Source organism: Streptomyces mabaensis, assembly GCF_053763515.1.
In genome coordinates, this window is record NZ_JBSOPZ010000009.1 from 113384 (window position 1) to 168802 (window position 55419).

The 55419-nt window shown below is 72.1% G+C and carries 55 protein-coding genes, 1 pseudogene and 1 riboswitch (2 of these 57 only partly in view); of the genes and pseudogenes, 28 read left to right on the top strand and 28 right to left on the bottom strand.

The features are described from left to right. The 4 genes from haaT to haaN all read left to right on the top strand — a co-directional run. Positions 1-1498 carry the 3' portion of a cyclophane-containing RiPP biosynthesis TPR protein HaaT gene (gene haaT / locus ACWV17_RS10325; protein ID WP_455359386.1) on the top strand. 1274 nt of this gene lie to the left of the window's left edge, so 1498 of the gene's 2772 nt are visible here — the last part of the coding sequence; its start codon lies beyond the left edge, outside the window; the stop codon is at positions 1496-1498. A gap of 209 nt (positions 1499-1707) precedes the next feature. Beyond that, the gene (haaA, locus tag ACWV17_RS10330) at positions 1708-1902 is read left to right on the top strand and encodes a HaaA family cyclophane-containing RiPP peptide (RefSeq protein WP_455359387.1); all 195 of its coding nucleotides are present in this window, start codon (positions 1708-1710) and stop codon (positions 1900-1902) included. 13 nt (positions 1903-1915) lie between these two features. Continuing rightward, on the top strand, positions 1916-3067 hold the full coding sequence (locus tag ACWV17_RS10335; protein WP_455359388.1) for an FxsB family cyclophane-forming radical SAM/SPASM peptide maturase: 1152 nt from the start codon (positions 1916-1918) through the stop codon (positions 3065-3067). Between the two features lie 34 nt (positions 3068-3101). Beyond that, entirely contained in the window at positions 3102-3575 is a 474-nt protein-coding gene (haaN, locus tag ACWV17_RS10340; RefSeq protein ID WP_455359389.1) for a cyclophane-containing RiPP N-acetyltransferase HaaN, read from the top strand. A 51-nt stretch (positions 3576-3626) separates the two neighbouring features. On the opposite strand, the gene ACWV17_RS10345 is transcribed toward haaN, so the two are convergent. Continuing rightward, entirely contained in the window at positions 3627-5216 is a 1590-nt protein-coding gene (locus ACWV17_RS10345) for an adenosine deaminase family protein (RefSeq protein ID WP_455359455.1), read from the bottom strand. Positions 5217-5761: 545 nt separating this feature from the next. Between ACWV17_RS10345 and ACWV17_RS10350 the strand changes: the two genes are divergently transcribed. Next, positions 5762-6175, top strand: coding sequence for a DUF5994 family protein (locus ACWV17_RS10350; RefSeq protein ID WP_455359390.1), 414 nt, complete (start codon positions 5762-5764; stop codon positions 6173-6175). Here the strand turns inward: ACWV17_RS10350 and ACWV17_RS10355 are convergent. Then, positions 6135-6863: a hypothetical protein gene (locus ACWV17_RS10355; protein ID WP_455359391.1), complete on the bottom strand. Its 729-nt coding sequence runs from the start codon at positions 6861-6863 to the stop codon at positions 6135-6137. The genes ACWV17_RS10350 and ACWV17_RS10355 overlap by 41 nt on opposite strands. Before the next feature lie 111 nt (positions 6864-6974). On the opposite strand from ACWV17_RS10355, the gene ACWV17_RS10360 reads away from it, so the two are divergent. Then, positions 6975-7214, top strand: coding sequence for a DUF2277 domain-containing protein (locus tag ACWV17_RS10360; RefSeq protein WP_455359392.1), 240 nt, complete (start codon positions 6975-6977; stop codon positions 7212-7214). A 28-nt stretch (positions 7215-7242) separates the two neighbouring features. Here ACWV17_RS10360 and ACWV17_RS10365 read toward each other — a convergent pair whose 3' ends face one another. After that, positions 7243-7659: a hypothetical protein gene (locus tag ACWV17_RS10365; RefSeq protein ID WP_455359393.1), complete on the bottom strand. Its 417-nt coding sequence runs from the start codon at positions 7657-7659 to the stop codon at positions 7243-7245. Positions 7660-7690: 31 nt separating this feature from the next. Between ACWV17_RS10365 and ACWV17_RS10370 the strand changes: the two genes are divergently transcribed. Next, positions 7691-7948, top strand: coding sequence for a hypothetical protein (locus ACWV17_RS10370; RefSeq protein ID WP_455359394.1), 258 nt, complete (start codon positions 7691-7693; stop codon positions 7946-7948). A 282-nt stretch (positions 7949-8230) separates the two neighbouring features. On the opposite strand, the gene ACWV17_RS10375 is transcribed toward ACWV17_RS10370, so the two are convergent. From ACWV17_RS10375 to ACWV17_RS10385, 3 genes are all read right to left on the bottom strand, one after another. Continuing rightward, on the bottom strand, positions 8231-8872 hold the full coding sequence (locus ACWV17_RS10375; RefSeq protein ID WP_455359395.1) for a DedA family protein: 642 nt from the start codon (positions 8870-8872) through the stop codon (positions 8231-8233). Between the two features lie 213 nt (positions 8873-9085). Next, positions 9086-10747: an alkaline phosphatase D family protein gene (locus tag ACWV17_RS10380; protein ID WP_455359396.1), complete on the bottom strand. Its 1662-nt coding sequence runs from the start codon at positions 10745-10747 to the stop codon at positions 9086-9088. A 155-nt stretch (positions 10748-10902) separates the two neighbouring features. Next, positions 10903-11577, bottom strand: coding sequence for an HNH endonuclease family protein (locus ACWV17_RS10385; RefSeq protein WP_455359397.1), 675 nt, complete (start codon positions 11575-11577; stop codon positions 10903-10905). 266 nt (positions 11578-11843) lie between these two features. On the opposite strand from ACWV17_RS10385, the gene ACWV17_RS10390 reads away from it, so the two are divergent. After that, the gene (locus ACWV17_RS10390; RefSeq protein WP_455359398.1) at positions 11844-12638 is read left to right on the top strand and encodes an ABC transporter permease; all 795 of its coding nucleotides are present in this window, start codon (positions 11844-11846) and stop codon (positions 12636-12638) included. A gap of 275 nt (positions 12639-12913) precedes the next feature. Further along, positions 12914-13495: a TMEM165/GDT1 family protein gene (locus tag ACWV17_RS10395; protein ID WP_455356126.1), complete on the top strand. Its 582-nt coding sequence runs from the start codon at positions 12914-12916 to the stop codon at positions 13493-13495. A gap of 1028 nt (positions 13496-14523) precedes the next feature. Here the strand turns inward: ACWV17_RS10395 and ACWV17_RS10400 are convergent. Further along, positions 14524-15189 carry an HAD-IA family hydrolase gene (locus ACWV17_RS10400; protein WP_455359399.1) on the bottom strand — a complete coding sequence of 222 codons (666 nt, stop codon included), beginning with the start codon at positions 15187-15189 and terminating at the stop codon, positions 14524-14526. A gap of 129 nt (positions 15190-15318) precedes the next feature. Then, positions 15319-15537 (bottom strand): peptidoglycan-binding domain-containing protein, encoded by a 219-nt coding sequence (locus ACWV17_RS10405; RefSeq protein WP_455359400.1) that lies wholly within the window; start codon positions 15535-15537, stop codon positions 15319-15321. Between the two features lie 55 nt (positions 15538-15592). On the opposite strand from ACWV17_RS10405, the gene ACWV17_RS10410 reads away from it, so the two are divergent. Both ACWV17_RS10410 and ACWV17_RS10415 read left to right on the top strand, forming a co-directional pair. After that, positions 15593-16225 carry a hypothetical protein gene (locus ACWV17_RS10410; protein WP_455359401.1) on the top strand — a complete coding sequence of 211 codons (633 nt, stop codon included), beginning with the start codon at positions 15593-15595 and terminating at the stop codon, positions 16223-16225. A gap of 182 nt (positions 16226-16407) precedes the next feature. Then, the gene (locus ACWV17_RS10415; protein ID WP_455359402.1) at positions 16408-18447 is read left to right on the top strand and encodes a DHA2 family efflux MFS transporter permease subunit; all 2040 of its coding nucleotides are present in this window, start codon (positions 16408-16410) and stop codon (positions 18445-18447) included. A 39-nt stretch (positions 18448-18486) separates the two neighbouring features. Here the strand turns inward: ACWV17_RS10415 and ACWV17_RS10420 are convergent, their stop codons facing one another. Then, on the bottom strand, positions 18487-18981 hold the full coding sequence (locus ACWV17_RS10420; protein ID WP_455359403.1) for a GNAT family N-acetyltransferase: 495 nt from the start codon (positions 18979-18981) through the stop codon (positions 18487-18489). Positions 18982-19093: 112 nt separating this feature from the next. On the opposite strand from ACWV17_RS10420, the gene ACWV17_RS10425 reads away from it, so the two are divergent. Further along, positions 19094-19489: a nuclear transport factor 2 family protein gene (locus ACWV17_RS10425; protein WP_455359404.1), complete on the top strand. Its 396-nt coding sequence runs from the start codon at positions 19094-19096 to the stop codon at positions 19487-19489. 62 nt (positions 19490-19551) lie between these two features. Here the strand turns inward: ACWV17_RS10425 and ACWV17_RS10430 are convergent, their stop codons facing one another. Further along, on the bottom strand, positions 19552-19887 hold the full coding sequence (locus tag ACWV17_RS10430; protein WP_455359405.1) for an antibiotic biosynthesis monooxygenase family protein: 336 nt from the start codon (positions 19885-19887) through the stop codon (positions 19552-19554). A gap of 260 nt (positions 19888-20147) precedes the next feature. Here ACWV17_RS10430 and ACWV17_RS10435 point away from each other — a divergent pair, with 260 nt between their 5' ends. After that, positions 20148-22199 (top strand): bifunctional glycosyltransferase 87/phosphatase PAP2 family protein, encoded by a 2052-nt coding sequence (locus ACWV17_RS10435; protein ID WP_455359456.1) that lies wholly within the window; start codon positions 20148-20150, stop codon positions 22197-22199. A gap of 53 nt (positions 22200-22252) precedes the next feature. Here ACWV17_RS10435 and ACWV17_RS10440 read toward each other — a convergent pair whose 3' ends face one another. Next, positions 22253-23497: a cytochrome P450 gene (locus ACWV17_RS10440; RefSeq protein WP_455359406.1), complete on the bottom strand. Its 1245-nt coding sequence runs from the start codon at positions 23495-23497 to the stop codon at positions 22253-22255. A gap of 239 nt (positions 23498-23736) precedes the next feature. Between ACWV17_RS10440 and ACWV17_RS10445 the strand changes: the two genes are divergently transcribed. After that, entirely contained in the window at positions 23737-24906 is a 1170-nt protein-coding gene (locus tag ACWV17_RS10445; protein WP_455356117.1) for a steroid 3-ketoacyl-CoA thiolase, read from the top strand. Positions 24907-25020: 114 nt separating this feature from the next. Here ACWV17_RS10445 and ACWV17_RS10450 read toward each other — a convergent pair whose 3' ends face one another. The 8 genes from ACWV17_RS10450 to ACWV17_RS10485 form a co-directional block, all read right to left on the bottom strand. Continuing rightward, positions 25021-25482: an aggregation-promoting factor C-terminal-like domain-containing protein gene (locus ACWV17_RS10450; RefSeq protein WP_455359407.1), complete on the bottom strand. Its 462-nt coding sequence runs from the start codon at positions 25480-25482 to the stop codon at positions 25021-25023. Positions 25483-25837: 355 nt separating this feature from the next. After that, entirely contained in the window at positions 25838-26674 is an 837-nt protein-coding gene (locus ACWV17_RS10455) for an ECF transporter S component (RefSeq protein WP_455359457.1), read from the bottom strand. 17 nt (positions 26675-26691) lie between these two features. Beyond that, on the bottom strand, positions 26692-28329 hold the full coding sequence (locus tag ACWV17_RS10460; protein WP_455359408.1) for an ABC transporter ATP-binding protein: 1638 nt from the start codon (positions 28327-28329) through the stop codon (positions 26692-26694). Beyond that, entirely contained in the window at positions 28326-29531 is a 1206-nt protein-coding gene (locus tag ACWV17_RS10465) for an energy-coupling factor transporter transmembrane component T (RefSeq protein WP_455359409.1), read from the bottom strand. Before ACWV17_RS10465 ends, ACWV17_RS10460 begins: the two co-directional genes overlap by 4 nt. 14 nt (positions 29532-29545) lie before the next feature. Next, the gene (locus tag ACWV17_RS10470; RefSeq protein WP_455359410.1) at positions 29546-30199 is read right to left on the bottom strand and encodes an SCO2322 family protein; all 654 of its coding nucleotides are present in this window, start codon (positions 30197-30199) and stop codon (positions 29546-29548) included. After that, complete coding sequence (locus tag ACWV17_RS10475; protein WP_455359411.1) at positions 30199-31449, bottom strand: prenyltransferase/squalene oxidase repeat-containing protein; 1251 nt, start codon at positions 31447-31449, stop codon at positions 30199-30201. Before ACWV17_RS10475 ends, ACWV17_RS10470 begins: the two co-directional genes overlap by 1 nt. 92 nt (positions 31450-31541) lie before the next feature. After that, positions 31542-31693: riboswitch (cobalamin riboswitch) on the bottom strand. Between the two features lie 344 nt (positions 31694-32037). Next, positions 32038-33087, bottom strand: a complete 1050-nt coding sequence (locus tag ACWV17_RS10480; protein ID WP_455359412.1) for an MBL fold metallo-hydrolase — start codon at positions 33085-33087, stop codon at positions 32038-32040. Positions 33088-33184: 97 nt separating this feature from the next. After that, positions 33185-34363 (bottom strand): serine hydrolase domain-containing protein, encoded by a 1179-nt coding sequence (locus tag ACWV17_RS10485; RefSeq protein ID WP_455359413.1) that lies wholly within the window; start codon positions 34361-34363, stop codon positions 33185-33187. Between the two features lie 303 nt (positions 34364-34666). On the opposite strand from ACWV17_RS10485, the gene ACWV17_RS10490 reads away from it, so the two are divergent. The 3 genes from ACWV17_RS10490 (at position 34667) to ACWV17_RS10500 (ending at position 37597) form a co-directional block, all read left to right on the top strand. Beyond that, entirely contained in the window at positions 34667-35809 is a 1143-nt protein-coding gene (locus tag ACWV17_RS10490) for an AI-2E family transporter (RefSeq protein ID WP_455359458.1), read from the top strand. 97 nt (positions 35810-35906) lie between these two features. Continuing rightward, complete coding sequence (locus ACWV17_RS10495) at positions 35907-37364, top strand: aldehyde dehydrogenase (protein WP_455359459.1); 1458 nt, start codon at positions 35907-35909, stop codon at positions 37362-37364. Beyond that, positions 37364-37597, top strand: a complete 234-nt coding sequence (locus ACWV17_RS10500; protein WP_455359414.1) for a ferredoxin — start codon at positions 37364-37366, stop codon at positions 37595-37597. Before ACWV17_RS10495 ends, ACWV17_RS10500 begins: the two co-directional genes overlap by 1 nt. Before the next feature lie 79 nt (positions 37598-37676). On the opposite strand, the gene ACWV17_RS10505 is transcribed toward ACWV17_RS10500, so the two are convergent. Further along, positions 37677-38306 (bottom strand): TetR family transcriptional regulator, encoded by a 630-nt coding sequence (locus ACWV17_RS10505; protein WP_455356104.1) that lies wholly within the window; start codon positions 38304-38306, stop codon positions 37677-37679. A 229-nt stretch (positions 38307-38535) separates the two neighbouring features. Here ACWV17_RS10505 and ACWV17_RS10510 point away from each other — a divergent pair, with 229 nt between their 5' ends. From ACWV17_RS10510 to ACWV17_RS10520, 3 genes are all read left to right on the top strand, one after another. Continuing rightward, entirely contained in the window at positions 38536-39885 is a 1350-nt protein-coding gene (locus ACWV17_RS10510; protein WP_455359415.1) for a glycosyltransferase family 4 protein, read from the top strand. A gap of 145 nt (positions 39886-40030) precedes the next feature. Continuing rightward, entirely contained in the window at positions 40031-40762 is a 732-nt protein-coding gene (locus ACWV17_RS10515; protein ID WP_455359416.1) for a class I SAM-dependent methyltransferase, read from the top strand. Positions 40763-40764: 2 nt separating this feature from the next. Beyond that, complete coding sequence (locus tag ACWV17_RS10520) at positions 40765-41862, top strand: prenyltransferase (protein WP_455359460.1); 1098 nt, start codon at positions 40765-40767, stop codon at positions 41860-41862. 30 nt (positions 41863-41892) lie between these two features. On the opposite strand, the gene ACWV17_RS10525 is transcribed toward ACWV17_RS10520, so the two are convergent. Beyond that, the gene (locus ACWV17_RS10525) at positions 41893-42186 is read right to left on the bottom strand and encodes a hypothetical protein (protein ID WP_455356101.1); all 294 of its coding nucleotides are present in this window, start codon (positions 42184-42186) and stop codon (positions 41893-41895) included. A 99-nt stretch (positions 42187-42285) separates the two neighbouring features. Here ACWV17_RS10525 and ACWV17_RS10530 point away from each other — a divergent pair, with 99 nt between their 5' ends. Beyond that, positions 42286-43122, top strand: coding sequence for a maleylpyruvate isomerase family mycothiol-dependent enzyme (locus tag ACWV17_RS10530; RefSeq protein ID WP_455359417.1), 837 nt, complete (start codon positions 42286-42288; stop codon positions 43120-43122). An 8-nt stretch (positions 43123-43130) separates the two neighbouring features. Here the strand turns inward: ACWV17_RS10530 and ACWV17_RS10535 are convergent, their stop codons facing one another. From ACWV17_RS10535 to ACWV17_RS10560, 6 genes are all read right to left on the bottom strand, one after another. After that, the gene (locus tag ACWV17_RS10535; RefSeq protein WP_455359418.1) at positions 43131-43451 is read right to left on the bottom strand and encodes a helix-turn-helix domain-containing protein; all 321 of its coding nucleotides are present in this window, start codon (positions 43449-43451) and stop codon (positions 43131-43133) included. Beyond that, positions 43448-43822 carry a type II toxin-antitoxin system RelE/ParE family toxin gene (locus tag ACWV17_RS10540; protein WP_455359419.1) on the bottom strand — a complete coding sequence of 125 codons (375 nt, stop codon included), beginning with the start codon at positions 43820-43822 and terminating at the stop codon, positions 43448-43450. The genes ACWV17_RS10535 and ACWV17_RS10540 overlap by 4 nt, the downstream gene beginning before the upstream one ends. Before the next feature lie 74 nt (positions 43823-43896). Then, positions 43897-44907 carry an LLM class F420-dependent oxidoreductase gene (locus ACWV17_RS10545; protein ID WP_455356098.1) on the bottom strand — a complete coding sequence of 337 codons (1011 nt, stop codon included), beginning with the start codon at positions 44905-44907 and terminating at the stop codon, positions 43897-43899. A 116-nt stretch (positions 44908-45023) separates the two neighbouring features. Then, entirely contained in the window at positions 45024-45872 is an 849-nt protein-coding gene (locus ACWV17_RS10550; RefSeq protein ID WP_455359420.1) for a hypothetical protein, read from the bottom strand. A gap of 141 nt (positions 45873-46013) precedes the next feature. Then, positions 46014-46967: an N-acetylmuramoyl-L-alanine amidase gene (locus tag ACWV17_RS10555; protein ID WP_455359421.1), complete on the bottom strand. Its 954-nt coding sequence runs from the start codon at positions 46965-46967 to the stop codon at positions 46014-46016. Between the two features lie 173 nt (positions 46968-47140). Continuing rightward, a complete protein-coding gene (locus ACWV17_RS10560; RefSeq protein WP_455356095.1) occupies positions 47141-47794 on the bottom strand; it encodes a class I SAM-dependent methyltransferase in 654 nt (217 codons plus the stop codon). 140 nt (positions 47795-47934) lie between these two features. Here ACWV17_RS10560 and ACWV17_RS10565 point away from each other — a divergent pair, with 140 nt between their 5' ends. The 4 genes from ACWV17_RS10565 (at position 47935) to ACWV17_RS10580 (ending at position 53507) form a co-directional block, all read left to right on the top strand. Continuing rightward, a complete protein-coding gene (locus ACWV17_RS10565) occupies positions 47935-48429 on the top strand; it encodes a GNAT family N-acetyltransferase (protein ID WP_455359422.1) in 495 nt (164 codons plus the stop codon). Between the two features lie 74 nt (positions 48430-48503). Next, on the top strand, positions 48504-50738 hold the full coding sequence (locus tag ACWV17_RS10570) for an acyl-CoA dehydrogenase (RefSeq protein WP_455359423.1): 2235 nt from the start codon (positions 48504-48506) through the stop codon (positions 50736-50738). A 22-nt stretch (positions 50739-50760) separates the two neighbouring features. Beyond that, complete coding sequence (locus ACWV17_RS10575; RefSeq protein WP_455359424.1) at positions 50761-51969, top strand: lipid-transfer protein; 1209 nt, start codon at positions 50761-50763, stop codon at positions 51967-51969. Positions 51970-52079: 110 nt separating this feature from the next. After that, entirely contained in the window at positions 52080-53507 is a 1428-nt protein-coding gene (locus ACWV17_RS10580) for an MFS transporter (RefSeq protein WP_455359425.1), read from the top strand. Positions 53508-53565: 58 nt separating this feature from the next. Here the strand turns inward: ACWV17_RS10580 and ACWV17_RS10585 are convergent. Beyond that, a pseudogene (locus ACWV17_RS10585) lies at positions 53566-53991 on the bottom strand (response regulator); the annotation flags it as partial. Between the two features lie 50 nt (positions 53992-54041). Here ACWV17_RS10585 and ACWV17_RS10590 point away from each other — a divergent pair. From ACWV17_RS10590 to ACWV17_RS10600, 3 genes are all read left to right on the top strand, one after another. Continuing rightward, positions 54042-54290, top strand: coding sequence for a hypothetical protein (locus ACWV17_RS10590; protein ID WP_455356090.1), 249 nt, complete (start codon positions 54042-54044; stop codon positions 54288-54290). A 211-nt stretch (positions 54291-54501) separates the two neighbouring features. After that, entirely contained in the window at positions 54502-55356 is an 855-nt protein-coding gene (locus ACWV17_RS10595; RefSeq protein WP_455359426.1) for a MaoC/PaaZ C-terminal domain-containing protein, read from the top strand. 52 nt (positions 55357-55408) lie between these two features. Next, a protein-coding gene (locus tag ACWV17_RS10600) for a Zn-dependent alcohol dehydrogenase (RefSeq protein WP_455359427.1) crosses the window boundary here: on the top strand, positions 55409-55419 show its start. The gene runs 1066 nt beyond the window's last position; the window shows 11 of its 1077 coding nt (coding positions 1-11); its start codon is at positions 55409-55411; its stop codon lies off the right edge, out of view.

The window sequence follows — 55419 nt, forward strand, 5'->3', positions numbered from 1 at the left end:
GGGAGACGGCATGGATCACACTCAGGCAGTCCAGCGCGTGTGCACCTACTACCTGACCGCTCTCACGAACGCGAACAGACACCTCGCCCGCGGCGGTGCGGTCGCGGTCGCACCCCCTCCGCCCGTTTCCGACGGGACGTCACGCCCCGAGACACCGGCCCTGGAGACGCGGAACGTCGCCCTGGGATGGCTGGAGCACGAGCGGGCCACCGTACTGGCCTGTATCGAGCAGGCGAACAGCCTCGCGCTGCATGACACGGTCATTCGGCTCGCCGCGGCCATGGCCCCGTTCCTGCGACAGGCGGGTCCCTGGGACCAGGCTGCAGGCCTTCACCGCGCCGCCGCGGACGCAGCCCGGCGCACCGGCGACCGGCAGGCACTGGCCGATGCGCTGGCCGAGCTCGGGGTCGTACGCCGCTTCATGGCTCACTACGCGGTAGCTGCCGAGATCCTGAACGAGGCGGTGACGCACTACGACGCCGTCGGCGACCTGCGCGGCAAGGCCAATGCCCTCAACCAGGTCGGCATCGTCCAGTACATGACGGCGGACAACGACGCATCCGCGCAGGCGCAGACAGAGGCCCTGGCCATCTACCGCGACCTTGGGGACCGGCTCGGTCAGGCCAACGCACTGGCGGATCTCGGCATGGTGCGTCGGCAGACCAGCAGACTCGATGCCGCCGTGGAGACCCAGACGCAGGCATTGTCGATCTCTCGCCAGTTGAACGACCGGTACGGAGAGGCGAATTCACTACGGGATCTCGGCGTCGTGCACTGCCTCATGGGGGAGTACGCACTGGCTGCCCGGCGGCATCATGAGGCCTTCGACATCTACCGGGAACTGGACGACCGGGTTCACCAGGCATACGCCCTCAACGAGATGGGCGTGGTGCGTCGGCTGACCGGCGACGACGTGGGCGCGCGCGAAGCCCACACCCAGGCACTCGATCACTACACCGAGCTGGGCGACCAGTTCGGGCGGGCCAACAGCATCCGGCATCTGGGCGTACTGGAACGCCTGGCAGGGCGTGCGCCGGAGGCGGTCACCGCGCAGGAGGAGGCGCTCAGCCTCTACCGGGAGCTCGGCAGCCGCGGCGGTGAGGCCGCCGCACTGGGTGAACTGGGTGCGGCACGAGGGGCCGTGGGGGACCGGGCGGGCGCCACAGCAGCGTTCGGGCGGAGCCTGGAGCTTCTTCGCGAGCTGGGCGACCGGTGTGCTGAGGCGGACGTACTGAACCACTCGGGGCGGCTGATGTGCGCCGCGGGGGATCCGGCCGCCGGCCGAGCGTGTTTCAGTCAGGCGTTGCAGCTCGCGAGGGAGAGCAGGTGCCCGCTGGAGGAGGCACGGGCCCTGGAGGGGATCGGCCGGTGCGACCTGACGGTCGAGGGGCTCGATCGCGCCGAGGAGTCACTGCGTGGAGCGCTCGCTGTGTACGAGCGACTGGGCGTGCCGGGGGCGGCTGCAGAGATCGAACGTCTGCTGGTGGCGCAGGCGTGACCCCGGATCTGCTGGTGGCCGGCAGGGAACTCCGCCTTCCGGCGGGCCTCCGAAGCGTGGCATCGGAGCAGGCCACGTGGCCAGTTTTCGGTGTGCCGCCGGCCCGTCGTGGGCTGCTACGTTGCAACGGCAAGTCGCACCAACCACCTTCGAACCCGCCCGGGCCCTGGGTTTCCGAGAACCGGCGCGCACGACACAAGGAGCGTTGAATGCAGACACGCACGACTGTTGCCCCCTCGCCGGTCGCGGCTTCCTCCGCCGCTGCGGCAGCGGCGCCGGAAGGCGCCGTGGTCCTGGACCGTCTCGCTGCCCGTGTGCAGGCCCGCCTGGCGGCCGAGAAGGCCGCGTCGAATCCCGACGGCGGCAGTCACCCGGCGTCCCTCATCTGGCCGTGGCCGCTGTAATCGCAGCCCCTCGATGACATCGCCCCGTACGCCGTTCCGGACGTTCATTCTCAAGGTCGCCAACCGCTGCAACATCGACTGCGACTACTGCTACGTCTTCAACTCCAAGGATCAGGCGTCGCGGCACCTGCCGGCACGTATGAGCGTCGACGTGGCGCGAGCGGCGGCCGCAAGGATCGCCGAGCACGTGACGAAGTACGGCCTGGAGACCGTACATGTCGTGCTGCACGGCGGCGAGCCGCTGCTCGCGGGACCCCGGCACCTCGCGGACCTGCTGCGCACGATCCAGGAGGGCATTCCGCCGGGCACGGCCGTCCGCTTCGAACTCCAGACCAACGGCACACTCATCTCCGAGGCCTGGCTCGACCTGTTCGAACGGTTCGCGGTCACCGTGGGAGTCAGCCTCGACGGACCGCCCGCCGCGAACGACCGGCACCGTCTGACTCACGCCCGCCGGTCGAGCGCCGCTTCGGCGGTACGGGGCATCGAGATGCTGCGCTCACGGCCGAACCTGTTCGCGGGTCTGCTGGCGGTCGTGGACCTGGCCAACGACCCGGTGGAGGTGCACGACTATCTGGCGTCGTTCGAACCCCCGGTGATCGACTTCGGTCTTCCGCACGGGACCCATGACGAGCCACCCCTCCGCATCGATTCCGCTATCCCCGAGTACGGACTCTGGATGAGCCGTGTCTACGACGCCTGGCTTGCCCGGCCCGAGTACCGGCACAGCGTACGGATGCTGGAAGACATCGTGGCCCTCAGCTCCGGGGCGCGCGGCGCGGTGGACACCCTCGGACTGACCCCGTCCGGCTGCGTCGTCATCGAGTCGGACGGCACGATCGAGGGCGTGGACACCCTGCGCTCCGTCGAGGAAGGCGCCTCCAGGCTGGGGCTCGATGTCTTCAACGAGTCCCTCGACGAGGCCCTCCACCACCCGAAGATGGCGCACCGGCAGTACGGCAAGGACGCCCTGGCTGAGCAGTGCCGGAGCTGTCCGCTGGTCGAGGTGTGCGGCGGAGGCTACCTCCCGCACCGCTTCAGTGCGGCAAGGGGATACCGGAACCCCTCCGTCTACTGCACGGACCTGGAGTACCTCATCCGACGCGTCCAGGCTTCTCTGCGGCAGCACGGCTGGAACCTGGTGACACCGGCTGGTACCTGGTGACACCCGAACGTATGACGACAGGAGATACATGCCGATGAGCGTGACGATCCGCCCTGCGGAAAAGGGCGACATCCGCCCCGTGGCCGAACTGATCGAGGAAATCGAGCGGTTCTACGGATCGACCGAGATCCAGCACCTCGATGAGCGCCAGTCCCAGGTGGAGGAAGCGCTCTTCGGCTCCCCGCCGCTGGCCTCGGCCCTTCTGGTCGAGGACGAGACAGGAGAGCTCGTCGGGCTCGCCGCCTACTCGTTCCTCTGGCCGGCGGCAGGGTCGTCCCACTCGCTTTTCCTCAAGGAGCTCTACGTCCGCGACACCCTGCGCCGCCAGGGCGTCGGCGCCCGCCTCATGGACGAACTCCGCGCCATCGCCGCCGCTCGACCCGGGTGCAGCCGGGTCGAGTGGATGACGGACCGCGACAACCCGGACGCGCGCTCCTTCTACCGGTCCCTCGGCTTCGCGGAGTTCGACGGGAAGATCGTGTACCGGGTGGACACCGGGACCGGCTGAGGAGCGGCTGCGTACCGGGGGCGGCGCGGGCCGCGGACCGGGGCTTTGGGGTCAGGTGGTTGTGGTTCGGTGGTGGGTTTCGAAGTGGGTGAATGCTGCCTCCTGGCGCCATTCCACCGTCGCCTTCGGGCTGCCCGCCAGGAAGGCCGCGCACGTCCGGCTCGGGGTGGCGGTTCCGGGGCGGTCGTCGCGGCAGGGCACCGCCCGGATGTGGCCGAGGCGGGCCGGGTTGCCGCGCCACAGGCTGCGGCCCGGCAGGAACGCGTGGTCGAGTGAGGCCCTGGCCAGGTGCTTCAGCTCCGGGTAGCTCAGCCCGTACATCTGCGCCGCGCGCAGGTACTCCGCGGTGATGTCGCTGCGCGAGACCCCGGGGTCGTCGGTGGCCAGGACCACGGGGACGCCGTACCGGCGGTACGTCATGAACGGGTGCTCGTCGCCCGAGACGCCGAGGATCTGCTCGTTGCTGGTGAAGGGCACCTCCACCGCCACCCGCCGGGCCGCCATCGCGCGCAGCAGCTGCTGCGGGTTGTCCTCGTGCAGGACGTCGACTCCGTGGCCGATCCGTTCGGCGTGGCCGGTGAGGACCGCCTCGCGGATGTGGAAGGACAGGTCCTCGGGCTTGACCAGGCCGGGGGTCAGTTCGCCGGCGTGCAGGGTGATGTGCGCGTCGGGGTACTCGCGGTGCAGGTGGTCGAGCATGCGCATCTGCTGCCGGTAGTTGCGCAGCGAGCTGTCCCAGTCCTCCGGCTGGACCAGGTTCACGGCCACGAACCGCGGGTCGCGCTCCGCCAGCCGCATGCCGAGCGCCATCTGGGTGAAGACGCGCTCGTGCGAGCTGCCGCGCGAAACCTGGGAGATCCACCGGACCGGCAGCGCGCAGCCCGGATCGGGGCGGGCCGAGTCGCAGTGGGCGGCCACGCGGAACTGCTCGTCGGCCGCGTCGGCCTCCTTGCGCGCCGCCTGCACCGCCGCGTCCAGGCGGCCGCCGGCAAGGAGCTTGTCGTGCATCCGGTCCAGGTCCTCGTCGAAACCGACGGCGTCGGCGAGTTCCCGGGCCTCGGTCGAGGCGGGGGAGACCATCGTCTCCAGGTAGAACTGGTTCTGCTTGACCGCCGAGTTCGCCACCTCGGCGAGCAGCTTTCCGCGGTTGCGCCAGGCCACCTCGCCGAATCTGCCGAAGGTGGCGAAGAAGTGGTCGTGGCCGTTCTCGCCCGCGGGGAGGTCCTGCATCGACCAGGCGCGGATCACCTGCCGCCGGAAGCCGCGGTCGGTCACGGCGTCGGTGGCGGGCCGGGTGCCCGCCGCGCAGGGGGCGGGGACCGCCGTCAGTGTCTTGGTGTCGATGCACAGCCCGTCGGCGGCCGCGAGCCGGATCAGCAGCTCGGTCGAGGCCGCCCCGGAGAGGTGGTTGTGCAGGTCACCCCCCTTGGGCAGGTCCCGGATGAACGCGCGCAGCGCTTCTGGCCGTTGGCGGACGGCGTCCAGGTGCGCCGAGACGCGCTGCTCGGCGGCTGTGGGCTCGGGCTGGACGGGGGGAGGCGTCAGCGGCGGCGGGGCGGCGGCCGCCGGCAGGGCGGGCAGGAGGGCGAGTGCGGTGAGTGCGGCGACTGTGGCGAGACCGCCGCGGGTGAGCGGCGGCAGCGCGCGACGGCCTCGGTGTACGGGATGTGGGTGCGCGGAATGCGGGTGTACGAAGATCACGCCGCATCCTCGCGGTGTGCGGCGGGGCGGGGCGCGGCAACAGGCGGACGAATCCGGGCGGATCACCCGACCGGGTGGCCCGGCCCGGCTGACCCCGGGGGTCTTGTCGGAGCTCGGGTGCGTCCGGACGGCCCCGCGTGGCCCCCGCCGGGCTCGGGTGACCCCACTCGGGCTCGGGTGATACCGGCCGATGCCTGCTGGGCCCCGGGCGACCCCGGGTGATTCCGGCCGGCCTCGGGCGGCCCCGCGTGCGGTGTACATCTGCCGGGCAGGGGACTGCATGGGCGGCCCGGGCGGCCTTCGGGCCGGGTGCGGGGGCGTGGGGTGGTGATCATGGGGGGCCGGCGACGGGCGGTAGGCTGGGGCGTACGAGATCGTTCCGGCTGACGGCTGACGGCCGGGGCCGGCGGGCGGCAGCGGCCCGCCGGGCTGTCACGCGATACGAGCCGAGGACGGAACTCCGAGCAGTTCGAGTCGAGGCCGACATGCACACGGTCGCCGCACATCACACGCTCCCCGTCCGGCTGGCCCTGGCGGGGCCGGAAACCGGACCGCGCCGCATCGACGGCGCGTGGTGGCCCCGCTCGCCCGACCTGCGTGAGGAACTCCCCAGCCTGCTTGCGGCCTTGAGCGCGAGGTGGGGCCGCATCACCCGCGTCAGGGTGGACGCCACTCAGTGGCTCGCGGGGGCCCGCCGGATTGCCGTGGCCGGCCGCGTCGTGCACATCAACCGGTCAGCGGCAGCGGGCGACCGGCGCCGTATCTGCCTGCTCTCGTACGGGGTCGGCCGCTGCGACCTCGTGGTCGTACCGGCGTACATCCCGGCGGACGAGGCGGCCCGGCTGATGGCCGACTGGGTCAGGCCCTCCTGGGGCGGTGGCCCGTCCTGCCCGCCCTGACTTCCGCGGCTTCCGCCGGGGGCCGGGTACCCCGTACGTCGCGGGCTCTCGCGATCAGGATCACGCTCACCCCGATCATCCACAGGGCCAGCAGCAGCGGCGTGAACCACGCGCTGAACGGCCCTGCCAGCGACAGCACCGCCACCGCCAGCCCGAACCGGCCGAGCCGCAGGGGTACGGCGCCGGTGTCCCGTGCCACCCGCCAGACCGCGAACAGCATGACTGCCGCCCCTGTCATGGCGGCGATCGTCGAGCCGTACGAGATGTCCATCAGCAGGATCGCGAGGAACGCGGTCTGCGGATTCACCGGGAAGGCCTCGGAGTGGCTCGCAGTGATCCCGAAGATGTTGCCCGTGAGCGCCGAGATCATGAGGAACACGGTGAACACCGTGCCGCCCACCAGCACGAGATGTGACCGGTTCCCGGCCCGCCGGGACAGGGCGACGAGGAAGAACATGAAAAGCAGGGCCGCCGCCAGCAGAAGCAGCACCGTGGTCTCCGCGAGAGCCTGGTTGCTCTCGTCCCGGTGGAAGGAGACGATCCCTCTGATCGCGTCCTTCTCCTCGGTGTCGGGCATGCGCCAGGCGAGCACGTACCCCGCGATGAGCAGTCCGCCGGCCAGGAGGCCGGCGATGCCGGGCCACAGGCCCCGGTGAGGGGCGGGCTCTGCGCTCTGCGACGCCGTCATCGTGGCCTCCCGCACGAGATCCCCGAGTTTTCGCTTCTGCCCTATTTTGGCACTCGTGGAAATGGGTCGCCGACCTGTGGCCCACCGCGCCGCATGAACCACACTGGGGGTATGTGCCGCAGCATCAAGACTCTCCGTCCGCCCGTCATCCCCGAGGAAGCCACTGAGGAGGAAATGCGGGCCGCGGCCTTGCAGTACGTACGCAAGGTCTCGGGCTTCCGCGCCCCCGCCGCCCACAACCGCGAGGTCTTCGACCAGGCCGTGGACGCCGTCACCGAGGCGACCCGGGTACTGCTGGAGGGCATCGAGGTACGGGGGAACAGGCCGGCGGCAGCGAGCCGGGCCGGCTGACCCCGCCGTACGTTTGCCCGTCGGCGTCCTACCCGCCCCCGCCCCCGCCGCCCCTGCGGCGCAGCACCCGCATGCCCGCGCCGAGCACCGCCGCCACCAGTCCACCGCCCACCGCGACCTGCCCCGGGCTCATGCCGTTGAGCCCGCCGGCCACGCGGCCGGGCGCCGCGCCCGGGGTGACCGTCAGGTGGATGGTGGCCTGGCCCCGGCCGTCGCCGGGGCTCGGGCCGCCGATGCCGGGGCCGCCCATACCGGGGCCGCTGGGGTCGCATGCGAACACCACGGGGTGTGCGCCCGCAGCCGTGTGCCGGTGGACGGTCGCGCTGCCATAGAGGCTGCTGCCGGCCGCCAGGTTGCCGGTGCGCCGCAGGGTCACCTCACCGAACGCCGCCGACGAGGCCCTGCCGGTCCGTGCCTCGCAGCCCTGGAGGCTCAGTGCGACCATCCCGCCGGGGCCCGCCGTCCTGGGTAACAACGTGGCGGTCGGCCGTTCTGGGCCCTGCGCGGCGGTCGACCCGGTCGGAGAGGCTGCCGGGGACGATGAGGGCGACCCGGTCGGGGAGGGGGACGCGGGCGACGAGGACGATGAGGGCGGCGAGGACGGTGGGGGCGGCGACGGCGACGGCGTCGCGGGCGCCGGGGACGACGCCGCCAACGCGGTCGACGACGGCGACGCGGGCCGGGAGGGCGCCGGGGCCGGGGGAACCGACGGAGACGACGCGGGCGGCGAGTGAGCCGGGGACAACGGAGTCGACGGAGACGGCGTGGCCGGTGGGGGCGAGGCCAAGGGGAGGACGGTCAGTGCGGTCGCGGCGACGATGGGCAGCAGACACATGGTCAGGGCTCCTCGGAAGCAGCGCAGATGTGTGGCTGCGCCTCTCTTCCGGACGCTAGGAGCCCGGGCCCGGCCCGGCGATTCGGACCGGATGAACGGGTGAGGCCCTGCTCCTGACGGGCTGTCGGCCTGCCCGGCTCGGCCGACCCGGCCCGGCTCGGCCCGGTTCGCGAAGTGGTGTTCAGCCGGCCGGCGCCGGCGATGCCCGTACCGGCCGCCGTACCACGAACGCCGCCGCCGCGCCCGCCGCGAAGAGCGCGAGGAGCGAGACCGCCGTGGCGAGCCAGGTCGCGCCCAGCCACTGGCCACCGAAGTAGCCGAGTCCCACGCTGTATCCGGCCCAGGCCACGCCCGCGAGCGCCGACCACGGCAGGAACTCCATCACCTTGCGGTGGGCCGCGCCCGCCCCGAGCGACACCACCGATCGGCCGGCCGGAGCGAAACGCGCGATGACGAAGAACACACCGCCGCCCCGGGTGAGGGCCGAGCCGAGACGTTCCTGCGCCGTCCTCAGCCTGCGGGAGCGGGCAATGGCCCGGTCGATACGGTCACCGCCGCGCCAGGCCAGCCGGTACGCGACGAAGTCGCCGAGTACGGACGCCGCCGCGGCGCACACCATCAGGGCGAGGATGTCGGGAACGTCCTGCGGTACGCGCCCGGCGGCCCCGGCGGCGGTGGTCGACCCGGCAGCGGCGGCGGTGGCGGCCGCGATCACCAGGACTCCGCTGGGGAGTACGGGGAGGAAGACGTCCAGGACGACGGAGACGGCGACGACGGCGTAGATCCATGGGCTGGCGGTCAGCGCCCCCACACTCTCGAGCAACGTAACTCCCCGGTTCGAAACAACGCCGCGACGTCGCAGGGGAGCGGCAGGGGCGGCTATACAGCCATACAGCGTACGCCTGGAGTTTCAGCGGAGATCGCCTGGGGGTCGTGGTGTTCCTGAGACCGCGTCGGTCAACCCCCCGGGCCCTTCCGCGGCGTCGGCGGTGAGGCCTCCGGCGGTGAGTCCGCCGGGCGGTGGGCCCGTTGGCGGTCAGCCGGCCGGGCCGGTGAGGTCCCGCTTCAGTACGGTCGTCAGCCGCGAGCCGTCGCCCCGCTCCGCCTGCGCCTGTTCCAGCCGCAGCACCGCCGAGCGCCCGCGCAGTGTCAGGGACATCAACTGGTTCCCGAACCACGGCCCGCCGGTCTTCTTCCACTCGACCGGTGCGGCGCCCGTCCGGCCATGCCGGGCCAGTGCCAGCCCCACGCGCCGGCCCGCCCGGCTCCAGCCGAAGCGGAAGCCGAGCTTTATCGAGGCGGGGATGCTGTTGTGTACGGGCGAGCAGGTCAGCTGCACCACGTGCGCGTCCGGTACGCGGCCGTCCGGCCAGGTGGGCTCGGCGACGTACGCGTGGTGCACGTCGCCGGACAGGACGCACACCGTCGCCGGGGCGTCCGGGCCGGTGGCCGCCTCCGCGATCACGTCCCCCAGCGCGGCGAAGGAGGACGGGAAGGCCGCCCAGTGCTCCAGGTCGCTGCCCCGGCGTACCTTCTCGCCGATCTTCGCCCAGCGCGCGCCCCGCTCGCCGCGGCACAGCGCGGCGTTCCAGGCCTCCGCGTCGTGGACCGCGGGCGGCAGCAGCCAGGGCAGCGAGGTGCCGATCAGCAGGTGCTCGTACGTACCGTGCCCGGCGAGGGCGTTGTCGCGCACCCACTGCTCCTCGCCCGGGTCGAGCATGGACCGGTTCTGCTCCTCCAGGACGCGGGCGGCCCGGGTGTCCACCATCAGCAGCCTGGTCGTGCCGAAGTCGCGGCGGTAGCTCCAGCGCACCGCATGCGGTTCCGCGTCGGCCCGGGCCGCCAGGCGGCGCAGCGCGTCGGTGCCGTCGGGGGTCGCGCGGACCGCGGCGTACGTCTCGTCGGCGGCCAGCTCGGTGGGGGACAGGTTGCCGAGGTGCTGGTAGACCCAGTACGACATCAGGCCGCTGAGCAGCCGCTCCTGCCACCAGGGCGTCGCGCGCATCTCGGCCAGCCAGGCGGCGCTGGTGTTCCAGTCGTCGATGACGTCGTGGTCGTCGAAGATCATGCAGCTGGGGATGGTGGAGAGCAGCCAGCGTACGTCGGGGTCGAGCCATGACTCGTAGTAGAGGCGGGTGTACTCCTCGTAGTCCGCGACCTCGTACCCGGGCGGTTCGTCCAGATCGCGCCGGGCCGCCAGCCAGCGGCGGGTGGCCTTGGAGGTCTCGTCCGCGTACACCTGGTCACCGAGCAGAACCAGCACGTCCGGCCGCTCGGAGGACGGCGCGGCGGACAGCCGGGCGGCCAGCATGTCCAGGGCGTCCGGACCCACCGGGTCCTTTCCGCCGCCGGGCGGCGCGGCCCAGCGGCAGGACCCGAAGGAGAGCCGGACGGATCCGGACGGGACAGCGGGCGTGCGGATGGTGCTCGCCGGGAAGCGTGAGTCGGCGAGCGGCCACACCTGGCGGCCGTCGAGCAGTACCTCGTACGCCGTTTCGGAGGCCGGCGTCAGGCCGGTCACCGGGATCAGCGCGTAGTGGTGCCCGGCGATCTGGAACGTACGCACCGAGCCGCCCGCGCCGTCCTCGCAGCGGACCTCGGCCGTGCAGGGGCGGTCGGCCTCGATCCAGATGACCGCCGCCTCTCCGGTGTCCCAGTCGACATGGCGCAGCAGTGGTCCCAGTCGCAGTCCGGCCATTTCAGCCCCTCCTCCGTCGCCCCGTACGGTACGGAACGACGGAGGTCGGCGGGGAGTTTCCGGCCCGTGTCTTTTCCGGCGTCTTTTCCGGCGTCGCGTCGGAGTTCCGGCGTCGCGTCGGGCCTTCCCGGCAGGTGCGGGCGGGCAGCAGCCGTTCAGCAGCCGTTCAGGACGCTCTGGAGGGTGCTCTTCTCGGCCGAGTCGATGCTGAGGGCCCAGTAGTGCTTCACCTGCACCCACATGCGGGCGTAGGTGCAGCGGTAGGCGGTGCGCGGCGGCAGCCACTCGGCCGGGTCGAGATCGCTCTTGGCCTGGTTGACGTTGTCCGTGACGGCGATGAGCTGGGGCCGGGTGAGGTCGTTGGCGAACTGCTGGCGCTTGGAGGTGGTCCAGCTGTTCGCGCCCGAGCGCCAGGCCTCGGCGAGCGCGACGACGTGGTCGATGTCCAGGTCGGAGGCGAGGGTCCAGGTGGCGCCGTCGTACTCGGAGTACCAGCTGCCGCTGACGGCCGCACAGCTGGAGTCCTGCTGGACGTTCGTGCCGTCGCGCTTGAGGACGACCTCGCGGGTGTTGCAGGTGCCCGACTGGGTGCTCCAGTGCGGGAAGAGGTCGCGGCTGTAGCCGCTGGAGGAACCTTCCGCCTTCACCGTCAGCTGCCCGAGGTACGTACGGGCCGTGGACGCGCTGATGGGGGTGGGCGGGGAGGCCTGGGCGGGGGGTGCGGTGAGCAGGCTGGTGCCGGCGAGGGCGGCGGTTGCTGCGACAACGGCTGTGCGACGCGCTATTCGGCGCATCATGTGACGTACTCGACGCGCGTAGACACCGGACATGCGAACTCCCTTGATGTGGGGGGCCTTTGGCCGTGCGACCCCGTCGGGGCCCGGCCATCGTGGCGGCGCCAGGTTGCCTGGGGATGGGCGCCAGGTAACAGGGTGGCGACATGAGCACGTCACATCAAGTGTTCTGACGGCGTCAAGGTCTGACGGCTGCGTGGTTCTGACGCGTCAAGGTTCTGACGGCTGTGTGGTTCTGACGCGCCGCCATGTTTCGTTGCTGTGAGTGAGGTTGTATGGGCGGACCCCCGTAGGGTTGCGGGGTGCGCGCCCCTGCCGTCCTCGCTGCCGCCGCCGATCAGGCTCTGCTGCCGGTGAATGCCACGCTCGCCGCGGTCCTGGCCGTACTGCTCGTCGTCGCGGCGGCCGTCGTCGCCTTCGCGCGGCTGTCCGAGGACGGCAGCCGTGGGAGATCCCGCGCCGTTGTCACCGCGGGTCTGCGGGCCGCGGTCCAGCTCGCCGCGGTGTCCCTGCTCATCGGGTGGGTGGTACGTGCGGTGCCGCTGCTGCTCGCCTTCCTGCTGCTGATGTACGGGGTGGCGGTGTGGACCGCCGGGCGGCGCATCACGAGGAACGGCTCATGGTGGTGGGCGGCGGTGCCGATCGGGGTGTCGGTCGTGCCGGTGGTGGCCGCGCTGGTTCTGACCGGGCTCGTCCCGGTGCGCGGCATCGCGCTGATTCCGGTGGCCGGGATCCTGATCGGCGGCGCCCTCACCGCGACCGTGCTGGGTGGCCGGCGCGCGCTCGACGAGCTGGAGCTGCGGCGGGGTGAGGTCGAGGCGGGGATGGCGCTCGGGCTTCTGGACCGGGAGGCGCGCCTGGAGGTCGCCCGGCCGGCCGCCTCCGACGCGCTGCTGCCCGGTCTCGACCAGACCCGGACGGTGGGCCTGGTCACGCTCCCGGGGGCTTTCGTGGGCATGCTGCTGGGCGGGTCGTCGCCGGTGCTGGCGGGGGCTGTGCAGCTGTTTGTGCTGGTCGCGCTGATGGCGGTACAGGCGGTGGCGGTCGCGGTGGTACTGGAGCTGGTGGCGCGGGGGAGGCTGCACCGGGAGGGGTGAGGGGTGGTGTCGCGTGCTTGTTCGCGTACTCTTTATGGAGCAGAAGGGGAGTAGCTCTTCGCCGGAACGTCGACATACTGCTGAGTTCGCTCAGCCGGCGCCCGGAGGCGGACTGTGATTCAGGTCCGCCAGCGAGACCTTCGGCCGCAGTGTCCTGTCTTTGTGCACTTTGTGCACTTTGTGCTTTTGACGACGCTGCCGTGCCGAAGCGACCCCTGAAGTGGTTCGGTCAGGTCTCTCGGTGCGGCACGCCCGACCGATTGAGGAAACCACCTGTGATCAGCTTCACCATCATGGCGATCGCCTTCGGCGTCGTCTTTCTTGCCGAGCTCCCGGACAAGACGGCCCTGGCGGGCCTCGTGCTCGGTACGCGCTACCGGGCTTCGTACGTGTTCGTCGGCGTGGCGGCGGCCTTCGCCGTACATGTCGCGCTGGCGATCGCGGCGGGCAGCGTGCTGACGCTGCTGCCGCACCGGCTGGTGCAGGCGTTCGTCGGCGTTCTCTTCCTGATCGGCGCGGCGATGCTGCTGTTGAAGAAGGACGAGGGCGAGGAGGAGGTCAAGGAGCCGGCGGACCAGTCGTTCTGGAAGGTGTCGGGCGCGGGGTTCATGCTGATCCTGGTCGCGGAGTTCGGTGACCTGACGCAGATCATGACGGCGAACCTCGCGGCGCGTTACGACAACCCCGTCTCGGTCGGCCTGGGCGCGGTGCTGGCGCTGTGGTCGGTGGCGGCGATCGGCATCCTGGGCGGCCGGACGCTGATGAAGTACGTACCGCTGCGGCTGATCACGAAGGTGGCGGCGCTGGTGATGCTGGCGCTGGCGGGCTTCAGCTTGTACGAGGCGGTGGTGGGGTGAGTGGGCCGGGGGGCGGGTCCGGCTTGGCCGGGGGTGGGTGGTGCGGGTGGGGGGCCGCCCGGTTGGTGATGATGGCGGTTGCGGGCCGGGTGTCAAGGGCGCTCCCTGCGGTCGCGTCGCTGCGCGATGGCCTTCGGCCACCCTGGACTCCCGTCCCTCCACCGCTGACTGATGAGTGGGGGGCGGCCCCCGGGGCGGGGCCCCGGGATCTACCGGCTGTTGGTCCGGGTCGGTCCCCGGCCGCAGGCCGGTGGGTGGCGACAAGATGCGCGGCAGGTCCGGGATGGGCCCGGCCCCGGCTTAGCGGCCACCGGGCGGTGGGTGGTGCGCAGTCGGCTCGGGATGGGCCCGGCTCCGGCTCAGCGGCCGCAGGCCGGTGGGCAGGGCGCCATCTTCTCGCGGGGGCTCGGCCACGGCTTAGCGGCCGCAGGCCGGTGGGTGATTGCCGCGTGAGGCAGGCCGGGAGGGGCTTGGCCCCGGCTATGAGGTCGTCAGGCCGGTGGAGCCGAGGTGTGGCGACATCAGGCGGCATGCGGGGTCCGCAGAGCCTCAATCCTGTCCGATTTGCCGGGGTTTGTGGCCCGCCTGCGGGCCCCCTCGGCTGCTTGGTGTCAATCCACCTCGGATTGGGCGTTGTCGTCGGCCAACAGGCGGCCGTCGGCCGCTAAGCCGAGCCGCGCAGCCCCCGAAGTGGCCGCGTGTCTTGCCCTTCCTGCCGGGCTGAGGTCACCGACGAGAGCCCAGTCAGCGTCCCCGCTCAGGTGGGGCCCCGCTCCCCGGGGCCGCCCGACACTCATCTGCACCAGCGGGACGGGGCGGACGGTCAGGGGTGGCCGTAGGCCATCGCGCAGCGACGCGACCGTAGGGAGCGCCCTTGAGGGTCCGGTCCGGCCCGCCATACTCACAAACCGGGCGGCCCCGGGTTTCCCGTCCACTCCTCGCCCCCGGGCACGGTCACCCCCGGCCCTCGCACCCCTCGCCCCTGGCGGCCGTCACCCCGGCTCAGTGCCCCCACCCCCCGCCCGCCGTCACCCTCCGATGTGCAGCCGCAGGGACCCTTCCGGCGTCTGCTTCACCTTCAGCTCCGTCAGGTCCTGCACGTGGGCCGTCGGGGTGTGGGCGGCCGCCCTTGGGCCCACGCCCACCACCCGCATGCCAGCCGCCCGGCCCGCTGCTATGCCGGCCTCCGAGTCCTCGAACACGATGCAGTCCTCCGGGGCGAATCCCAGCTCCGCCGCGCCCTTCAGGAAGCCCTCCGGGTCCGGCTTGCTCGCCCCGACCCGCTCCGCCGTGACGCGCACGCGCGGCATCGGCAGGCCCGCCGCCGTCATCCGCGCCTGTGCCAGCGCCTCGTCCGCCGACGTGACCAGCGCGTGCGGCAGTCGTGCCAGCGCGGCCATGAAGGCCGGCGCGCCGGCCACCGGAACCACGCCGTCGGTGTCGGCCGTCTCGCGGGCGAGCATCACGCGGTTGTCCGCGTGGTTCTGCTCCATCGGCCGCTCCGGCAGCAGTACGGCCATGGTCGCGTACCCCTGCCTGCCGTGTACGACCTTGAGCGCCTCCTCCGGGTCCAGCCCGTGCTCCAGCGCCCACTCCCGCCAGCAGCGTTCCACCACCGCGTCGGAGTTGACGAGCGTCCCGTCCATGTCCAGCAGGAGGGCGCGGGCGGTCAGGACAGCGGGGGTGGCCGGCATCGGCGAGCTCCAGAGGTACGGGAGAAGAAGCCAGCGGTCCCGCCCGCCGGTCAGGGTGAACGGACGGGACCACTTTGTTTCTCTACGATACAAAACTGTCCCGGCCGGCGCCAGTCCATCCGTTCGCGGCTACGGCTCGTGCGTGAGCGACTCCAGTGCGCTGCGCGTCTCCGGGCCGTACACGCCCTCCGGGTCCTCCTCGACGCCGGCGTACATCTGGAACTCGGCGACTGCGTTCTCCACCCGCCGCCCGTACCTGCCGTTGTCCGGGCCGTCGTACAGCTGGAACTGCGCCAGCCGCCGCTGCAGTTCGACCACCTCCGCACCCTCGTCGCCGTAACTCAGCACCGGCGGCCCCGCAACCCGGGACTGCGCCGGCTCCTCCGGTGCGCTCTGGCTCGCCGTGGGGCGCGACGCCGACTCGGTCGCAGGCTTCGGCGCGCTCGTCGACGCGCTGGGCGTCGGGGACGCGGAAGCGGACGCGGAGGCCGACGGTGAGGGCGATGCCGACTCCCGTGCGGAGGCGGAGGCAGAGACGGAGGACGAGGGGGAGCCGGGTGCGGAGGGCGAACCGTCCGGCTGCGAGGGGACGACAGGTGCGGAGGTCCGGGCGTCCGGCATCGACAGCTCGACATCCGGCCTGTCCGAGAACACCCCCACCGCGAACGCGCTCACCCCGATCGCCCCGACCGCGGCCACGCCGACGGCCACCGAGGGCACCAGGCTGCGCCGCCGCCGCCTCCTCCCCGGCCGCCCGTCGCCGCCGACGGCCGCGGCGGCAGCCACCGGCTCGGAGAAGAGCCGCATCGTCTCCGCCGGGTCGCCCGCCTCCCACGCCGGCTCCGACGGCGGCTGTACGACCGGCTGTACGACACCGAGCAGCCGCGGCTCGTGCGGTTCCGGCCCCGCGGCCGGCTCCGGCAGCGTCACGTACGGACGTATCCGCAGCGGGTCGAAGTCCTCCGCCGCCGCGATCTGCGCCGTGCGCTCGGCGCGGACCGCCTCCGCCGCGCGCTCCGCGCAGGCGCAGCCGTGACTCCCGTCCGCGCCCCTTACCGTGCCGCATTGTGGACAGCGCTGTGCGCTCACTACGGGTCCCCTCCCTGGCTGCTGCCAAGCGATTATGCAGACCCCTAGCGGATCGCCCAACTGCCCAACAGGCCATAACCGGCCATACCGATCAGGATGGAGAGGGTGGGCGGCCCCGAGGAGGAGTCCATGACTCAGGAAGTGGCCACCCCGGCCGTGGCGCCGGGCGGCGGGCAGGCACCGCGCTCGGTGATGGTCGCCATCGGCGCACTGCTGCTGGGCATGCTGCTCGCCGCCCTCGACCAGACCATCGTCTCCACCGCCCTGCCGACCATCGTCAGCGAACTGGGCGGCATGGACCACCTCTCCTGGGTGGTCACCGCGTACATGCTGGCGTCGACCGCCGCCACCCCGCTGTGGGGCAAGCTCGGCGACCAGTACGGCCGGAAGAAGCTCTTCCAGGCCGCCATCGTCATCTTCCTCATTGGCTCCGCGCTCTGCGGCATCGCCCAGGACATGCTCCAGCTCATCGGCTTCCGCGCGCTCCAGGGTCTGGGCGGCGGCGGCCTGATGGTGCTGTCCATGGCGATCGTCGGCGACATCGTCTCGCCGCGCGAACGCGGCAAGTACCAAGGCCTGTTCGGCGCGGTCTTCGGTGCGACGAGTGTCCTGGGGCCCCTGTTGGGCGGTCTCTTCGTCGACCACCTGTCCTGGCGCTGGGTCTTCTACATCAACCTGCCGATCGGTGTCGTCGCGCTGCTGGTGATCGCCGGTGTCCTGCACATCCCGGTCCGCTCGGCCCGGCACACCATCGACTACCTCGGCACGTTCCTGATCGCCGCCGTCGCCACCTGCCTGGTGCTGGTCGCCTCGCTCGGCGGCACCTGGGGCTGGGGCTCGGCCCGGATCATCGGGCTCGCAGTCCTCGGCGCCGTCCTGCTGGCCGCGTTCGTGTACGTCGAGCGGCGCGCGGCGGAGCCCGTACTTCCGCTCGGGCTCTTCCGGATCCGGACCTTCACCCTCTGCTCGGTGATCAGCTTCGTCGTCGGCTTCGCGATGTTCGGCGCGATGGTCTATCTGCCGACCTTCCTCCAGGTCGTGCAGGGCGTCTCCCCGACCATGTCCGGCGTGCACATGCTGCCGATGGTCCTCGGTCTGCTGATCTCCTCGACCGCGTCCGGCCAGATCGTCAGCCGCACCGGCCGGTGGAAGGTCTTCCCCATCACCGGCACGGCCCTCACCGCCGTCGGACTGCTCCTGCTCCACCAGCTGCGGCCGGACAGTTCCACCTGGTCGACCAGCGTCTACTTCTTCGTCTTCGGCGCCGGGCTCGGCCTGGTCATGCAGGTCCTGGTGCTGGTGGTGCAGAACGCCGTGCGGTACGAGGACCTCGGCGTCGCCACCTCCGGCGCGACCTTCTTCCGCTCCATCGGCGCCTCGTTCGGCGTGGCCGTCTTCGGCACGATCTTCACCAGCCGGCTCGACGACAAACTCGTCGCGGCCCTCGCCGGCCAGGAACTCCCGCCCGGCATCGGCCCCGCCCAGCTGGAGGCAGACCCGCGGGCCATCGCCCAGCTCCCGCCCGAGCTGCGCCCCTCGGTGCTGAGCGCCTACTCCACGTCCATCACCGACGTCTTCCTCTACGCCGCGCCCGTCGTCGTCGTCGCGTTCGCCGTCGCCTGCTTCCTCAAGGAGGACAAGCTGCGCGGCTCCGTCACCGCCCCGGACACCAGCCAGACCCTCGCCTCCAACCCCGTCGAGCGCTCCTCGCACGACGAAGTGGCCCGCGCGCTGTCGGTGCTGGGCACCCGGGAGGGGCGCCGGCACATCTACGAGAAGATCACCACGAAGGCGGGTTACGACCTGCTGCCCGCGTCCAGCTGGCTGCTGCTGCGCATCAACCGGTACGGCTCGGTCGAGCCCGCGCTGCTGGCCGAGCGGACGGCCGTACCGCTGCGCGTGGTCACCGAGGCGTCCCGGCAGGTCGAGGGGCGCGGTCTGGCCCGGAGGCAGGGTCTGCCGCTCGTGCTCACCGAGCGCGGCCGCGAGGCGGCGACCCGGCTGGCGAAGGCGCGGGAGGACTCCCTCGCGCAGTTGCTGGGCGACTGGTGGGGGCCCGACCGGCCCCGGGACCTGGTGCAGTTGGTCGAGGAACTGAACGCCGAGCTGTGCGGATCGGACCAGGAGGAGCCGTACGACGCCGCGCCGAAGCGCGACCACGCGAGGTGAGCGCGCGCGCCACCCGCCGGGCCGCCGGCCGGCCGTCGGCTAGCCGATCTTCTTCTCGAACCAGCGCTCGGCGTAGCGGTCGTTGTTGTACGCCGGGATCTCCAGATAGCCGTGCTTGGCGTACAGTCCCCGCGCCTCCATCAGGTCGTTGCGGGTGTCGAGCCGGATCCGGCGGGCGCCCAGCGCGCGGGCGGCGGTCTCCAGGGCGGCCAGCAGCGCGCCGCCGCCGCCCGTCCCGCGCAGCTCGGGGCGTACGTACACGCGGGTCAGCTCGGCGGTCTCCGGATCGAGCAGCCGCACCCCGGCGCAGGCCGCGGCCTCGCCGTCGTAGCGCCCGACCACGAACTCCCCCGTGGGCGGGACGAGTTCGTCGCTGCCGTCGTCGGCGAGCCCCTGGTCGATCTCCGCCCCGGTCGCGGGGCGCCCCCAGTAGCGGCCGGCGACCTCGCCGTAGTACGCGCGGCGCAGGGCGGTCGCGTCCGGGGCGCCGACGGGCTCGGGCGTGACGGACCAGCGTGGCGTTGACCGGGACATGGGCATCAGTCTGGCCCGGCGGCGTCCGGCGTGGACAGCGATTATCGCCCGGCGGATGATGGAAATGACCGGAAATAACCGGACTTCAAAGGAAAGCGAGGTGCGAACCGCTATGGCTCAGCACCTGGACTGTGCCCTGGTGCGCCGGGGCTACGAAGCGTTCAACGCGGGTGACATGGAGACCCTCAGCTCGATGATGACGGGGGATGTCGTCCACCACGTACCCGGGAACAACCCGTTCTCCGGGCATCACAAGGGCCGTGACGCCGTGCTGGAGCTCTACCGCCGGCAGGGCGAGGAGACCCACGGGACGATGCGGGTCCAGCTCGATCGCGTACTGGCCGACGGCCGCGGGCACGTCATGTCCTTCCACACGTTCCGCGCCGACCGGGGCGACCGGGGCCTCGAGGAGCACGGCGGCCTCTTCTTCACGATCGTCGGCGGGAAGATCTCCGACATCGACGAGTGCACGGAGGACATCGACGAAGCGGACGCGTTCTGGAGCTGACCGCCCTCCCCCCCGCGCTCCGGCACCCCCGCTCCGCGCGGCGGGGCGGGGGTGACCGTGTGTCAGCCCTGCTTGGGCGCGGCCTGCTGGACCACCTCGAACGACCACAGCGTGGAACCGGAGGCGGCCGGCTTCGGGCGCTCGCCGCCCTCGGCCGAGCCCTGGCCGCCCTGGTGGGCGGCCTTCATCGGGCCCTCCATCCACGCCTGGAACGACGCCTCGTCGGCCCAGCGGGTGTAGACGAGGTACTGGTCGGTGCCCTCGACGGGCCGCAGCAGCTCGAACCACTCGAAGCCGTCGGAGTTCTCCACAGCCCCGGCGCGGGCGGCGAAGCGCTTCTCCAGCACCTCGCGCTGCTCCTCCGGGACGGTCAGCACATTGATCTTCACGATGCTCATGCCGTCCATCCTGCCTCAACCGGCGGCGAGTACCGCGTCCAGCTCGGACCGGTCGGACCTTCTCCGCTGGTTGGACGGATCAGTCCCGCACCCCGCATCATCTTCGACATCCGGACGAATCCGGGGCGGCAGCCAGGCGAAGTCGGGGTTGCCTGCGTCCTACGGGTGGGGCAGTGCGAGGCTCTACGCCGGGGGACGGGTGGGGCACACGGTGGGAGGGCCGGCGCGGCGTGGCGGATGTGGAGCACAGCGGAGCGGGTATACCGGGTAGGCCGGGTAGTGCGACGACGACCCGGCTGGGGGCGGTACGGGTGGCGCTGTGGCTGCTCGCAGCCGTCCTGGCGGGGCGGCAGGCGGCGGCCGTACTGCGGCTGCCCCCGGGGGAGCGGCTGACCGATCTGGAGACCTGGATCGGCGAGAACGGCGTCCTGCACCTGCCGGACTCCCTGTACGACGGCGGCCAGTTCACCGGTACGCCCTTCGCGGGGCTCGTCCTGAAACCGCTGGCCCGCTCCGCCGAGCAGGCCCTCGGCGTCGCCTGGACCTTCGGCACCCTGCTGCTCGTCGTCGTCCTGGGCGTCGTCGCCGCGCGCGCCCTGCCGGGTCCCGTCTCCCGCCGTACGTCCCTGCTCGCGGCACCCGTGGCGATCACGCTGCTGATGCTGTCGCTGCCGGTGCGCAACGCGTTCTCCCTGGGCCAGACCAGCGTCATCCCGGTCCTCCTCGTCCTGCTCGGCTGCTTCCTGGCCGGTGGCGAGCGCCGTTCCGGCGTCCTCATCGGCGTGGGCGCGGCGCTTCAGCCGGCGCTGCTGCTCTTCGCCCCGCTGCTCTGGTTCACCGGCCGCCGCCGCGCCGCGGCCTCCACAGCGGCCACCTTCGCCGGCTGCTCGGTGCTGGCCTGGGCGGCGCTGCCGTACGACTCGTGGACGTACTGGGTGCACCACCTGGCCGGCACCGGCCTCGGCGGGCGCGCGGACAGCCTCGCCAACCAGTCGCTGCACGGGGCGCTGCTGCGCCTGGGCGTGCACGGCCCGCTGGAGATCGCGCTGTTCGTGCTGCTGGCCGCCGGCGTCTGCTACGTCGGGCTGCGGCGCGCCGTGCGGTATGCGCGGGACGGGCAGCTGCTGCTCGCCGCCGCGCTCACCGGCTGTGTCGCGGTGGCCGTTTCGCCCACCGGGTGGCAGCACCAGCTGCTGTGGGTGCTGCTCGCGGTGGCCGGCCGGGTCGGCAAGCGCGCCGCGGACCGCATGGTGTGGCCCACGGCCGTCGTGCTGGTGATGACGCTGCCCAGCTCGGTACTGCTGCCGAACCTCGCCGCGCTCGCGGCCGTACGGGACAACGTCCTGCTGCTCGCGGCGCTGGCCGCCGCGTGCGCGGTGCCGTTCCTGCCGCGTACCTCGCCGTACTGGCAGAGCCCGGTCCCGACCGACTACGCGCGGCCCGCGCCGGCCCGCTGGAGCCGGGTGCCGCTGCTGCCGTTCTGGCGGCGGGTGCTCAGCCGTCCCAACCTGCTGCTCGAACTCCTGCTGATCAGGGTCGGCTACTCGCTCTACTCGCACATACGCGCCGCCGCGACCGGGGGCCGCGCGGCGGCCGAGGAACACGCCCGCCAGATCCTGTCGATCGAGAACGCGCTGGCGTTGGACTTCGAGCACTGGGTCAACCACGCGGTGGTACGGACGCCCTGGCTCGAAGCGTTCTTCAACTTCTACTACACGTCCTTCCACTTCGTCGTGCCGCTGACGATCCTCGGCGTGCTGTACTGGCGGCGCCCGGCCGACTACCGCTGGGCCCGCGCCTCCCTCGGTTTCGCCACCGTCCTCGGGCTGGTCGGGTTCTGGTTCTACCCGCTCGCCCCGCCCCGTCTGATGCCCGGTCTCGGCTTCGTCGACACGGTGCACGGCCCGCAGGACCTGGCCAACCCGGACTACGGGGCGATGACCGCGGTGACCAACCAGTACGCGGCCATGCCCTCGCTGCACTTCGGCTGGTCGCTGTGGTGCGGGATCGTCATCGCCGTACTCGCCCCGAAGCTGTGGATGAAGCTGCTTGGCCTGGTCCATCCGCTGATGACGGTCTGCGCGATCGTCGCCACCGCCAACCACTGGGTGCTCGACGCGGTCGGCGGAGCGGCGGTCGTCGGGGCCGGGTTCGCCCTGGTGTACGTCCTGTCGGGGCCGCGTACGGCCGTCCTCGCGCTGCGGCGCATTCCGGCGCAGGCGGGCTCCGGTGAGCTGGTGGGCACGGGCGGCAGGGGCGGGGGCGTGGGTGGGGTGCCCCTGCCGCCCGAGAAGCCGGTCGGCCGCGGCTGAGCCGGCGTGCGGCCGGCCTCGGTCAGCCGCGGTCCGCCGCGGCCGACCGGGGGTCAGCCTCGGCCGACCCGGAGTTCCTTGACGCCGTTGAGCCAGGCCGAGCGCAGCCGTCGCGGGTCACCGGTCAGCCGCAGGTCGGGCAGGGCGTCCGCGATGGCGTTGAAGATCAGGTCGATCTCCAGTACGGCGAGGGACTTGCCCAGGCAGAAGTGCGGACCACCGCCGCCGAAGCCCAGATGCGGATTCGGGTCCCGGGTGACGTCGAACCGGTCCGGGTCCTCGAAGACCTCGGGGTCGTGGTTGGCGGACGAGTAGAACATGCCGACCCGGTCGCCCGCCCTGATCTTCTGGCCGCCCAGCTCGGTGTCCTGAGTGGCGGTGCGCTGGAAGGAGACGACCGGGGTGGCCCAGCGGACGATCTCCTCCGCCGCGGTCCGGGGGCGCTCGCGCTTGTACAGCTCCCACTGCTCGGGGTGGGTGAGGAAGGCGTGCATGCCGTGGGTGATGGCGTTGCGCGTCGTCTCGTTGCCGGCGACCGCGAGCAGGATGACGAAGAAGCCGAACTCGTCGGAGCTGAGGTTGCCCTCGCCCTCGGCGGCGACCAGCTGGGTGACGATGTCGTGGGCCGGGCACTCCTTGCGGGCGGCGGCGAGGTTCATCGCGTACAGGACGATCTCCATGGCCGCCTCGGTGCCGACTTCCTCGGTGATCGCGTACTCCGGGTCGTCGTACGCCGCCATCTTGTTGGACCAGTCGAAGATCTTGGCCCGGTCCTGCTGGGGCACGCCGATGAGCTCGGCGATGGCCTGGAGCGGCAGTTCGACGGCGATGTTGTTGACGAAGTCGAAGCTGCCGTCCGCCCCCGCGTTGGCGATCGCCGTCTCGACGATCGTACGGGCGCGGCTGCGCAGGGCTGCTTCGAGCGACCGTATGGCACGCGGGGTGAAGCCCCGCTGGACGATCTGGCGGACCCGGGTGTGCTCCGGCGGGTCCATGTTGAGCATGATCAGCTTCTGTGCCTCGATCTGGTCGCGGCTGATCCTCTCGTTGAAGCGGATGACCGCGGTGTTGGTGTTCGAGGAGAAGAGCTCGGGGTGTGTGGAGACGTACTTGACGTCCGCGTGACGGGTGACGGCCCAGTACCCCTCGTCGTCGAACCCGGTGATGCCCCGGGGCTGGGCGCACCACCAGACGGGGGCGGTCTGCCGCAGCTGGGCGAATTCCGGGAAGGGAACGCGCTCTTTGAGCAGGTCGGGGTCGGTGAAGTCGAACCCTTCGGGCAGCGCTGGGCAGGGCATCGGCAACTCCAGGGACTGACGGACCATCAGAAGTTGGCCCGAAGGTAGTAACGAGTTCTACAAGTGGCAAGAGCCGCGGCGCCAACTGTTGCGTGTGGAACCGGTGCAAGACGCGTGCACGACCCTTGCGTACCAGGGGTAGCACTCATAAGACTGCGGGAATAACTAGAACGCGTACTAGTTCATTCGCCGGGGCGCGCCGGGGCGGCCCGACGGATGTGTCAGGAGAGGACGAGCTCATGGCCGCGGAACCCGTCATCGTCGAAGCAGTACGCACCCCGATCGGCAGGCGCGGAGGCGCGCTGGCCAATCTCCACCCCGCCTACCTGCTGGGCGAGACCTACCGCGAACTCCTTGCCCGTACCGCCATCCACGCCGACTGCGTCGAGCAGATCGTCGGCGGCACGGTCACGCACGCCGGCGAGCAGTCCATGAACCCGGCGCGCAACGCCTGGCTCGCCATGGGCCTTCCGTACGAGACCGCCGCCACCACCGTGGACTGCCAGTGCGGCTCCTCGCAACAGGCGAACCACATGGTCGCCAACATGGTCGCCGCCGGAGTGATCGACGTCGGCATCGCGTGCGGCGTCGAGGCGATGTCGCGGGTTCCGCTGGGCAGCGGCTCCAAACACGGGCCGGGCAAGCCGTTCCCGGACGAGTGGAATGTCGACCTGCCCAACCAGTTCGAGGCCGCCGAGCGCATCGCGCGCCACCGTGGGCTCAGCCGGGAACGGGTCGACTCGCTGGGCCTGCTCTCCCAGGAGCGGGCCGCCGTCGCCTGGTCGGAGGAGCGCTTCAAACGCGAGACCTTCGCCGTGCAGGTGCCGACCACCGAGGAGGAGCAGCGGGCCGGTCAGGGGATGTGGCGGCTGGTCGATCGTGACGAGGGGCTGCGCGACACCTCCATGGAGGCCCTCGCCGGTCTCAAGCCGGTGATGCCGACCGCCGTGCACACGGCCGGCAACTCCTCGCAGATATCCGACGGCGCGTGCGCGGTGATGTGGGCGTCGAAGCGGATGGCGCGGGCGCTCAAGCTCAAGCCGCGCGCCCGTATCGTCGCGCAGGCGCTCGTCGGCGCGGACCCGCACTTCCACCTCGACGGGCCGGTCGACGCGACGCGCGCGGTGCTGGGCAGGGCGGGGATGTCGCTCAAGGACATCGACCTCGTCGAGATCAACGAGGCGTTCGCATCCGTGGTGCTGAGCTGGGCTCAGGTCTTCGAACAGGACCTGGAGAAGGTCAACGTGAACGGCGGGGCGATCGCCCTCGGCCATCCGGTGGGGGCGACCGGTGCGCGGCTGATCACCACGGCCCTGCATGAACTGGAGCGCCGGGACAAGGAGTTCGCGCTGATCACCATGTGCGCGGGTGGCGCGCTGGCGACGGGGACCATCATCCAGCGGCTGTAGACGGCCGGAAGGCCACCGTAAGACGACCGGAAGGCCCCCGTGGGGCGGCCTGCGAGGCCGGCCACGGGGGCCTGCGGTGCGACGGGTTCCGTACGGATCAGTTCTGGTGGCTGATCAGTACCACTGGTTGGCCTGCCAGAAGTTCCAGGCGCCGACCGGGCTGCCGTAGCGCTCGTTCATGTAGTCGAGGCCCCACTCGATCTGGGTGGCCGGGTTGGTCTTCCAGTCGGAGCCGGCCGAAGCCATCTTCGAGGCGGGCAGGGCCTGGACCAGGCCGTACGCGCCGGAGGAGGCGTTGGTGGCGGCCGGGTTCCAGCCGCTCTCGTGCTCCACGATGTTGCTGAACGCCTTGAACTGCGCGTCGTCCGGGATCATCTTCTTCGCAATCGCCCTGGCGTCCGCGGCGGCGGTGGCGGCCATGGGGGCCGCGGCCGCAACGGGGGCCGCGGGGGCCGCAGGAGCCGCCGCCTGGGCGGGGACCGCGGCGAACAGGGTTCCGACGGTGCCGAGGGAGACGACGGCGCCGGCGATGGTCTTCTTGCGGAGGGCGATGCGGCGGATGACGGCGTTGGACACGGAGAACCTTCCGGAGGGGACGGGGGCGGTCGCGGGCAGGCAGCAGCCACTCATGTACGTACGAGGGGATGTGCGCTGCACTCGTGCGGTGGGCGGGGGGCCCTGGCCGCCGTGGCGACGTGTCCAGTTCTAGCCGGGGCTTCGCCGGGGATGCAATCAACCCTCTTACTAGGGCCGGTCGCAGTTCGGGGGAGTGGCCCGGCGGCGGGTGTACGGCTGTTCTCCCAGGCCGCAATAGCCGCGAAAGACGAATAAATCGGGCATCTGGCCTACTAAACCGGCTCGTATGTGACGTAGGTCCTGTGGGCGGCCTCACCCGCGCCCGCCCCGGATGTCACGGTGAGCAGCGCCGGCACTACGTCCCCGTGAAGGAAACCGGGGCATCGAAGGCCGCCCGGCGGGTCGCCCGGCGCAGCGCCCTGAGGACCGTCCCGCCGAGCGTCAGGGTCAGTACGACCGTGAGCGCGGCGCGCGGCAGATCCCACCCCAGCGAGGTGGCCAGGCAGTACGCCAGGAAGCGCACCAGGTTCTCGTGCACCGGATCCCCCGGCACGAAGGAGATCCCGCTGCCGAGCCCCGGGATGTACGTCCACCCCTGCAGGTTCATCACCGTGCCGTACAACACGGACGCGCCCGCCCCGTACGCGGCGAGCAGCCACAGCTCGGCGCGGCCGCGCAACCGGTCCGGGCCCGGCAGCAGGCCCGCGCCCAGCGCCACCCATCCCATCGACAGCATCTGGAACGGCATCCACGGCCCGACCCCGCCGGTGAGCAGCGCGGACGCGAACATCGTCACCGCGCCGAGGACGAAACCGAACCCCGGCCCGAGCACCCGCCCGCTCAGCACCATCAGGAAGAACATGGGCTCCAGGCCGGCCGTCCCCGCTCCCAGCGGCCGCAGCGCGGCGCCGACGGCCGCCAGCACTCCGAGCATCGCGACGGCCTTCGCGTCCAGCCCGGAGTCGGCGATGGTCGCCACGACCACGGCGACCAGCAGCGGCAGCAGGGCGGCGAAGAGCCAGGGCGCGTCCTTGGAGTGCGCCAGGCCGGAGGCGGTGTCGGCGAGCAGCGGCCAGCCGAAGGCGACCACGCCGATCGCGCTGACGAGCGCGAGCGCGGTGACCGACCGGGGCCCGAGGCGGACGGCCCGTACGGCTCGCACAGCCCGATCCTGGCGGTCGTTTGCGAGGATCTCGGGCTTCCGGCCGGTCACAGTACGGCCCTGACCTGCGGAACGGTCAGCCACTGCTGCGGCGCGAGGATCTTCGCGACCTGCGGGGCGAACGACGGGGACGAGACGACGACCTCGGCGGTCGGACCGTCCGCGACGATCTCCCCGTCGGCCAGGATCACCACCCGGTGCGCCAGCTCGGCGGCGAGTTCCACATCGTGGGTGGCCAGCACGATCGCGTGACCCTCGGCCGCCAGCGCGCGCAGGACACCGGTCAGCCGGGCCTTCGCCGCGTAGTCCAGACCGCGCGTCGGCTCGTCGAGCAGCACCAGCGGCGGCCGGGCGGTCAGCACGATCGCCAGGGCGAGCGCCAGCCGCTGCCCCTCGGACAGATCGCGGGGGTGGGTGTCGTCGTGCACGCCAGGCCGCAGCTCGCCGACCAGCGCCCGGCACGTGCCGGGCGCGGTGCCCGCGTCCCGGTCGCCCGCCTCGCACTCGGCGGCGACCGTGTCCGCGTACAGCAGATCGCGCGGCTCCTGCGGTACGAGCCCGGCCTTGCGGATCAGCTCGCGCGGGCTGGTGCGGTGCGGGGCCGCGCCGCCGACGCGTACCGAGCCGGCGTCCGGCTTGTGCATCCCGACGAGCGTGTTGAGGAGGGTGGACTTGCCGGCGCCGTTGCGGCCCATGAGCGCGATCGTCTCGCCGGGACGTACGGACAGCGAGACGCTGCGTAGCGCCTCGACCCGGCCGCGGCGCAGCGAGAGCCCGGCGGTCTCGGCGACGGGGGCGGCCGAGGCGGACGGGGCGGCCGAGGCGGACGGGGCTGACGTGGGCGGCCCGGCGGCGCGCGGCGGGGTGAACGCGGCGAGGCGCTCGCGCAGCGGGCCCGCCTTGCGCCGCGCATCGCGTACGGACAGGGGGAGCGGGTCCCAGCCGGCCAGCCGCCCGAGCCCCACCACCGGCGGATGCACGGGGGACACGGCCATCAGCTCGGCGGGGTCGCCCATGACCGGGGCCTGCCCCGGGCCGGGGAGCAGGATGACCTGGTCCGCGTACTGCACGACCCGCTCCAGGCGGTGCTCGGCCATCAGTACGGTCGTGCCCAGGTCGTGGACGAGACGCTGGAGCACGGCGAGCACCTCCTCCGCGGCCGCCGGGTCGAGCGCGGACGTCGGTTCGTCGAGGACGAGGACACGCGGATGCGGGGTCAGGACGGAACCGATGGCGACGCGCTGCTGCTGGCCGCCGGAGAGCGTGGCGATGGGCCGGTCGCGCAGCTCGGCCAGGCCGAGCAGATCGAGCGTCTCCTCGACGCGGCGCCGCATGGTGGCGGGCGGGATGCCGAGCGATTCCATGCCGTACGCCAGCTCGTCCTCGACGGTGTCGGTCACGAAGTGGGCGAGCGGGTCCTGCCCCACGGTGCCGACGACGTCGGCGAGTTCGCGCGGCTTGTGGGTACGGGTGTCACGGCCCGCGACGGTGACGCGGCCGTGCAGCGTGCCGCCGGTGAAGTGCGGCACCAGCCCGGAGACCGCGCCCAGCAGGGTCGACTTACCGACTCCGGACGGGCCGACGAGCAGGACCAGCTCCCCTTCGGGGACGGTGAGATCGGCGCCCTGGAGGGCGGGGGCCGGCGCACCGTCGTAGGTGACGGAGACATTCTCGAACCGGATCACGCGGACTCCTTCGGCGGGAGCTGTGGCAGGGGCGCCACGAAGGCGGGCAACAGGCCGAGCAGCACGGAAGCGGCGGGCCAGAGCGGGAACTCGGGTGCGGTGAGCGGGACAACACCGGGGTGCAGCGCTTCCGGATCGTACGAACCGGCCCAGATCATCAGCGCCGCGACGGCCATCCCGGAACCGGACACCAGCCAGGCGCGCACGCCCCAGCGGTCCGGGCGGTAGCGGGTGCGTACGCTGCGCCGGCCGGCGAGCCGGAGCCCGGTGAGGGCGGCGGCGAGCCCGGCGGCGAGGACCGGCAGCCCGAAGGCCGCGCCCTCGGCGGCGAGCAGCCCGTACGAACCGGCGCACACGCCGAGCAGCCCGCCGATGGTGAGGGCGTTGGTGGTGCGGCGTACGGCCTTCGGGACCTGGGCGGTACGGCCGTACCCGCGCGCGTCCATGGCGGCGGCGGTGGCCACCGAGCGCTCCAACGCGCCCTCCAGGACCGGCAGTCCGATCTGGAGGATCGCCTTGATCCCGCCGGTCGGGCGGCCCCGGAGCCGGCGGGCGGCGCGTAGCCGGACGACGTCGGAGACCATGTTCGGCGCGAAGGTCATCGCGACGACGACGGCCACGCCCACCTCGTAGAGGGCGCTGGGCAGCGACTTGAGCAGCCGGGCCGGGTTGGCGAGGGCGTTCGCCGCGCCCACGCAGATGAGGAGGGTGGCCAGCTTCAGGCCCTCGTACAGCGCGAAGACCAGCCCCTCGGCGGTCACCCGGCCACCGATGCGCACGCCCTGCGCCCAGTCGGGGAGCGGGACTTCGGGCATGGTGAAGAGGGTGTGCGCGCCGGGAACGGGGGAGCCGAGGAAGACGGCGAAGACGAGGCGGATGGCGATGACGGCGAGGCCGAGCTTGACGAACGCGCCGTACGAGCGGGCCCAGGGGGCGTCGGTGCGGCGGGAGGCGACGACGTAGCCCGCGACGCCGATGAGGAGGCCGAGAAGGAGGGGGTTGGTGGTCCGCGAGGCGCCGGCGGCCAGCCCGAGCGCCCACAGCCACCACGCCCCGGCATGCAGGGCGTTGCTACGGCCGGCCTCGGGCGCGCGGAGTCGCTGCCGGCGGGGGCGGCTGTTTCCGCTGCCGCCGGCGGCCCCGACCCCGGCGGGGGGCGGAAGATCCGGGCCCGGGTTTCCCGCGGGTGCGGTGTGGGGCATCGGTACGCGCCCGGTCAGCCGCGGCCGCCGCGACGGCGGCGGGACTGCCATACGCCTGCCGCGCCGAGCGCGAGTACAGCCGCGAGGCCCGCGAGCAGGCCCGCGGACGGGCCGTCGTCCTCAGCCGCGTCATCCGGCACCGGGGCAGGCGACTTCTGCGCGTCGCCCGACACCTGCTCGCCGCAGCCCGCCTTCGGGTAGCCCGCGATCGCGCACAGCAGCGCGTCGCTGTTGTAGCGCAGCGGCTTCGCGACCGCCGCCAGCGCTTCCGCGCTCGTCGCGTCCGCGCCGACCCGCGCGCACGCCGTACGCGGCCCGGGCGGCGTCTCGCCATCGGGCGCGTCCGCCTGCGTACCGAAGTCGATGACCAGCGCGACGCGCTTGCGGCCGTCCTGCGTGGGGGTCTTGCCGCAGATCGCCTCGAAGTCCGCGGCTCCGCGCGGCTGCGCGGAGTCCTGAGAGTCCTCGCTGACCGAGAAGCGGAAGCCCTGGACGTCGCCGTCGGCCGGCCTCGCCACCGAGGGCCCCTGGGTGGCGTACTTCCACGCCCCGGCGTCCCGCTCCCAGAACGACCAGTAGCGGTATCCGGCCGCCTGGGCGGACCCCGCGCCCAGCACGCCGAGAAGGGTGCCGAGCGCGAGGGCGAAGGCGGCGATCCGGGTCCGCATCACGCCTGCTGCTGGTTCTTCTTGTTCCGGCCGCTGATCAGGAAGCCGATGCCGATACCGGCGACGGCGCCGACCCCGACGATCCACCAGACGCTGACCCCGGAGTCGTCGGTGTCCTTCTTCTCCGCGGCGGGCTTCGCGGCGGCCTCGGGGGCCGGGCCGGTCGCGTTCAGCTGCTGCACGAGGTCGGCGCCGCCGAACGCGCGCGGGTCCGTGCCGGTCGCGTGCGCGGCGAGCACCAGCGTGCCGAGGCCCGCCGGGTTGTCATTCGCCCACTCCGCGGAGTTCTGCTGCAGCCAGCCGAGCGGTCCGGCCGCCGCGTCCTTGTGCTGGCCGGCGGCCAGCGCGATGACCGCGTCGGCGGTGTTGCCGATGTCGGGGGTGGGCTGGTCGGCGCCGGGCGTGAGGGCCGTCAGGTGCTGCCCGTCCTTCTTCAGCGTCGCCGCGAGGTAGCCCGCGGCGCCTGCCGCGGCCGTCTCGGCGGTGACCTTGCCGGCGCCCGCCTTGCAGTCCAGCGGTGCGACGGCGGTGTCGTCCTTGCCGAGCGGCTCCACGACCAGGCCGCTGCCGAGTCCGGCGAGCGCGGCGGCCGCGGTGGCGTCGCCGTTCGCGGCGAGCTTGCCGGTCTTGTCGGGCTGGTACGCGAAGGAGCCGCGCTCGGCCGGCTTCGCGGCGTCGCAGCCGAGCTGGAAGGACACCAGCCCGTCGTACGCCGACCTGCCCTTCTTCGACTTCACCTCGGCCGGCTTCTCGTCCGCCGCGGCCAGCGCGCCGATGACCACCGCCGTGGAGTTCGCGTCGCTCGGCCCGCCTGGCATGTAGCCCCAGCCGCCGTCGTCGTTCTGTACGGACTTCAGCCAGCCGACGCTCTTCTTCACCGCGTCCGCGTGCCCGCCGAGCGCGGCCAGGGACTGCACGGCGACGGCGGTGGAGTTGCTGTCCACCATCGTCTTGGCGTCGCAGGCCTTTGTGGCGTCGGCGCGGAACGCGGCGAACGCGCCGTTCGCGCACTGCTGCCCGGTCAGCCAGTTCACGGCCTGCTTCGCGGGTGTGACCCCGACCGTGTCCTGCGCGAGCATGGCTATCGACTGGCGCCAGACGCCGTCGTACGTCGGGTCCTTCTTGCCGTACAGGCCGGCGGGGATCACCGGCGCCGGGGCCGGGGACGGCGCTGCGAAGGCGGTGGGGGCAGCGGCCACGCAGAGTACGGCGGAAGCTGCGAGCGCGGCTGCGCTGCGGCGAACGGTCATGGCGGGCGGTGCCTCTCCACTGGGGAGCCGGAAGCAGGCACGCGCAGGTACCAGGCTCCGGCTCCGTATACCTCGACGGTGCCGGCCACCGGGGACTTCCGGCGGCACGAGCCGGTCACGTCCGACAGGGCAGTCCGACTCACCGCCGGCGAGGGCGGCTCACGGTTGCGGGGTCAGCGCCGGATTTGCACCGGCTTCCCCCTGTACGACGTGATGACGACGGGCTCACTCTACCGGCCCGTAGCAACCCGCCCGCGGGGCGGGACCGGGGTCGTGGCCCTGTCAGGACTGCGGCCGGGACCGAAGCCGACGCCCCCGGCTCTCCGCGACGCGCAGCGCATCGGCCAGGCATTCCGACAACCGGCGGGCTGCGAAACGCAGTTCGTCGACCGTGGATGTGCTGTCCATGAGCAAGTGGCGAGCGAGGGTGAGGACTTCGCTACCCATGCCAAGTTGCACGGCCTCTATCTGGTCGGCACGCGCGTCTGGCCACGCCTGCGTACCTCTTCGCATACGGACCGCACCGCGAAGCGGGCCCATCAGGAACCCCACCAGCCGCAGGCGGAGCGACGAAGACATGCGCGAACCCTACCGACACGCCTGTACGGCCCGGTACGTGACCGGGGTGCTGCCCGGGACCGGTTCCGCCCGGCCCAGTTTCACCAGGCGGCGCAGATGGGCCTCCGCCTCCGAGACCGCGATGTTCCTTGAGCCGTACGGGATCTGCTCCCACGGGCGGTTCCACTCCATGCGCTCCGCGAGCTGCCAGGGCGTGAGCGGGGTGGTGATCAGGTCCAGGAGCCCCTGGAGCCGTTCCTCGTGGTGGGCGAGCAACTCCCGTACCCGGGCGGGGGCGTCGGTGAACGCGTGCTGGTGGGCCGGGAGGACCTCGGCGGGGGCCAGGCGGCCGATGCGTTCGAGGGAGTCGAGGTAGTCGCCGAGGGGGTCGGTGACCCTGGTGTCCTCCGGGTCCTCGTACAGGCCGATGTGCGGGGAGATCCCGGGGAGCAGGTGGTCGCCGGAGAAGAGCCGCCCGTTGCCGGGGAGGTTCGCCGGGTGGTCCTCCTCCAGGTGCAGGCAGACGTGGCCGGGGGTGTGGCCCGGCGTCCAGATGGCGCGCAGCCGGCGTCCGGCCAGGTCGAGGAGTTCGCCAGGGATAATCTCCCGGTCGGGGAGGGCGGCGCGCAGCCCCGGCAGGGTCCGCATCCGCCCGGACGCGCGGGCGGCGCGCAGCGGGGCGGTGTGCTCGTCGGGGGCGCCGGCGGCGGCCAGTTTGGTGGCCAGGTAGTCGAGCCAGACGCCGGGCTCGGCGGTGCGGGTGCGCTGGATGACCTCGGTGTCGGCCGCGTGCATCGCGATCCAGGCGCCGGACGCGTCACGGACCTGCCCGGAGAGCCCGTGGTGGTCGGGGTGGTGGTGGGTGATGACGACGCCGTGGATGTCGGCGATGTCCACGTCGAGCGCGGTGAGTCCGGCGACCAGGGTGTCCCAGGAGGTGGGATCGTCCCAGCCGGTGTCGATCAGCACCGGGCCGCGGTCGGTGTCGAGCAGGTGGACGAGGGTGTGGCCGAGCGGATTGTCCGGGATGGGGACCTTGATGCTCCAGACGCCTCCACCGTGGTCGGACACCTGGGTCATGGGCCCCTCATCTCTCCGGCGGCACAGCCATGAGGGTCACTATAACTAGAACTGGTTCCAATGGTCGCCCAAGTCGACCATTTGATCCGTACTGCGGTCAGTCGGCCTTCAACGGCCGGTCCGGAGCGATGTGGTTGGCGATCGATGCCAGGAGCGGGGTGGTGAAGTTCTTCGCGGCGTTGCTGCCGATTCCCTGGGTCCCGACCGTCGCGATCGCGATCTTCTTGGACGGCAGGTAGGCGACCGTGGCCTGGTAGCCGGCGAATGACGGGTTCTGCAGGAGCCAGCTGTTCTGCACCGCCACTCCGAGGGCGTAGTCCGTCGTCGGTGACAGCTTGGACACGGGGGTGATCTGTGCTCGGTGAGACTCGGGCGTCAGTAGCTTCCCCTCGCCCAGCGCCGCCATCGTCTTCCCCAGGTCCTCCAGCGTTCCCGTCATGACCGCTCCCGGTGCCAGCGTCCATGACGGGTCCCAGTAGGTGGAGTCCTCGAATACGTCCCGTTCGTTGTCGAAGGCATGCAACACCGGGGGCGTGATATCGGCTGTGGACGGGTTGTCGGTCCCGGTCAGGCCGAGGGGCTTCAGGATGTCGTTCCGCATCACCTCCGCCAGCGGCTTCTTCTCCACCTTCGAGATGATGTCACCCAGGATCACCCAATTGGCGTGCGAGTAAACGAAACCCGTTCCCGGAGGTTTCACGAGGGGCTTGGAGACGGAGATCTTCACCAGTTCTTCCGCCGTCCACTGCCGGAACGGATTCTTGTACAGATCGGCCAGGAATGTGCGGTCCTGGACGTAGTCCGAGTATCCGGAGGTCGTGGAGGCCAGCATCTTCAGCGTGATCTCGTCCGCGTGCGGGAGGTCGGGGCGCCACCGGGAGATCTTGTCGCCGAGCTTGACCTTGCCCTCGTCCACCAGCTTGAGCAGTTCGGTCGTCAGATAGGGAATCGCGACCGCGCCGATCCGGAAATGCATGTCCGTCGAAACGGGGACTCCCGTCATCGACTCCCCTGAAGCGACGGTCGAAACTCTTTCCCCGTTGACCCACACTCCCGCGATGGCTGCGTTGAGTTTGTATTTCTTCAGGGAGTCTTCGACCTGCTTCCTGATGAAGTCGGCGGTGCCGGCCGGAATGCAGGTGCCGCCTCGGGAGACCTGGCCGGACGGACATGGCTTCGGCGCGCTCTCGGCATCAGCGGTGACGCAGCCCGCCAGGCAAGTGCCCATGAGCAGGTGCAGGCACATGAGGAGGACTGTCCTGGGTCTGCGTCGCACGGTGGAGCCTCCATACAGGGTCGAAGGCTGCGATTCCCCCGTGTCGCAATTGCGGGCCTCGTTTCGCATGCTAACCGTCGGTGTCGGCCGCCGCGCTTCAGCAGCGGCCCGGGTGCCTTCGGGCGAATGTGACGCCTGGCGCGTGGGGTGACGGGTTCCTGGTGGTACGAGCTAGGGATGCCCAGGCAACCGGACACGCGGCGCACGAACCCGGACCCCGGCGCGCCGTCCGCGGCGCGGCGGAACCTGATCCGCGCGGCGTCGCGCCAGGCACGGCGCCGGGCACCGCGCGGCATGAACCGTATGCCCGCCCGGCAGTCGGGTGAAGGCGTGGGGCCGGCGTCGGGGGGCGAGGGCCGGGTGTTTCCGGCACTGCGGACGGCTGCCGCGTACGCGTGGCGGATCCTCGTGGTGGGGGCCGCCGTCTACGCCGTCTTCTCCGTGCTGGGACGGTTTCACGAGATCGCCGTGGCCGTGTTCCTCGGCCTGGTCGTCACCGCGATGCTCAGGCCGGTGGCGGATCTGCTGACCCACCGTGTCCCACGGCCGTTGGCCGTTGCCGTGACGCTGATCGGCAGCATCGTCCTCGTACTCGGAATCCTGGCCCTGATCGGTGAGGTGGTGGCCGCCGAGCGGGCCGGCCTGCAAAGGGAGTTCGGCGAGGGCATCGGCAGGATCGAGCGCCGGCTGGAGGAACCGCCCTTCCGGCTGAACCCGGACGTGCTCTCAGACGTCCAGTCCCGGATCGGACGGTTCCTGTCGGACCATCGGTCCACTCTGATCAGTACGGCTGTCAGCGGCGCGGGCCGGCTGGTGGAGGTCCTGACGGTGTTCGCCCTGGCACTGTTCTGTTCGGTCTTCTTCATCCACTCGGGCGACCGGCAGTGGAGCTGGATCTGCGACCAGCTGCCCCTGACCGTCCGGGGCAGGGTGGCCGTCGCCGGCCGGGCCGCGTGGCGGACGTTCACCGGTTACACGCACGGCATCGTGCTGGTGGCGGCGACCAACGCCATCCTGGTCGGTGTGGCGCTCTTCGCCCTCGGGGTCCCGCTGGCGGTACCGCTGGCACTGCTGGAGTTCTTCGCCGCCTTCATTCCGCTGATCGGCTCGCCCGTCGCTCTCGCGGTGGCCGCGGTGGTGGCCCTCGCATCGAAGGGGCCGGTCGTCGCGGCGATCGTCGCGGGGCTGATCGTGATCATCGGCCAGATCGAAGGACACCTTCTGCACCCGATCGTGATGAGCTGGGCCGTCCGGCTGCACCCCGTGGTCGTCGCGCTCTCCGTCATCGGCGGCGCCATCGCGGCGGGGGTGGTGGGCGCGGTCGTGGCCGTACCGCTCGTGTCCGTTCTCTGGTCGGCACGGCAAGCCCTGCGCCGGTCGGACAAGGCGTCGGACCCGGACAGTGTCGGACCCGGTGAGCCGCCTGCCGTGGACTCCTGCAAGTAGAACTGGTATCAGTTCTGAGGCAGTGTCAGGAACGGAGTCAGGAACCCCGGTACCCCCGGTCCGGCCCCCGCAGGAGGCATCAGCCATGACCGAAGCCATGACCGAGCTCGTGGAACACGAAAAGCTGTTCATCGGCGGGGAGTGGGCCGACCCCCTCGGCCGCGACACCATCGACGTGATCTCGCCCCATACCGAGCAGGTCATCGGCCGGGTCCCGCACGCCTCGCGCGCGGACGTGGACCGCGCGGTCGCCGCCGCCCGCCGGGCGTTCGACGAGGGGCCCTGGCCCCGGACGAGCCTGGACGAGCGGATCGCCGTCGTGACCCGGATCAAGGACGCGATCGCCGTACGGCACGAGGAGCTGGCCAGGTCCATCAGCGCGCAGAACGGCTCCCCGTACTCCTGGAGCGTCCTAGCCCAGGCGCTCGGCGCGATGATGGTATGGGACGCGGCGATCACGGTCGCCCGCGACTTTCCGTACGAGGAGCGGCGGACCGGGGTGCTCGGGCGGATTCTCGTGCGGCGGGAGCCGGTCGGCGTGGTCGCGGCCGTCATTCCCTGGAACGTCCCGCAGTTCACCGCGGCCGCCAAGCTCGGGCCGGCGCTGCTCGCGGGCTGCACGGTGGTGCTCAAGCCCTCGCCCGAATCGCCGCTCGACTCCTACATCCTGGCCGAGATCGCGCGGGAGGCCGGGCTGCCCGAGGGGGTGCTGTCGATCGTCCCGGCCGACCGGGAGGTGAGCGAGTACCTGGTCGGCCACCCGGGGGTCGACAAGGTGTCGTTCACCGGATCGGTGGCGGCGGGCAAGCGCGTGATGGAGGTGGCCGCGCGCAATCTCACCCGTGTCACGCTCGAACTGGGCGGCAAGTCCGCGGCCGTGATCCTGCCCGACGCGGATCTGGACGCGGCGGTCGCCGGGATCGTGCCCGCCGCGTGGATGAACAACGGCCAGGCCTGCGTCGCCCAGACCCGCATCCTCGCCCCGCGCAGCCGGTACGACGAGATCGCCGAGGCATTCGCGGCGGCGGCCGGCGCGCTGGTGGTCGGTGATCCACTGGACCCGGCGACCCAGGTCGGCCCGCTGGTGGCCCGGCGCCAGCAGCAGCGCTCGCTCGACTACATCAGGATCGGCCAGGAGGAAGGCGCCAAGATCCTTGCGGGCGGCGGGCGTCCGGCCGGCCAGGAGCGTGGGTGGTACGTCGAGCCGACCCTGTTCGGCGGGGTCGACAACGGGATGCGGATCGCCCGCGAGGAGATCTTCGGGCCGGTCATCTGCCTGCTGCCGTACGGGGACGAGGGCGAGGCGGCCACGCTCGCCAACGACTCGGACTACGGGCTGAGCGGCAGCGTCTGGACGGCGGACGTCGAGCGCGGCATCGAGTTCGCGCGCGGGGTGCGGACCGGTACGTACAACGTGAACACCTTCAGCCTCGACATGCTCGGGCCCTTCGGCGGCTACAAGAGCTCCGGTCTGGGGCGGGAGTTCGGGCCCGAGGGCTTCGGCGAGTACCTGGAGCACAAGATGATCCACCTGCCTTCCGGGTGGGAGGGCTGATGGGGGACCGCTGGCACGTCGAGGTGGACCGCGGGGTCTGCATCGGGTCGGGCATGTGCGTGAACCACGCGCCCACCGGCTTCACGCTGGACTCGGCCCGCCAGTCGCACCCGCGGACGTCCGAGACCGACGCCAACGAGCAGGTGCTGGCGGCGGCCGAGGGATGCCCGGTGGAGGCGATCACGATCACGCTGCTGGACGGCGGAGAGGCGGTGTTCCCGCCCGAGGAGTGAGCGGGGCGCCCCGAGCCCGTGCGACACTCCTGCGGTGATCGCACGGGCAACTTCTGCCCTGCGGCCACCGCGACCCGCGTCACCGTGACGGCGCGTCGCCCGGCGTCGTCAGGTCGATCAGGCGGCAGACCGTTTCGATGTCGATCTTCACCTGTGCGATGGACGCGCGGCCCGACAGCCAGGTGATCAGCGCCGAGTGCCAGGTGTGCTCGATGACCCGGACCGCCGAGAGCTGTTCAGGGGTGGGCGGGCCGTCCAGGCCCATCGCGTCCAGGATGATCGCCGTGGTCAGCCGCGAGACCGTGTCCACCTCGGGGCTGACGCTGCGGTCCGCGAAGGTCAGCGCCCGGACCATCGCGTCCGCCAGATGCGGTTCGCGCTGGAGCGCGCGGAAGGCCCGCATCAGCGTCTCCGCGACCCGGGCGGCCGGGTCGTCCCCGGCCGGGGGGCGCTTGCGCAGCGTCGTGTGCAGGTGCTGGAGCTGGTCCTGCATGGTGGCGACCAGCAGATGGATCTTGGACGGGAAGTAGCGGTAGAGCGTCCCCAGCGCGACGCTCGACGACTCGGCGACCTCACGCATCTGTACGGCGTCGAAGCCGCCCCGGCTCGCCAGTTGGGCGCTGGCATGCAGGATGCGGCGGCGGCGCGCTTCCTGGCGTTCAGTCAGGGGCGGAGACGCCGGGGTGGCTGCCTTGGCTTCCGCTGTCATGTGTCCCATTCCGTGGCATTCATCCGCGCTCTGCTCTGGGCTGTGCTCGTCCGGGCGGCCCAGCATGGCAGGAGCCGCTGCCGTGGCGCGAATCACCTGAACCGCCCCTTCCGGCTTCGCTACCTGCCGGTAGATTCAGAGCTTCTTGGTCGAGCAAGTCTGAAACTTGTTCTAGATTAGCGCGAGCGGTTACGCTCCGGCGAAAGAGCAGTGAGAAGGGGGCCCGAGAGTGACCGCTGAGGCCATAGTGGCGGGCCCTCGTGCCGGCGAGGCTCCCCGTACGCGCGAGAGCGCCGACGACGGCCGTCCGCTGCGCATCGCACTGCTCACCTACAAGGGCAACCCGTTCTGCGGGGGCCAGGGCGTCTACGTACGGCACCTCTCCCGCGAGCTGGCCCTGCTCGGCCACCAGGTCGAAGTGATCGGCTCGCAGCCCTACCCCGTACTCGACGGGGGCGTCCCGCTCACCGAGCTGCCCAGCCTCGACCTCTACCGGCACCCCGACCCCTTCCGTACCCCCAAGCGCGACGAGTACCGCGACTGGATCGACGCCCTCGAGGTCTCCACCATGTGGACCGGCGGCTTTCCCGAGCCGCTGACCTTCTCGCTGCGCGCGCGGCGCCATCTGGCCGCCCGCCGGGGCGAGTTCGACGTGATTCACGACAACCAGACCCTCGGCTACGGGCTGCTCGCCGACCTCGGCGCGCCGCTGGTCACCACGATCCACCACCCCATCACCGTCGACCGGCAGCTCGATCTCGACGCCGCCCAGGACTGGCGCAGGCGTGCCTCCGTACGCCGCTGGTACGGCTTTACGCGTATGCAGAAGCGGGTCGCGCGCCGGCTGCCGTCCGTACTGACCGTCTCCGGCTCCTCCAAGCAGGAGATCGTCGACCACCTCGGCGTCCGCCGGGACCGCGTGCACGTCGTCCACATCGGCGCCGACACCGACCTCTTCTCGCCCGACCCCGCGGTCGCCGAGGTCCCCGGCCGGATCGTCACGACGTCCAGCGCCGACGTGCCGCTCAAGGGGCTGATCCACCTCGTCGAGGCGCTCGCCAAGCTGCGCACGGAGGTCCCGCACGCGCACCTGGTCGTCGTCGGCAAGCGGGCCGAGGACGGGCCCGTCGCGCAGGCCATCGAGCGGTACGGCCTCCAGGACGCGGTCGAGTTCGTGAAGGGCATCACCGACCAGGAACTCGTCGACCTGGTGCGCGGCGCGCAGGTCGCCTGCGTCCCGTCGCTGTACGAAGGCTTCTCGCTGCCCGCCGCCGAGGCCATGGCGACCGGGACCCCGCTCGTCGCCACCACCGGCGGTGCGATCCCGGAGGTCGCCGGCACCGACGGCGAGACCTGCCTCGCCGTGGAACCCGGCGACGCGGGCGCGCTCGCCGCCGCGCTGGGCCGGCTGCTGGGCGATTCCGCCCTGCGCGCGCGGCTCGGCGCCGCCGGCCGGCAGCGGGTGCTGGCCCGGTTCACCTGGCGCCAGGCCGCCCTCGGCACCGCCGAGCACTACCGCGCGGCGATCGCCGCACGGGCCGGCCGCGGCGCCGCCGCGGTGGGCGGAGGCGCACGGTGACGTCCCGCGCCCCCGGCCGCCCGGCGGCCGCGACGGCCGGCTGCCCCGCCACCACCGAGGCCGTTCCCCATGCCGCCCGCGGACTGGCCTCCCACCGACACGCCCGACACTCCCCCCGCCGACTCGACCGCGAAAGCAGGACCCGTTGCTGACCGTGGACTTCTCCCGCTTCCCGCTCGCCGCAGGCGATCGCGTGCTCGATCTCGGCTGCGGCGCCGGCCGGCACGCCTTCGAGTGCTACCGGCGCGGCGCCCAGGTGGTCGCCCTAGACCGCAACGGCGAGGAGATCCGCGAGGTGGCCAAGTGGTTCGCCGCGATGAAGGAGGCCGGGGAGGCGCCGGCCGGCGCGACCGCCACCGCCATGGAGGGCGACGCACTCGCGCTGCCGTTCCCCGACGACAGCTTCGACGTCGTGATCATCTCCGAGGTGATGGAGCACATCCCCGACGACAAGGGCGTGCTCGCCGAGATGGTGCGCGTACTGAGGCCCGGCGGGCGCATCGCGATCACCGTGCCGCGTTACGGGCCCGAGAAGATCTGCTGGGCGCTCTCCGACGCGTACCACGAGGTCGAGGGCGGCCACATCCGCATCTACCGGGCCGACGAGCTGCTCGGCAAGATGCGGGAGGCCGGACTCAAGCCGTACGGCACGCACCACGCGCACGGCCTGCACTCGCCGTACTGGTGGCTCAAGTGCGCGTTCGGGGTGGACAACGACCAGGCGCTGCCGGTGAAGGCGTATCACAAGCTGCTGGTCTGGGACATCATGAAGAAGCCGCTGGCCACCCGGCTCGCCGAGCAGGCGCTGAACCCGCTGATCGGCAAGAGTTTCGTGGCGTACGCGACCAAGCCGCACACCCCCGAGGTGGGCGCGTGACCGTGTTCGGGCATGGCCCCGGGCGCACCGAACACCTCGTCCTGCCCGGCGTACTCACCGCGGAGCAGGCCGCCCAGACCGTCGCCGGGATCCTCGCCGTCCAGCGCGAGGACGGCGCCATACCCTGGTTCCGCGGCCACCACCTCGACCCGTGGGACCACACCGAGGCGGCCATGGCGCTCGACGCGGCGGGCGAACACGAGGCGGCCGCCCGCGCGTACGACTGGCTCGCCGCCCACCAGAACGAGGACGGCTCCTGGTACGCGGCGTACCAGGACGGCGCCGACGGCGTGGACACCGAACGGCCGGCCGACCGCGGCCGGGAGACCAACTTCTGCGCGTACGTCGCCGTCGGCGTCTGGCACCACTACCTGGCCACGGGCGACGACGCCTTCGTCGAGCGGATGTGGCCGACGGTCTTCGCGGCCGTCGAGTTCGTCCTCGCGCTGCAGCAGCCGGGTGGCGAGATCGGCTGGAAGCGGGAGGCCCCGGAGGACGGCGGCGCGGCGGTCAACGACGCGTTGCTGACCGGTAGTTCGTCCATCTACCAGGCGTTGCGCTGCGCGCTCGCCATCGCGGAGCAGCGGGAGGAGCCACAGCCCGACTGGGAGCTGGCGGCCGGGGCACTGGGCCACGCGGTCCGCAGCCACCCCGAGCGCTTCCTCGACAAGAACCACTACTCGATGGACTGGTACTACCCCGTCCTCGGCGGCGCGCTGACCGGCCGGGCCGCCAGGGAGCGGATCGAGGAGCGCTGGGACGAGTTCGTCGTGCCCGGCCTCGGCGTGCGCTGTGTGCTGCCCAACCCGTGGGTGACCGGTGGCGAGAGCTGCGAACTCGCCCTGGCCCTCTGGGCGATGGGCGAGTCCGACCGGGCGCTGGAGATACTCCAGTCGGTGCAGCACCTGCGCGCGGAGAACGGCATGTACTGGACCGGGTACGTCTTCCGGGACCGGGCGGTCTGGCCGGTCGAGCAGACCACCTGGACGGCGGGGTCGCTGCTGCTGGCGGTGGCCGCTCTGGGGGGAGACGAGGCGACCACCGCGGTCTTCGGCGGGGAGCGGCTGCCGGCCGGGCTCGAGCCGGACTGCTGCCGGTAGGCGGGTGGGGACGGCCGGCGAGCGGCGCGCTCAGTGGCGGCGGAGCATGCCCGCCACGGCATGGCCGATGAAGAGATACACGACGGCCGCGAGACCGTACCCGGCGACGACACGCGCCCATTCCTCGTCGAACGTGAACAGGTCGTGCGACCACCCGGCCAGCCAGCGGGCGGCGTCCTGGACGAACGCGACCAGGTCGTTGGCCCGGTTCGCGTCGAGCAGGTACATCAGAATCCAGAGGCCGATGATGAAGGCCAGAACGTCGGCGATGATGGCGACTATGCGCCCCGCCTGGTTGCTTCCGGTGTGTGTTCTGGGAGACATGCCGACCTTGTTGCCGGTTTCCCGCGCTTGAAACGCGAACGGCATCGGCCGGGCGGTAACGGCCTTTCACCCGGCCCTGGTCATGCCTAGGGTGGCCGCATGACTGACCTGACAGACCCGAGCGAACCGAGCGAACCGACCGAACCTCCCGGGCCGAGCGGCTTGGGGCATGAACGCTACTGCGACGAGATCGTCGTACAGACCGACCGGCTGAGGGCGGTACTCATCGACGCCGACCTCTCCGTGACCGTGCCCACGTGCCCCGACTGGACGCTGGGGCACCTCGCCCGGCATGTGGGCGGCGCACACCGCTGGGTCGAGTCGACCGTACGTACCAGGGCCACGGCCGAGGTCCCGGAGAACCAGGTGCCGGACTTCCTCGGGCCCGGTGACGCCGAAGCCGCCGCGCTGGACGCGTGGCTGGAGGAGGGCGCCGAGAAACTCGCCGCGACGCTCCGGGAGGCCGGCCCGGACACCTCCGTGTGGACGTGGGCGGCCGAGCAGCGCTCCGGATTCTGGGCGCGGCGGATGGCCCATGAGACGGTCGTCCACCGTGCGGACGCGGCGACCGCCGCCGGCATCGTCTTCGAGGTGGACCCGGAGGTCGCGGCGGACACGATCGACGAGTGGCTGGACATCGTGAGCTGGGCCCAGTCCACCGGGACCGACAAGGAGGCCGCGGAGCTGCGCGGCGCGGGCCGCAGCATCCACCTGCACGCGACGGACGTGCCCGGCGCGGAGTGGCTCATCGAGTTCGGCGAGGACGGGTTCACCTGGCGCCACGGCCACGAGAAGGCGACGGTCGCCCTGCGCGGACCGCTCACCGACGTGCTTCAGGTCTTCTACCGGCGGCTGCCCGCCGGTAGCGACCGCGTGGAGGTACTCGGGGACGCGGAGCTGCTGGACTTCTGGCTGACGCGGGCGACGTTCGGCTGAGCCGGCTGTCAGGCGGCGTGCGGCGCGTGCGGCACGAAGGCCAGGGACATTTCGTCCGAGTCGATGGAAAGATCGAGCTGGGCATCCAGGGCTGAGGCCAACTTCCTCAGCAGCGCCAGCGTGGGAGTCGCGCCGCCTCCCTCGATCTGCTCGATCTCGGCCTCGGCAAGTCCGGCCCGGCGGGCAAGCTCGGCTTCCGAGATCCCGAGCGCTGCTCGAAAGTCGTACACCGCCTGGCCGAGCGCGATCGCCGCGCCCGCCTCGATGTAGGCGGGATCGGCTCGGTGCTCGTCGGGGATCTTCCACTGAGTGTGGTAGCCCTGGCTCATGCCTGCTCCTCGAACGTCCGGTGGTACTCGCCCTGGGCCGGGCAATGTGCGGCCTCGCACTCCTTCTGGGCGCGCATTGCGCGTTCGACCTGTGCGTCCTCACGCATGCGGGTCTTGCGGAAGACCGTAAGCAACACGATACGGCGGTTGGGTGCGAGCCAGTAGGAGATACGGAAGGGGCTCGTGCCGAGATGGAAGCGCAGCTCGCGGACGGGTCCCTTCAGATGCCGCGAATACGGCTCCCCGAGGGTTGTCGGAGCATCCGCCAAGCGGTCCGCGTGCCGCTCCACAATGCGGTAGAGGTCTCTGGGAAGGGATTCGAGCCAGGATCGCACCTCGGGCTCGATCTCGATGTCGTACCGCGCTGCCATGCGCGGAACCTATGCGCGCGGCGGAGACCGGCGCGGGCATAGTCCGCTGCGATCACACGATCGTGTGCACGGTCTCAATTGTTCAGCTCGGCCAGCACTCGCAGGGTCACCGGGTCCGGGGCCGTCACGAGCAGGTCGGTGACCGGGCCCTTGCGCCACAACTCCAGCCGCTCCGCGATGCGTTCGCGCGGGCCGACGAGCGAGATCTCGTCGGCGAAGGCGTCCGGGACGGCCAGCACCGCCTCCTCCTTGCGGCCGGCGAGGAAGAGCTCCTGGATGCGGCGGGCCTCGGCCGCGAAGCCCATCCTGGCCATCAGGTCCGCGTGGAAGTTCCGGGCGGCGTGTCCCATGCCGCCGATGTAGAAGCCGAGCATCGCCTTCACGGGCAGCAGCCCCTCGGCCACGTCGTCGCACACCTGCGCGCGGGCCATCGGCGCGATCACGAAGCCGGGCGGCAGGTCCGCGAGCGAGGCCGCGTACACGTCGGTACGCAGGGGTGACCAGTACAGCGGCAGCCAGCCGTCCGCGATCCGGGTGGTCTGGGCGATGTTCTTCGGCCCCTCGGCACCCAGCAGGACCGGAAGATCCGCCCGCAGGGGGTGGGTGATCGGCTTGAGCGGTTTGCCGATGCCGGTGCCGCCGGGGCCGCGGTACGGGTGGGAGTGGAAGCGGCCGTCGAGTTCCACCGGCCCTTCCCGGCGCAGGACTTGGCGGACCACCTCGACGTACTCACGGGTCGCGGTCAGCGGGCTGCCGGGGAAGGGGCGCCCGTACCACCCCTCCACCACCTGCGGTCCGGACAGCCCGAGCCCGAGCAGCATGCGGCCACCGGAGAGATGGTCGAGGGTGAGCGCGTGCATCGCGGTGGCCGTGGGGCTGCGGGCGGCCATCTGCGCGATTGCGGTGCCCAGGCGGATGCGCGAGGTGTGCGCCGCGATCCAGGTCAGCGGGGTGAAGGCGTCGGAGCCCCAGGCCTCCGCGGTCCACACCGAGTCGTACCCGAGACGCTCGGCCTGCACGGCGAGGTCGAGATGGGCGGGGTCGGGGCCGCGTCCCCAGTAGCCGAGTGCGAGTCCGAGACGCATGCCGTCCCCTTCCTGACGAAGCGTCAGGAGACTGTAGGGCAACGGCCCCCCGCCCGGAAGGGCGAGGGGCCGTCAGTGTGCGGCTGTGTGCGGCTGTGTGCGGCTGGGCGTCGCGCTCAGCCGCGCTGGATGCCGGTGGTGTCCTGGAGGACGCCGCGGCGGCCGTCCTGCGTCTGGGCGACCAGAGCGGATCCGCGCTGCTCCACCGCGAGGTACCAGGTCCCGGGCGCGAGCTCGGCGATCGGGGTGGGCGAGCCGTCCTCGGCGTACAGCGGGCGGGCGACCGGGACCGCGAACCAGAACGGCGCGAAGTCGGCCGCCGGAGCACCGGCGCCGGGCTGCGGCTGGCCGGCCTGCTGCGGGTGCGGGGCCTGCCCGCCCTGGGGCTGCCCGCCGAACGACTGCTGCGGACCGGGGCCGGGCTGGCCGGGCTGACCCGGCTGGCCGCCGTAGGGCTGCTGCGTCTGGCCCGGGTAGCCGTACCCCTGACCCGGCTGGCCCGGGTGCCCGGGCTGGCCGCCGTACGGAGACGGGGCCTGCGGCTTGGGAGCGGGGATGAGGCCGGCCTGGAGGGCGGGGACGAGCGGAGTGGCGACCGCGGCACCCGCGAGGATCAGAGCCGCGATCAGACCGAGGATCATGCCGATCCCGGCCTCTTCGATGTCGATGATCGCCCAGAACGCCGACCAGGCGGCGAAGACGGCGAACGCGACCCCGAACTGCCCCAGGTCGAGCCCGGCGACCTTGCGCGGCTGCGGCAGCGCGCGGGCGATGACGATCAGCGCCGCGCCGATGATGCCGGCCAGGAAGACACTCCCCAGGATCGAGGTGAAGTCCCACGCGTTCACGGTCACGTCGTTGCCGAAGGCGCTGAGGTCCTGGATATTGAGGAACGAGGCGATGAACAGCAACACCGCTGCTCCGATCACCACGCCGTCGCCTCGAGTGAGGGAGCGGATGTTCACGTGAAAGTCCTTCTTCGGTCGTCTCGTCGGGGCGGTTTCGCGGTGCGAAGCTGGGGGGTGCTCAGTTCGGGCGGCTCCCCATCGCACGGATGAATCTATCGCCCGCCCGGCCGGGGCGTCCGCCGGGTATCAGACCCGCACCTACCCCGCCAGGTAGTCGGCAATGCCGTCCGCGATGCCCTGGGCCGCCTTCTGGCGCCACTCCGGACTCGTCAGCAGGGCCGCGTCCTTCGCGTCCCGCATGTTTCCGCACTCGACGAACACCTTCGGCACGGTGGACAGGTTGAGCCCGCCGAGGTCCTTGCGTACGTCCAACCCCGTTCCGCCGCCCACGTAGTTGGACGGCGCGCTGCCCGTCGCCCGGACGAACCGGCCCGCGATCCGCTCGCCCAGCTCCCGCGAGGGGCCGACGATCGGCGCGGTGTCCGCCGACCCGCCCTTCACCGGTGCGGGAAGGATGACGTGGAAGCCGCGGTGGCCGGCCGCCGAGCCGTCCGCGTGGACGGAGACGACCGCGTCGGCCTTCGCCTCGTTGCCGACGCGTGCGCGCTCGTCGATGCACGGGCCGAACGGGCGGTCGTCGTTCTGGGTGAAGACGACCATCACGCCCTGCTGCTCAAGGAGGGCGCGCAGTCGGCGGGAGACGTCCAGGGTGAAGGCGGCCTCGGTGTAACCGGCGTTGGTGGACGTGCCGGTGGTGTCGCATTCCTTCTTGTTCGTGCCGATGTCGACCAGCTGGTTGATCTCGCGGGTGTGCTTGAAGTTGCCCGGGTTGTGGCCGGCGTCGACGACCACCACCTTGCCCGCGAGCGGCCCGCCCGGCTTGTCGTCCTTGGTGGGCGGCGTCGCCGTCACGGTCGCGGGCGGCTGCTCGCTCGTACCGGGGGTCGCGCCGCCGGGCGTCGCGCCGGGGGTACCGGACTGGCTGGGCAGCGGCAGCACCCGGGGCGGTTCCTGGTCCGCCGGCGTGCTCATCGCCTGCCAGAGCAGCCACCCCGCGAGGCAGCTCGGCACCAGCGCGGCCAGCGCGACACCGAGGGGGGAGGCGCGGCGCGGGCGGCGCGGGGAGGGGGAGGGGCTGTCGTCGTACGGCACGTCGCGATGTTAGGCCCTGTCCGGCCGATCATGCTGGGCTCCCGTCGTCTGGCACGCACATCTGCCGCGTTGGCCGAATCCGCCCATAGCTCCGCTATGGGCGAACCCGGCCGCCTTGCAGCTGCACGCACCAGACGCCGCTCGCTGATCCAGCCTGATCGCCCGGACAGGACCTAAGCCCTGCGCGGTCGGATACCGGGGCTGGTGCGGCGCAGGACACGCAGCGAGTCGGTCGCCGAGACCTCGGTGAAGCTCCCGGAGTCCAGGGCTCGCCGGTAGATCCGGTACGGGGCCTGGCCGCCGTCGGCCGGGTCGGGGAAGACGTCGTGGATGACCAGGAGGCCGCCCTCGGCGAGGTGGGGCGTCCAGCCCTCGTAGTCGCCGGTCGCGTGCTCGTCGGTGTGTCCGCCGTCGATGAAGACGAGACCGAGGCTGCCGCCCCAGACGGCCGCGACCTGCGGGGACCGGCCGACGATCGCGACGACGTGGTCCTCCAGACCGGCCTGGTGGAGGGTCCGGCGGAACGTCGGCAGGGTGTCCATCCGCCCCACCTCCGGGTCGACCACGGCCGGGTCGTGGTACTCCCAGCCGGGCTGCTGCTCCTCGCTGCCGCGGTGGTGGTCGACCGTGATCGCGGTCACGCCGGCCTCGCGGGCGGCGTCGGCGAGCAGAAGCGTCGAGCGGCCGCAGTACGTACCGACCTCCAGCAGCGGCAGCCCGAGCGCGCCGGCGGCGGTGGCGGCCTGGTGCAGGGCGAGCCCCTCGCGTACCGGCATGAAGCCCTTGGCGGCCTCGAAGGCGGCGAGAGTCTCCGGCTTGGGTGCCATGGCTTCCTCCAGGGTGGTACGGCTCGGGGCGCCCCATGCTGCCGTACCGCCTGCGGCGGGCGGACGGGCGGGGTGGGGGGTGCGAGGAGGCGGGGGCCCGGACCCGGCATGCGCCGTGCGGGGATGCGTACCGTGCTCCCATGCCCGAACTCCAGCGCCTCCGCCCTGACCACGCCCCCGCCCTGCTCGCGTTCGAACGGGAGAACCGGGCCTACTTCGCCGCGTCGGTTCCGGACCGTGGCGACGACTACTTCGCCCGGTTCGACGCACGGCACAGCGCCCTGCTCGCCGAGCAGGCCGCCGGGGTGTGCTTCTTCCATGTGCTGGTGGACAGCGGTGGTGAGGTACTGGGCCGGGTCAACCTGATCGATGTGACGGACGGTTCTGCCGAGCTCGGGTACCGGATCGCCGAGCGGGCCGCCGGCCAGGGCCTGGCCACCGCCGCGGTCCGTCGGATATGTGTCCTGGCCGCAGCGGAGTACGGCCTGACCGCGCTGCGGGCCGTGACGACCCTGGACAATGCCGGCTCACAAGCCGTACTGGTCCGCACGGGATTCGTATCCACCGGCGAGACCCTGCTGGACGGCCGTCCGGGGCTGCGCTACACGAGGAGCCTGGGTGAGCCGGCCGCGTAACTGACCTTCCGTCAGATTGGAACGTGTTCTAGTCTGGCCGCCGCTCACCCACCACGGCGACGGCGAGGGTTCGCATGGGCATCGGGATCACTCAGGAGCAGCGGGCGCTGGCCGGGGCTGTGCGGGGGTGGGTGGCGCGGGCGGTGCCCGCCGCCGAGGTGCGCAAGGTCCTCGACGCTCCGGCCGGCGGGACGGGCCGGCCCGGTTACTGGGACGGCCTTGCCGCGCAGGGCCTCCTCGGCCTGCACCTGCCGGAGGCGTACGGCGGCGGGGGCGGCGGCATGCTCGACCTGGCCGTCGCGCTGGAGGAGACCGGACGCGCCGCGCTGCCCGGACCGTATCTGCCGAGCGTGCTGGCCTCCGCGGTACTGGCCCGGGCGGACGGGCCCCGGGACCTGGTCGGCGCGCTGGCGGCCGGCGAGCGGATCGGCGCCGTCGCGCTCGGCACGGGTTCGCTCACCGCCGTCGCCGTGGCGGGCGGCGGCTACCTGCTCGACGGCACCGCGCCGCCTGTGCTCGGTGGCGCCGAGGCGGACCTCGTCCTGCTCGCCGCGCGGGCGGAGCCGGAGTCGGAGCCGGAACCAAAGGGGAAGCCGGAGGCGGCCGGGGGCGCCGACGCGACGGTGTGGCTCGCGGTCGACGCGGCGGACCTCACCGTGCGCGCACACGAGAGCGCCGACCCGACCCGCCCGACCGCGGAGGTCCGCGCACGGGGGGTCGTGATTCCGGCCGGGCGGGTCCTCCCCATCAGCAGTGCGCGGGTACGGGACCTCGCCGCGGTCGTCCTCGCCGCCGACGCGTGCGGTACCGCCGCGTGGGCGCTGGAGACGGCCACCGCGTACGCCAAGGTGCGTGAGCAGTTCGGCCGTCCCATCGGGCGGTTCCAGGGAATCAAGCACCTGTGCGCCGACATGCTCGTACGGGTCGAGCAGGCCCGCGCGCTCGCCTGGGACGCGGCCCGCGCGGCGGAGCCGGACGACGAACCGGATCCGCGGGTACGCGGCCTCGTCGCCTCGCTCGCCGCCGCCACCGCCCTCGACGCCGCGTACACCTGCGCCAAGGACTGCATTCAGATCCTCGGCGGCATCGGCTTCACCTGGGAGCACGACGCGCACCTCCATCTCCGCCGGGCCACGGTCGCGCGCCAGCTGCTCGGCGCGGGGGACGTACACCGGCAGCACGCGGTACGGCTCGCCGTGGCCGGCGCCCGCCGGGAGCTGAAGCTGGAGCTGCCGCCCGAGGCGCGGCGATACCGGGACCAGGCGCGCGAGGTGATCCGGCGGGCGCGCGGCCTGGACCCGGCGGCCGCCCGGCGGGCCCTCGCGCCCACCGGGTACGCCGCCGCGCACCTTCCACCGCCGTACGGCCTGGGCGCGGGCCCCGTCCAGCAACTCGCCGTACAGCAGGAACTCAGGGCGGCCGGGGTGAAGATGAGCGATCTGGGGATCGCGACCTGGGTGGTGCCCTCGCTCATCGCGTACGGGAGCCGGGAGCAGCGGGACCGCTACCTGCTGCCCACCCTGCGCGGCGAGCTGCTGTGGTGCCAGCTCTTCTCGGAGCCGGGGGCCGGGTCCGATCTGGCGTCGCTGCGCACGAGGGCGGAGCGTACGGAGGACGGGCGCTGGCGTGTCAACGGCCAGAAGGTGTGGACCAGCGCCGCGCAGGGGGCGGACCACGGCATCCTCCTCGCCCGTACCAACCCGGACGCTCCCCGGCACCAGGGGCTCACCTACTTCGTCGTCGAGATGAAGGCCGCGCGGGGGATCGACATCCGGCCGCTCAGGGAGATCACCGGGGAGTCGCTCTTCAACGAGGTCTACTTCGACGACGTCCTGCTGCCCGCCGACGCCGTGGTCGGTCAGGTGGACGGTGGCTGGCAGGTTGCCCGCAACACCCTTGGCAACGAACGCGTCCACATGGCGGACCAGTTGACCTTCGACACCGGGCTTGAGGCGCTGCTCACCCGGTCGGCGGAGCTGGACGGCGCGTACCGGGCACGTATCGGGGCGCTCGCCGCCGAGGCGCACGCCCTCGCCTGCATCGGGCTGCGGACCACCATGCGGCAGGTGTCGGGCGTGGAGCCGGGCGCGGGGGCGAGCGTCCGCAAGCTCGCGCAGACCCGGCACCAGCAGGCGACCGCCGAGCTGACGCTCGAACTCCTTGGACCGGCCGGCGCGGTGCGCGAGGGTCCGGGGGAGCGGGCCGTGCACGACTTCCTGATGTCGCGCTGCCTGACCATCGCGGGCGGTACGACACAGGTCCAGCTCAATGTCGTCGCCGAGCGCATCCTCGGCCTTCCGCGAGACTGACGAGACGTCAAGGGGACGGACCATGAAGAGCTACATCGTCGGTGTGGGCATGACGAAGTTCGAGAAGCCCGAGAGCCGCGACTGGCAGTACTGGGACATGGCCGAGGAGGCGGGCACACAGGCGCTGGCCGACGCCGGGCTGGCGTACGAGCAGGTGCAGCAGGTGGCCGCCGGTTACTGCTTCCAGGCCTCGACGGCCGGCCAGCGGGCCCTGTACGAACTGGGCCTGACCGGCGTCCCCGTATACAACGTCAACAACAACTGCGCGACCGGCTCGACGGCCCTGATGATGGCCCGGCAGTTCGTCGAGGGCGGGCTCAGCGACTGCGTCCTCGCGCTGGGCTTCGAGAAGATGAAGAAGGGAGCCCTGGGCGGCGGCGCGGAGGGCGCGGGCGGCGGGGGCGCGGATGCCTTCGCGACCTCGCCGGTCGCGCGTCACTACGGGGTCATGGCGGCGGGCCACGGCTTCGAGATGTCCCCTCCCACCGCGCAGATCTTCGGCAACGCGGCGCGCGAGCACATGGAGCGGTACGGCACGACGCAGGCGCAGCTCGCCGCCGTCGCCGCCAAGAACCACCGGCACTCGGCGGACAACCCGCGCGCCCAGTTCCAGGACGTCTGGACGGTGGACGAGATCCTCGCCGCCAGGACCATCCACCGGCCGCTGACCAAGCTGCAGTGCTCGCCGACCTCCGACGGCTCGGCGGCCGCCGTCGTCGTCTCGGAGCGCTTCGTCGGCCGGCACGGCCTGCACGGCCGGGCCGTCGAGATCGCGGCCCAGGCGATGACGACCGACACCGGCGACAGCTTCGCGTCCGGCTCGTGCATCGACGTCGTCGGCAAGCCGATGTCGCGTGCCGCGGCCCGGCAGGTGTACGAGGCGTCCGGACTCGGCATCGAGGACGTGGACGTCATCGAGCTGCACGACTGCTTCTCCGTCAACGAGCTGCTGACGTACGAGGCGCTCGGGCTGTGCGCGGACGGCGAGTCGGGAAAGCTCGTGGAGAGCGGCGCGACGACGTACGGCGGCCGGTGGGTCGTCAATCCGTCCGGCGGCCTGATCTCCAAGGGCCACCCGCTCGGCGCCACCGGCCTGGCGCAGGCCGCCGAACTGGTCTGGCAGCTGCGCGGTGAGGCCGGCGCACGTCAGGTGGCGGGTGCGCGGGTGGGACTCGCGCACAACATCGGGCTGGGCGGCGCGGCGGTCGTGACCCTGCTGCGCAGGTCCTGAAAGGTGGGGGCGAAATGTCGTAGGTCCTGAAGTCGTAGGTCCAGCGGCGGAATTCCTGTGCGACGACAAACCGATGTACGGGGCACGCAACACCTGCGAGCATGGCGGCCATGGTCCAGACCCCGCCCGACACCCGCACCCCCGACGTTGCCGCGCCCCCCGTCCGCACCTGGGCGGTGGTCCTCGCCGCGTGTGCCGGGCAGTTCCTCGTCGTACTCGACATCTCCGTGGTGAACGTCGCCCTGCCGTCCATGCGCACCGGACTCGGGCTCGGCGACCTGGGGCTCCAGTGGGTCGTCAACGCGTACTCGATCGCCTTCGCCGGCTTCCTGCTGCTCGGCGGACGGGCCGCCGACATCTACGGCCGCAAGCGGATGTTCCTCATCGGTCTCGGGCTGTTCACCGCCGCCTCGCTCGCGGGCGGACTCGCGCAGGAGGGCTGGCAGTTGCTCGCCGCCCGCGCGGCGCAGGGCCTCGGCGCGGCCGTCGTGGCCCCGGCGACGCTCACGCTGCTCACCTCGGCCGTACCGGAGGGCCCCGCGCGGGCGCGGGCCATCGGGACCTGGACGGCGGTCGGCGCGGGCGGCGGCGCGGCCGGCGGGCTCGTCGGCGGGGCGCTGACCGAACTGCTGTCGTGGCGCTGGGTGCTGCTGATCAATGTGCCCGTCGGCGCGGTCGTCCTGGTCTGCGCGGCGCTGTGGCTCGCGGAGAGCCGCGCCGGCGGCCGGCGGCGGATCGACCTGCCGGGCGCGGTACTGGTCACCGGCGGGCTCGCGGTCTTCGCGTACGGCATCGCACAGACCGAGGCCGAGGGCTGGACGGCGGCCGCAACCCTGCTGCCCCTGCTCGCCGGACTCGCCCTGCTCGGCGTCTTCGTGGCGGTGGAGGCGCGGACGAAGGTGCCGCTGATGCCGCTGAAGGTGTTCCGGGTACGGACGGTGTCGGCGGCCAACGCGGCGATGTTCGGATGCGGTTCGGCGATGTTCTGCATGTGGTACTTCATGACGCTGTACGCGCAGAACGTGCTCGGCTACACCCCGCTCGGGGCGGGCCTGGCGCTGATTCCCAGCTCACTGGCCGTCGTACTCGGCTCCAAGCTCGCGCCCCGCCTGATGGCACGCACCGGCGCGCGGAACCTCGCCCTCATCGGCACGCTGGTGGCCACGGCCGGGTTCGGCTGGCAGTCCACGATGGGCGCCGATGGCACGTACCTCACGGCGGTCCTCGGCCCCGGGCTCCTCATGATGTTCGGCGGCGGCCTGGCCGCCACGCCGCTCGCGGCGCTGGCCACGGCGGGCGCGGCGCCGGGCGACGCGGGCCTCGTCTCCGGGCTGATCAACACCTCGCGGACGATGGGCGGTGCGCTCGGCCTCGCGGTGCTGTCGACGGTCGCGGCGTCGCGGACGGGCGGCGCGGCGGCCCCGGAGTCCCTGACCGCCGGCTACGCGCTGGCGTTCCGTACCGGCGGACTCGTACTGATCGGATGCGTGCTGCTGATGCTGGTGTGGCTGCCCCGCGGCACCGCGGAACGGAGCTAGGTTCCTGTCCGGCGCGTGGGGACGCTCGCGGGCGCGGTCACAGGGCGCGGTCCGGGGGCGCGGCCAGGGCCGGGTCGATGACCGTCTCACCGGTCAGCACCCGGCGGATCGCGGCGGCCAGCTCCTGGACCGGGCCGTCCTTGACCAGAAAGCCCGCGGCGCCCGCGTCCAGGGCGCGGCGCAGATATCCGGGCCGGCCCGACGTGGCCAGGATCAGTACCCGGCAGTCCGGGACCTCCTCCCGCAGATCCGCGGCGACGTCGAGTCCGCCGCGCACCGGCAGGCCGAGGTCCAGCAGCGCCACATCGGGACGGACGCGGAGCGCGGCCGCCACGACCTCGTCCCCGGCGGAGACCTGCGCCACGACCTCGATGTCCGCCTCCAGGCCGAGCAGCAGCGCCAGAGCGCCGTGCGCGCACTGATCCTCGGCGAGGAGGACGCGTACACACTTCGCCGGCCGGTATTCCCGGGGCATCTCGTTCACAGGTCAAGCGTAGGACCGTGACCGCCCGTCCGCCCGGCCGTTGACCAGGCATGACGAAGACACACCGGATTCTCGCCGCCGTCGCCCTCGCCGCCGGGGCTTCGGCCCTCGCCGCCCCCGCCGCCAGTGCCCACCACCACCCCGGCCCGCACGCCGGCCCCAGCAGCCAGTCCGCCGAGGAGCAGCTCGATGTCATGAGCCAGCTCGGCCAGATCCGCCAGCTCGGACAGCTCGGCCAGGTGAAGCAGGTCGCCGAACCGGCGGCCCCCGTCCTCGGCCTGGTGAACGCCATCGAATAGCCCCGGAACGGGCCCGGACCCAGCACATCTGACGTCACGTCAGCAGTCTTCACATGTACTGCGGGGTGCGTTATACATAGGGGCCATCGGCCTAGAACGCGTTCTAGAACGGGCGCGGCGGGCCGGTCCCCGACGACCTCGGTGCGGCCGACGGTGCGGACGGCCGCACCGAGGTCTTTCCACCCGCCTCCCGTCAAGGAGCAGCATCCTCATGCCGATCGATGCCGCAAGGGCCGTGGCGGCCGAACCCCGCTCCAGCGAGATCAGCTGGGATCACAAGGACATCCAGCTCTACCACCTGGGCCTCGGCGCGGGCGTGCCCGCGACCGACCCCGGTGAACTCCGCTACACCCTCGAGTCCAGGCTGCACGTGCTGCCCAGCTTCGCCACCGTCGCGGGCAGCGGCATGGCCCTGGCCGGCGGCCTCTCCGCCCCCGGCGTCGACGTCGACCTGGCCTCCGTACTGCACGGCGGCCAGAGCATCGAGCTGCACCGGCCGATCCCCGTCCGCGGCACGGCCGTCGCGACCTCCCGGGTCCAGGCGGTGTACGACAAGGGCAAGGCCGCCGTCCTCGTCCTGCGCTCCGAGGTCGCCGACGGCGACGGCCCGCTGTGGACCAGCGACGCCCAGATCTTCGTACGCGGCGAGGGCGGGTTCGGCGGCGAGCGCGGCCCGGCCGGCCGGCTCGAACTGCCCGCCCGCGAACCGGACAGGACCGTGGACCAGCCGATCCGGGAGGACCAGGCGCTGCTGTACCGGCTCTCCGGCGACTGGAACCCGCTGCACGCCGACCCCGAGTTCGCCAAGCTCGCCGGCTTCGACCGACCGATCCTGCACGGACTCTGCACGTACGGCATGACGCTGAAGGCCGTGGTCGACACGGCCCTGGACGGCGATGTCTCCCGCGTCCGCTCGTACACCACCCGCTTCGCCGGAGTCGTCTTCCCCGGCGAGACCCTGCGCATCCGGATGTGGCGGTCGCCGGGCCGCGTCCAGGTGTCGGTCACCGCCGTAGAGCGGGACGACGCGCCGGTCCTCGCCGACACGGTCGTCGAGCACGTCTAGCAAGCACGCAGCCCGTACCCATCGACCCGTACCCATCGAAGGGAGCCGCACCGTGCGCGCAGC

Excerpts from the sequence above, each read along its gene's own strand:
- ACWV17_RS10495 (WP_455359459.1), top strand. The coding sequence starts at position 35,907 with ATGACCGAGCTCGTGGAACACGAAAAGCTGTTCATCGGCGGGGAGTGG.
- ACWV17_RS10540 (WP_455359419.1), bottom strand. The coding sequence starts at position 43,822 with ATGGCAGCGCGGTACGACATCGAGATCGAGCCCGAGGTGCGATCCTGG.
- ACWV17_RS10530 (WP_455359417.1), top strand. The coding sequence starts at position 42,286 with ATGACTGACCTGACAGACCCGAGCGAACCGAGCGAACCGACCGAACCT.
- ACWV17_RS10490 (WP_455359458.1), top strand. The coding sequence starts at position 34,667 with ATGCCCGCCCGGCAGTCGGGTGAAGGCGTGGGGCCGGCGTCGGGGGGC.
- ACWV17_RS10580 (WP_455359425.1), top strand. The coding sequence starts at position 52,080 with ATGGTCCAGACCCCGCCCGACACCCGCACCCCCGACGTTGCCGCGCCC.
- ACWV17_RS10575 (WP_455359424.1), top strand. The coding sequence starts at position 50,761 with ATGAAGAGCTACATCGTCGGTGTGGGCATGACGAAGTTCGAGAAGCCC.
- haaA (WP_455359387.1), top strand. The coding sequence starts at position 1,708 with ATGCAGACACGCACGACTGTTGCCCCCTCGCCGGTCGCGGCTTCCTCC.
- ACWV17_RS10420 (WP_455359403.1), bottom strand. The coding sequence starts at position 18,981 with ATGTCCCGGTCAACGCCACGCTGGTCCGTCACGCCCGAGCCCGTCGGC.
- ACWV17_RS10365 (WP_455359393.1), bottom strand. The coding sequence starts at position 7,659 with ATGGTCGCACTGAGCCTCCAGGGCTGCGAGGCACGGACCGGCAGGGCC.
- ACWV17_RS10350 (WP_455359390.1), top strand. The coding sequence starts at position 5,762 with ATGCACACGGTCGCCGCACATCACACGCTCCCCGTCCGGCTGGCCCTG.
- ACWV17_RS10440 (WP_455359406.1), bottom strand. The coding sequence starts at position 23,497 with ATGCCCTGCCCAGCGCTGCCCGAAGGGTTCGACTTCACCGACCCCGAC.
- ACWV17_RS10565 (WP_455359422.1), top strand. The coding sequence starts at position 47,935 with ATGCCCGAACTCCAGCGCCTCCGCCCTGACCACGCCCCCGCCCTGCTC.
- ACWV17_RS10360 (WP_455359392.1), top strand. The coding sequence starts at position 6,975 with ATGTGCCGCAGCATCAAGACTCTCCGTCCGCCCGTCATCCCCGAGGAA.
- ACWV17_RS10465 (WP_455359409.1), bottom strand. The coding sequence starts at position 29,531 with ATGCCCCACACCGCACCCGCGGGAAACCCGGGCCCGGATCTTCCGCCC.
- ACWV17_RS10400 (WP_455359399.1), bottom strand. The coding sequence starts at position 15,189 with ATGCCGGCCACCCCCGCTGTCCTGACCGCCCGCGCCCTCCTGCTGGAC.
- ACWV17_RS10380 (WP_455359396.1), bottom strand. The coding sequence starts at position 10,747 with ATGGCCGGACTGCGACTGGGACCACTGCTGCGCCATGTCGACTGGGAC.
- ACWV17_RS10535 (WP_455359418.1), bottom strand. The coding sequence starts at position 43,451 with ATGAGCCAGGGCTACCACACTCAGTGGAAGATCCCCGACGAGCACCGA.
- ACWV17_RS10500 (WP_455359414.1), top strand. The coding sequence starts at position 37,364 with ATGGGGGACCGCTGGCACGTCGAGGTGGACCGCGGGGTCTGCATCGGG.
- ACWV17_RS10355 (WP_455359391.1), bottom strand. The coding sequence starts at position 6,863 with ATGACGGCGTCGCAGAGCGCAGAGCCCGCCCCTCACCGGGGCCTGTGG.
- ACWV17_RS10480 (WP_455359412.1), bottom strand. The coding sequence starts at position 33,087 with ATGACCCAGGTGTCCGACCACGGTGGAGGCGTCTGGAGCATCAAGGTC.
- ACWV17_RS10570 (WP_455359423.1), top strand. The coding sequence starts at position 48,504 with ATGGGCATCGGGATCACTCAGGAGCAGCGGGCGCTGGCCGGGGCTGTG.
- ACWV17_RS10590 (WP_455356090.1), top strand. The coding sequence starts at position 54,042 with ATGACGAAGACACACCGGATTCTCGCCGCCGTCGCCCTCGCCGCCGGG.
- haaN (WP_455359389.1), top strand. The coding sequence starts at position 3,102 with ATGAGCGTGACGATCCGCCCTGCGGAAAAGGGCGACATCCGCCCCGTG.
- ACWV17_RS10430 (WP_455359405.1), bottom strand. The coding sequence starts at position 19,887 with ATGAGCATCGTGAAGATCAATGTGCTGACCGTCCCGGAGGAGCAGCGC.
- ACWV17_RS10545 (WP_455356098.1), bottom strand. The coding sequence starts at position 44,907 with ATGCGTCTCGGACTCGCACTCGGCTACTGGGGACGCGGCCCCGACCCC.
- ACWV17_RS10525 (WP_455356101.1), bottom strand. The coding sequence starts at position 42,186 with ATGTCTCCCAGAACACACACCGGAAGCAACCAGGCGGGGCGCATAGTC.
- ACWV17_RS10415 (WP_455359402.1), top strand. The coding sequence starts at position 16,408 with ATGACTCAGGAAGTGGCCACCCCGGCCGTGGCGCCGGGCGGCGGGCAG.
- ACWV17_RS10470 (WP_455359410.1), bottom strand. The coding sequence starts at position 30,199 with ATGCGGACCCGGATCGCCGCCTTCGCCCTCGCGCTCGGCACCCTTCTC.
- ACWV17_RS10595 (WP_455359426.1), top strand. The coding sequence starts at position 54,502 with ATGCCGATCGATGCCGCAAGGGCCGTGGCGGCCGAACCCCGCTCCAGC.
- ACWV17_RS10505 (WP_455356104.1), bottom strand. The coding sequence starts at position 38,306 with ATGACAGCGGAAGCCAAGGCAGCCACCCCGGCGTCTCCGCCCCTGACT.
- ACWV17_RS10385 (WP_455359397.1), bottom strand. The coding sequence starts at position 11,577 with ATGTCCGGTGTCTACGCGCGTCGAGTACGTCACATGATGCGCCGAATA.
- ACWV17_RS10425 (WP_455359404.1), top strand. The coding sequence starts at position 19,094 with ATGGCTCAGCACCTGGACTGTGCCCTGGTGCGCCGGGGCTACGAAGCG.
- ACWV17_RS10445 (WP_455356117.1), top strand. The coding sequence starts at position 23,737 with ATGGCCGCGGAACCCGTCATCGTCGAAGCAGTACGCACCCCGATCGGC.
- ACWV17_RS10475 (WP_455359411.1), bottom strand. The coding sequence starts at position 31,449 with ATGACCGTTCGCCGCAGCGCAGCCGCGCTCGCAGCTTCCGCCGTACTC.
- ACWV17_RS10335 (WP_455359388.1), top strand. The coding sequence starts at position 1,916 with ATGACATCGCCCCGTACGCCGTTCCGGACGTTCATTCTCAAGGTCGCC.
- ACWV17_RS10560 (WP_455356095.1), bottom strand. The coding sequence starts at position 47,794 with ATGGCACCCAAGCCGGAGACTCTCGCCGCCTTCGAGGCCGCCAAGGGC.